The sequence below is a fragment of the Shigella sp. FJ200513 genome (assembly GCF_040495915.1).
Lineage (GTDB): Bacteria > Pseudomonadota > Gammaproteobacteria > Enterobacterales > Enterobacteriaceae > ECMA0423.
The window spans coordinates 1-57326 of the sequence record NZ_JBDYCV010000009.1 but is presented as its reverse complement, the minus strand read 5'-3'; the positions used below and the strand labels follow the sequence as shown (position 1 = coordinate 57326).

Genomic DNA, 57326 nt, shown 5'->3' with positions numbered 1-57326 from the left:
GACATGCTTGTCTTCCTGTTTTATTGTGTCACCCCATCCAATTGGATTTTTGACTTCTGGTTGTGACATTTTTTTGACCTGAACGGCGCAGCACTCTGTGCATCCTCTCTGCGTCGTCCTCACTTCAGGTAAGGCTGTGAATACTCATGTATTCAGCCACCCTTAAAGAATAGCCAATGCTCTATTTAACTCCCGGTAAATCATGAAACATCTGCGCTTACTCCTGTATTACGCACTAACAGGGGCGGCATCGCGCCCCAGATTTAATGAATAAAGATTACGCCAGTTGACGAAGCATCCGACGCAGCGGCTCCGCGGCCCCCCACAGCAGCTGGTCGCCCACGGTAAAGGCTGACAGGAACTCTGGTCCCATATTCAGCTTACGCAGGCGGCCTACCGGCGTGGTCAGCGTGCCGGTAACGGCAGCTGGGGTTAGCTCACGCATAGTGATTTCCCGATCGTTCGGAACGACTTTCGCCCACGGATTGTGCGCAGCCAGCAGTTCTTCGACGGTCGGAATAGACACATCTTTTTTCAATTTAATAGTGAATGCCTGGCTGTGGCAGCGCAATGCCCCGACACGCACACATAAACCATCTACCGGAATTACGGAAGATGTGTTGAGGATCTTGTTGGTTTCCGCCTGCCCTTTCCACTCTTCGCGGCTCTGACCGTTATCGAGCTGTTTGTCGATCCACGGAATCAGGCTACCCGCCAGCGGCACGCCAAAGTTATCCACCGGCAGCTCACCGCTACGGGTTAAGGTTGTGACTTTGCGTTCGATATCGAGAATAGCAGAGGACGGGGTCGCGAGTTCATCTGCCACATGGCCATACAGATGGCCCATCTGGGTTAATAACTCACGCATATGTCGCGCACCACCGCCGGAAGCGGCCTGGTAGGTTGCAACGGACACCCAATCAACAAGATCATTGGCGAATAAACCACCCAACGACATCAACATCAGGCTTACGGTACAGTTACCGCCAACAAAAGTCCTGATGCCATTATTTAATCCGTCGGTAATGACGTCCTGATTGACGGGGTCAAGAATGATGATGGCGTCATCTTTCATGCGCAGAGACGATGCTGCGTCAATCCAGTAACCTTGCCATCCGCTTTCACGAAGCTTTGGATAGATTTCGTTGGTATAATCGCCGCCCTGACAGGTCACAATGATATCGAGGGCCTTTAGCGCCTCTAGATCAAAGGCATCCTGAAGTGTGCCAGTGGTTCCGCCAAAAGACGGCGCAGCCTGGCCAAGCTGAGAAGTAGAAAAGAAGACAGGGCGAATGGCGTCGAAGTCGCGCTCTTCAACCATGCGTTGCATGAGAACGGAGCCGACCATACCGCGCCAGCCGATAAAACCAACATTTTTCATAAGCGTTTTTTCCTGCAAAGATGTGTGCTGTATAAATGTGCCGGTCTCCTCTTGGCACATCTTTCACCATACAAAAAGCTGCCAAAGTCGCAAGTGAAATTAATCAATGATAGCGAAGCCATCAGTAATGCGACTTATCCTGCTTTGTTAGCACGCAGAAAGTCCGCGGCAATTATCAGGGAATTTGAGTTATGAATGAAATCATTTCTGCAGCAGTTTTATTGATCCTGATTATGGATCCGCTCGGAAACCTGCCTATTTTCATGTCCGTACTGAAACATACTGAACCGAAAAGACGGCGGGCAATCATGGTGCGAGAGTTGCTTATTGCTCTCCTGGTGATGCTGGTGTTCCTGTTTGCGGGTGAGAAAATTCTGGCATTTCTCAGCCTGCGAGCAGAAACCGTCTCCATTTCTGGCGGCATCATTCTGTTTCTAATCGCCATTAAGATGATTTTCCCCAGCGCTTCAGGAAATAGCAGCGGGCTTCCGGCAGGTGAAGAGCCATTTATCGTGCCGTTGGCAATTCCGTTAGTCGCCGGGCCGACTATTCTCGCCACGCTGATGTTGTTGTCTCATCAGTACCCGAATCAGATGGGACATCTGGTGATTGCTCTGCTGCTGGCCTGGGGCGGCACCTTTGTCATCCTGCTACAGTCTTCGCTATTTTTACGTCTGCTGGGCGAGAAAGGGGTGAACGCACTTGAACGCCTGATGGGATTGATTCTGGTGATGATGGCAACTCAGATGTTCCTCGACGGCATTCGAATGTGGATGAAGGGGTAACGAGGAGAGTTTTTCGAAAAGAGCCCGGTAGCGTCACAACTACCGGGCGAACAAACTTAACTCAACAGCTGGAACGCAATCATCCCAACGATGGCACCAACAGTGCCGAGGATGGTTTCCATCATGGTCCAGGTTTTCAGCGTTTCGGCTTCGGTCGCGCCGGTAAATTTACCGAACAACCAGAAACCAGCGTCGTTAACGTGGCTGACAACAATCGAACCACCAGCGATACAAATCGACAGTGCCGCCATTTGCGCACCAGAGTAGTTCAGTTGTTCAATGACTGGCATCACCAGTCCCACCGCCGTTAAACAGGCTACGGTGGCAGCCCCCTGAATGATGCGCACTGCAGCAGCCAGCACGAAGCAGGTGATAGCAATCGGCAGGCCCATGCCGGTTAACGCTTCGCCCAGTGCCGGACCTACGCCAGAGTCAACCAGCACCTGTTTGAACACGCCGCCTGCACCAATCACCAGCAGAATGATCCCCGCCGGTTGCAGCGCGTGACCGCAAATCTCCATCACTTTGTCTTTTGGCATGCCCTGACGCATTGCCAGGCCATAAATCGCTACCAGACAAGCAACCAGAATCGCGGTAAACGGATGACCAATAAACTCGAACCATTCGTAAGCGGTAGAGCCTTCTGGCACAAAACGCGCGGCAATGGTTTTCAGCCCCACCAGCACCAGCGGCAACAGGATCAGCGACAGGCTGAATCCGAAAGATGGCATTTTACCTTCGCCGAGATGCGGTTCGCTGATGTCGTCAGGAATATGCAGCTCAACGTAACGGCTGATGAAGTTACCCCACAGCGGCCCGGCAATAATCATTCCCGGAATTGCCGCACACAGGCCAATCAGGATCATCCAGCCAAAGTCGGCATTCATCTGCGATGCCAGCAGCATTGGCGCTGGCCCAGGCACCAGGAACGCTGCCGCGGCCGCCACGCCTGCGAATAATGGGATTACCAGCTTCACCAGGTTCGTACCGGTGTGGCGCGCCATTGAGAAAGCAACGCTAATCAGCAGAACAATCGCCACTTCAAAGAACAGCGGTAGCGCACAGACCAGCCCCGCAAGGCCGATGGCATAATGCGCGCGGCTGTGACCGAAGGATTTGAGCATTTTGACGGCAATCTGATCGACTGCGCCGGTTTCATATAAGATCTTGCCAAACATAGCTCCCAGGGCGACAACCACCGCCAGGAAGCCGAGGGTGCCTCCCATCCCTTTTTCCATCGTCGCTGCGATTTTATCGAGCGGCATACCGGAAAAAAGGCCAGCCCCCATGGACACCACCATCAAAGCCAGGAAAGCGTGCATACGCGCCTTCATGACTAAAAACAGCAGCAGTAAAACAGACCCTACTGCTGTTAAAACAAGCGTTAATGTAGTCACTACTTATTTGCCTTTTTTAATAACCTCAATGGTGCTTGCCACAACACCTTCCAGCGGTTGATCGATATCCACCACCAGTACATCGGTTTCGTCCGCACCCGGCTCCTGCAGCGTTTCAAACTGCGTCACCAACATTTGGGTTTTAAAGAAATGGCCTTTGCGCGCTTTCAGGCGACTTTCAATCACATCAAAATCGCCTTTCAGGTAGATGAAAGAGAGATTCGGATTACCTTCACGCAGCAAGTCGCGATAGTGCTTTTTCAGTGCAGAACAGGCGATCAGCGACACTTTATTGGTGCGCTGCATAGCAAACGCGGAGTCGTTCAGCGCCTGCAACCAGGGTTTGCGATCGTCGTCATTCAGCGGTTCGCCAGACGCCATTTTTTCGATATTGCGCCGTGGATGGAGGAAATCGCCATCAAGAAACGCGGCATGAAGTTGATGCGCCACTTCACTGGCGACCGCAGATTTGCCGCTGCCCGATACGCCCATCAAGACGTAAATGTGGTGATCATGGTTAGTCGTGCTCAAAGTGGTGCCCCCACAATACAAGAATTAAAAATGTTACGGGTAACTGTTATCGGCAACATTGTCCAGCCGGACAATATCAGAAGCAATATCCATCCGTGCCTTAAGTGTATAAGTGTGAGCTACTTCAAATTTGTGGGCTTAAATAGATCCGCCCGGTGACAAGGTGAAACCTAAATCTAACATTTTCGGTGTCACAGATTCGCCACGAATACGCGCCAGCAGGCGTTCAGCGCCAATACTGCCCATCCGCTCACGCGGCGTCAGCACGCTCGCAAGTCGTGGCTCCATCACCTGACCAATGTCATGACCGTGGAAACCGGCAATCGCCATATCGTCAGGAACTTTTAACCCCAGACGCTGACATTCAAACGCCGCGCCGACCGCCAGATCATCATTAGTACAGAACACGCCATCCAGCTGCGGATATTCCCGCCGCGCCTGGCGAATCAGTTCAATACCGGAAGAGTAAGAAGAAGATTGCTCAACCATCACGCTATATGGCACCAGGCCTGCATCCAGCATCGCCTGTTCGTATCCCTTCTGTTTGATGATAGTACGTTCGTCGAGACGTGCGCCGAGATAGGCAATGTGGCGATGCCCACGAGCAATAATGGCGGTAGTCATCTGGCGTGCCGCTTCAAAGTTATCAAAACCGACGGCGATATCGAGGCACGGCGACTGGCTGTCCATCAACTCCACCACCGGGATCCCCGCCACTTCAATCATCTTTAAGGTGCGCGGCGTGTGGGTACGTTCGGTGAGGATCAGGCCGTCGATATTCCAGGAGAGCATGGATTCGAGACGTTCTTGCTCCATTTCCGGTTTATAACCGTAGTGCGCCAGCATGGTCTGATAACCGTGCGCGTCGGTGACGCTTTCGATTCCGCGTAATACTTCCGCGAAAACCTGGTTGGTGAGAGAAGGTAACAGGACGCCAATCGCCCGGCTGGTAGCGTTAGAGAGGATATCGGGCGCACGATTGGGAATATAGCCCAGTTCATCAAGAGCGGCGGCAATCTTGCCGCGTAGAGCGACGGAAACCTGCTCCGGGTTGCGTAAAAAACGGCTGACCGTCATTTTGGTCACGCCTACACGGTCAGCCACATCCTGAAGTACGGGTCTTTTCTTTTTCATCGTCCTGAAGGTACAAAAGAGATAGATTCTCTTAGTTTAACACGGACGCATCAGAACCTTCCCGGGGAAAACAGTGCTTGTTTACAATTATTAGATATACACTAAATCAATTGCATCGCATTGTGCTAACGACGCGGCAAAACCCCGGAAGCGTGCATCAGCACGCGACCGGAGCGAGCGAGGAAGCCTGCAAAAAGGCAGGCTTCAAAGATGCCGTTGAGTTTTAAACCGGCGGCAGATCGAACAGTAACACTTCGCTGTCGCTATCCGCATGGATGGAGATTGCCTGCTCATCCCAGATTGCCAGACCATCGCTGGTCGAGGCTTTCACGCCGTTAATGGTAACATTGCCTTTTACCACCTGAATCCAGACGCGGCGTTCAGCGGCAATCTGATGCACCGACTGCTCATCTTTCAGCAACGCCCAACGATACAGTTCCATATCCTGATGCACTTTCAGCGAACCATCTCGCGCATCCGGCGAGAGCACCAGCTGTTTGCCCTGCACGGCATCGAAGCGACGCTGTTCATAACGCGGCGTAATGCCATTTTCTTCAGGCATGATCCAGATCTGATACAGATGCAGACGCTCGGTGCTGCTTGGGTTGTACTCTGAGTGACGAATACCCGTACCCGCACTCATAATCTGGAACTCACCCGCCGGAACCTGCTCTTTATTGCCCATGCTGTCCTGATGCTCAACAGTACCTTCCAGCACGTAGGTCAAAATTTCCATATCTTTATGCGGGTGAGTGCCGAAGCCCTGCCCTACTTCAATCACGTCGTCGTTAATCACGCGCAGCGCGGAGAAGCCCATAAAGTTCGGATCGTAATAGTTGGCACAAGAGAAAGTATGCCAGGAGTCCAGCCAGCCATGATTTGCATGACCACGTTCATTTGCTTTGCGTAAGTAGATCATTTGTATTCGCCCCCTGAATGATTTCGATGGGCTTAGTGTGGACCCGATCTGCCTGGGATGATAGAGGGTGAAAATTGCCCCCTCTGTTCAAAAAAATTGAACTATTCGAGGGGCCATCAAACTTAATTCGCGAGAGTCACTGTGGAGGGAGAGGCTTGCTCAAATCCGCGTTCAAGGATTTCCAGATTGGTAAGAACTTCAGATTCCTTGACGTAATTTGGCGCACCGTGGGTGATGGTTTGATACAACGCATCATAAACACGCCCGTAATCGCCCATCTCCGGCTTCATCTCTTCTCTGACCGTCACACCCTCGTCATTGACATACTCCAGCACACCGACCGAATCATCCGCTGCGAATCCCGGTTCGCCCGGCATAATATTAGCCTTCAGGCTGGTTTCCTGCTGGTCGATACCGTATTTAATAAACGAACCTTTCTTACCGTGAACGATAAATTTCGGATAATCGATTTTCACCAGATGGCTGGTTTTGACGATGGCTTTCAGGTCGCCATAAAACAGTTGCGCTTCAAAGGTGTCGTCAGGATTGGCTTTATTACGCAGGCTGCGGATGTCATAAGCGACGTGATCCGGGCGACCGAACAGAGAAATAATCTGGTCCATCGTATGCACACCAAGGCCATAGAACGCGCCATCCTGCGGCAGTCCAGGTTTGGTTTCTGCCACCGGGCGGTAATAGTCAAAATGGCTTTCCACTTCGACAATCTCTCCCAGCTTGCCGCTTTCAATCGCTTTTTTCGCCGTCAGGAAGCAGGAATCAAAGCGACGATTCTGATATGGCGTGACGGTCAGCCCTTTGCTTTTCGCCAGTGCAAACAGCTCTTTCGCCTGCGCAAGTGTCGGAGTGAACGTTTTTTCGACCAGCACATTTTTCCCGGCTTCCAGCGCGCGCTTCGCGTACTCGAAGTGGCTGTCCGCATGGGTGCAGACAACAACCAACTTAACATCGGGATCGTTTAGCACTTCGTCGAGATCGCTGGTGAAATGGATATGAGAGTAAATGGGAGCCTGTTCTTCCGGCTTCGCATGGCGACGAAAAATATGCGCGACATGCCAGCTATCCTTGCGGTTAAGTACATACGGCAGATGGTAACGGGTGGTGCTTTTGCCGAAGCCAATAAAGGCGCAGTTGATGACCATGATTTCGTCCTTTTTAAGGTGGTTATTTACACCTTAGCGCAAAGCGGACGTGGTTCCTACTGGAGTGCGCATAACGAACACAAGCACTCCCGTGGATAAATTGAGAACGAAAGATCAAAAAAAAAGCCAGCACCCGGCTGGCTAAGTAATACTGGAAGCAATGTGAGCAATGTCGTGCTTTCAGGTTCTCCGCGAGGGTCTTCCTGATCGCGATACAATAATAATCATTCTCATTCGCACTTGTCCAACACTTTTTGCAAAAAAATGCATTTGACTCGCATTTGAAAGTCAATGATGTTGAAAGGGACATTTACCCCAAAGAGGACAAAGGAATGAGTGAGATAGTAATACGCCACGCAGAAACACGGGATTACGAGGCCATCAGGCAGATTCACGCCCAGCCGGAGGTGTATTGCAACACACTACAGGTGCCTCATCCTTCCGATCATATGTGGCAGGAGCGACTCGCCGATCGTCCCGGCATCAAGCAACTCGTCGCCTGTATTGATGGAGACGTCGTGGGCCATCTCACCATTGACGTGCAACAGCGCCCACGCCGCAGTCATGTTGCCGATTTTGGTATCTGTGTCGACTCTCGTTGGAAGAACCGCGGCGTCGCCAGCGCCCTGATGCGAGAGATGATTGAAATGTGCGACAACTGGTTACGGGTAGATCGCATTGAACTAACCGTGTTTGTCGATAACGCGCCAGCAATTAAGGTCTATAAAAAATTCGGCTTTGAGATTGAAGGGACCGGTAAGAAGTACGCATTGCGTAATGGTGAATATGTCGATGCGTATTATATGGCGCGGGTGAAATAGAGAATTTGCAATCTAAGTTTGTCATTTAAGCCCTCACCTACCGGGAGGGCTTAAGATATTAATACCCCGCCGTTAAATCATCCACCGAGCGCGGGTCGGATGCGCCGTACAACTCACCGTCCGGCCCAACCATAATGCTTTGTGTGCTGCCCATCGCCTCTTTCAGCGCCACTTTCTGACCTTTTGCTTCCAGCAGCTTGAGCGTATCCGGGCTAAACCCTTTTTCGACACGCAGCTCGTCCGGCAACCACTGATGGTGGAAACGCGGCGCATTGGTCGCTTCGGCGACGTTCATGCCATAATCGATGCTATTCACCACCATTTGCAGCACCGTGGTGATAATCCGGCTACCGCCTGGGCTACCGGTAACCAGCCAGGTTTTACCGTCTTTCACCACAATGGTCGGCGACATCGACGACAGCGGGCGTTTGTTCGGCCCGACGGCGTTGGCATCACCGCCCACCAGCCCGTAAACGTTCGGTACGCCCGGTTTGGCGGAGAAATCATCCATCTGGTTATTAAGCAGAATACCGCTCTCACCCGCGACAATACCCGTACCGAAGGTGGTGTTCAGCGTATAGGTCACCGCCACCGCGTTACCGTCTTTATCCACTACAGAGTAATGGGTAGTTTGATTACTCTCATAAGGCGCAAGCTTGCCAGGGCGAATCTCACTGGACGGCTTCGCTTTTTTGATATCAATTTGATCGGCAATGGATTTGGCATAGGCTTTATTGGTCAGTGCCTGCCACGGGACTTTGACAAAATCCGGGTCGCCAAGATATTCCGAGCGGTCGGCGTAGGCGTATTTCTCCGCTTCTGCCATGATTTGCATCGCATCGGCGCTGCCAAAGCCGTATTTCTTCATATCGAAGTTTTCCAGAATATTGAGGATTTGTACGATATGGATCCCGCCGGAGGATGGCGGTGGCATGGAGTAAACCTGATACCCGCGATAATCGCCGCTTATCGGAGTGCGTTCGACCGCTTTATAGGCCGCTAAATCTTCTTTAGTGATCAAGCCACCGTTTTTCTGCATCTCCTGGGCGATCTGTTCCGCAATCGTGCCTTTATAGAATTCGTCCGGGCCGTTTTCAGCAATCATCTCCAGGCTCTTTGCCAGGTTCGCCTGCACCAGCGTGTCGCCCTTTTTCAGCGGCTCGCCCTCTTTCCAGAAGATAGCTTTACTGTTTTCGTGATTCGGCAACACTTCGCTACCGTAGGTTTTGAGATCGTCAGCCAGCGCGTCGTTAACGATAAAACCATCGCGTGCCAGTTTAAACGCGGGCTGCACGACTTTGTTCAGCGGCATGGTGCCGTATTTATCCAGCGCCAGCGAGAAACCTGCTACCGTACCCGGTGTGCCGGAAGCCAGATGCGAAGTGAGTGATTTTTTGCTGTCCGGGTTGCCCTGATCATCGAGGAACATATCGCGGGTCGCTTTGGCGGGTGCCATTTCGCGGAAATCGATAGCCGTGGTATTGCCATTTTTCGAGCGGATTAACATAAAACCACCACCGCCCAGATTCCCTGCCTGCGGATGCGTTACCGCCAGCGCGTAGCCCACCGCCACGGCGGCATCAACGGCATTCCCGCCCTCCTTGAGGATATCCACCCCCACCTGAGTGGCAGTGGCGTCCACAGACGCTACCATTCCCTGTTTCGCGCGTACCGGATGGAAGACATCTTCCTCCACACCATACGAGACGGGCGGCGCAGGAGGCGCGGCGGCGGCGCTAAAACAACTTCCTGAGAGCAGAGCAGCAATGGCCACCCGGCGTAAAAACGTCGGTTTTATCATCGTTATTCTCCAGAGATTAAGGGGCAACCCCAGCTAAGCCTGGTATATAACTCTGAATTAATCATCGTTTTGTCGGGAAGCGAGTAAACTTAAAGGATATCTTCAGAGGAGGATACGCGATGAAACGACTTCTGATTCTTACGGCACTCCTGCCGTTTGTCGGCTTTGCACAGCCCATTAATACTCTGAACAACCCTAACCAGCCGGGGTATCAGATACCCAGCCAGCAGCGGATGCAAACCCAGATGCAGACTCAGCAAATCCAGCAAAAAGGGATGCTGAATCAGCAACTGAAAACGCAAACTCAGTTGCAACAGCAGCATTTAGAAAACCAGATAAACAATAATTCTCAGCGGGTGTTGCAGTCACAGCCGGGGGAGCGAAATCCCGCCCGGCAGCAAATGCTGCCCAACACCAACGGCGGGATGTTAAACAGCAACCGTAATCCGGATAGTTCGTTGAATCAGCAGCATATGCTGCCGGAGAGGAGAAACAGCGACATGCTGAATCAGCCCAGCACGCCGCAGCCTGACATTCCGTTGAAAACTATTGGGCCGTAAAGTTCGGACCAATCACGTCAATCGCATCGGTACAGATGCAATCCACGCCCCAGCGCAGCAACTCTGCCGCGTGCTGGGGTTTATTGACGGTATAAACCAGAATCCGTAATCCGGCGTCTTTCAACTGCATCACTCGCGCTTTATCGAGTAACTTATGATTGAGATGAATAGAGACGCAGCCCAGCCGCGCGGTCAGTTCGCGCCAGTCGTCGCGCCACTCATCAAGCAATAAACCACGCGGCAGTTCCGGTGCCGCCTGTTGTGCAGCTTCTAAAGCATCAATCTCAAACGATGACAGCAGCGGCGGCGTCATACCGGCCCACAGTTGGCGTGCCGCCAGCGCCACCATTTTGCCCGTTAATGGTCCAGTGCCAGTGGTGGGTTTGATTTCGATATTCGCCATCATCCCGTGTTCGCGACAGCGTTCCGCCACCTGCGAAAGCAACGGCAGCGGCTCACCTTTAAACGCTTTGCTGTACCAACTGCCCGCATCCACGCGCAGTAAATCCTGCCAGTTCAGTTCACCCGCGACGCCCCAGCCGTTGCTGGTGCGTTCGAGATTGTCGTCATGGAGCAGGAAGATCTCGCCATCTTTCGATAACTTCGCGTCAAATTCGATCATCTTATGACCGTATTTTGCCCCGACGTCGATTGCCGCCAGGGTGTTTTCCGGGGCCAGCTTACCGCCGCCACGATGAGCGACGATGCGGGGATAAGGCCAGTTACTCATACTCGTTGTCCTGTTTCACCATCAAAAAGATGCAGCTGATTTTCCGCCAGATGCAGCCACAGCGTGCTGCCTGCCGTCGGGCGCTCCTGATGCGCCAGTCGCACCACCAGCTTCTGCTTGCGAGCTTAGCGCAATATGTTCCGGGCGAATGCCGAGGGTCATTTTACGCCCGGCATACTGACGGTAGCCACCGTTTAGCGGTAGCACGATACCGCCGTCCAGTTCGAAATGCGTGCCTTCATTATTCATGCGGCCTGTCAGCAGGTTCATCGCCGGGCTGCCGATAAAACTCGCCACAAACAGGCTGGCGGGCTTTTCGTAGACTTCCACCGGCGTGCCAATCTGTTCGGCAACGCCGCCGTTCATCACCATTACTCGCTGGGCGAGCGTCATCGCCTCAACCTGATCGTGAGTAACGTAGAGTGAAGTCGTTTTCAGGCGACGGTGCAGCTGTTGCAGTTCAAGACGCATCTGTACGCGCAGCTTGGCATCGAGGTTAGAGAGTGGCTCATCAAACAAGAACACCGCCGGATCGCGCACAATCGCGCGTCCCATCGCCACACGCTGGCGCTGACCGCCGGAAAGCTCGCGCGGGCGACGTTTGAGCAGACCGTCCAGCTCCAGAATGCGCGCCGCTTCTTTAACGCGCTCGGCTATTTGCTGCTTGCCCATGCCGCGAATTTTCAGCCCCCACGCCATGTTTTCTTCGACGCTCATATGCGGATAAAGCGCGTAATTCTGGAACACCATCGCAATCCCGCGATCTTTCGGCTCCATTTCGGTCACGCGCTGGTCGTTGATCCAGATATCGCCTTCGGTCACCCTCTCCAGCCCGGCAACCATACGCAGCAGCGTCGATTTCCCGCAGCCAGACGGCCCGACCATCACGATAAATTCGCCATCCGCCACATCAAGGGTCAGCGGTTTAATGACCTAGGTTTTGCCATCCCAGCTTTTGGTTACTGCCTGTAATTTCAGTCCTGCCATCTTATTTCTCACTATCGACCAGGCCGCGCACGAAGGCACGCTGCATCACTAAAACAATCACTACTGGTGGGATCAGGGTTAACAACATCGCCGCCATCACTGAGTTCCATTCCGTGGTGCCTTCGCCAGTGGCGATCATCCCTTTGATCCCTGCCACGGTGGTGCCGAGATCCACGTCGGTAATAATCAACAACGGCCACAAATACTGGTTCCAGCCGTAAATAAAGGTGATCACAAACAGCGCCGCCAGATTAGTTTTGGAGAGCGGAAAAACGATGTCGCAAAAGAAGCGCATTGGTGACGCACCGTCGATCCGCGCCGCTTCCACCAGTTCATCCGGCAGCGTCATAAAGAACTGGCGAAACAGAAACGTGGCGGTCGCCGAGGCCATCAGCGGCAGCGTTAAACCGGCGTAGCTGTCGAGCATCTTCAGGTTGGCGATGACTTCCACCGTCGGGAAGATACGTACTTCAACCGGCAGCATCAGGGTGATAAAAATCATCCAGAAGAAGAGGTTACGTAGCGGAAAACGAAACCAGACAATGGCAAATGCCGAGAGCATCGAGACAGTAATTTTGCCGAGCGTAATGCTGAACGCCATCACAAAGCTGTTAAGCAACATCCGCCAGAACGGCGCGCTATTTGTGCCTACCCCGTTCACCCAGATGTTGTGGATGTTTTCCAGCAGATGCGTGCCGGGGATGAGCGTCATCGGCGCGGCGTAGACGGCCTGTTTATCCAGCGTCGCCGCGACAAACGCCACGTACAGCGGGAAGAGGATCACCGCGATCCCGAGGATCAGCATGGTATGGCTGAATATCGTCAGCCACGGACGGTTCTCAATCATTGGTAACGCACCTTGCTTTCAACATAGCGGAACTGCACCACCGTCAGCACGATGACGAGGAACATCAGCACCATCGACTGTGCGGCAGACGAAGCCAGATCCAGTCCGGTAAAACCTTCGCGGTAGATCTTATAAATCAGCGTCGTGGTGGCCTGAACCGGCCCGCCGGACGTGGCGGCGTCGATCACCGGGAAGGTGTCGAAGAAGGCATACACCAGGTTCACTACCAGCAGGAAGAAACTCACCGGGGCGATAAGCGGCAGCGCAATCTTAAAGAAGCGGCGAATCGGCCCTGCACCGTCGATGGCTGCGGCTTCGATCAACGAACGGGGAATGGATTGCAGCGCGGCATAGAAGAACAGAAAGTTGTAGCTGATTTGCTTCCACACCGAGGCAAACACCACCAGAAACATCGCCTGACCGCTATTTTGCGCGTGGTTCCAGTCGTAGCCGAACTCAGCGAGAAAATGGGTGATCAGCCCGCGACCGGGGTTAAACAGGAAGATCCACAATACGGCGGCAACGGCGGGAGCCACGGCATACGGCAGCAACATTAAGGTTTGGTAGAAACGACTGCCGCGCACGATGTACTCCACCAGCGCCGCAAAGAACAGCGATACCAGCAAACCGCTGACGGTGACAAAGGTGCTGAATTTTATCGTCGTCCAGAAGGAGTCGAGATAATAGCTGTCATGAAACAGCGTGACGAAGTTATCCAGACCGACAAACTGGCTGGAGAAACCAAACGGATCGACGCTTTGTAGCGAGTACCACAACGCTTCGCCCGCAGGCCAGATAAAAAAGATAACGGTGATGATGAGCTGCGGCGCGACCAGCAGATAAGGCAGCCAGCGCGAGCGGAACACCGGACGGGATGATGACATTACGGTTAATTCCTGAACTGTGCCGGATGCGCTTCGCTTATCCGGCCTACACGCGATGCCAGGTCAGATAAGCGAAACGCATCCGGCATTACACTGATTAAGACTTCGTCGATTTCTCAAAGCGGCGCAGTAACTGGTTCCCACGCTCAACTGCGGTATCCAGCGCCTGCTGTGGCGTCTTCTTACCGGTCCACACGCTCTCAAGCTCTTCATCCACAATCACGCGGATCTGCGGCATGTTGCCCAGACGAAGCCCTTTGGTGAACGGCAACGGCGGCTTGTTCAGCATCTGACGCGTCGCGGTATCCGCACCTGGGTTTTTCTCGTAAAAGCCCTGCTCACGGGTCAGGTCATACGCCGCTTTGGTAATTGGCAGATAACCGGTTTTCTGATGCCACTCAGCAGCGTTTTCTGGCTTCGCGAGGAAGTCGAGAAACTTCGCCACGCCGGTATACGTTTCTTTATCTTTGCCCTGCATCACCCACAGGCTGGCTCCGCCGATAATGGCGTTTTGTGGCGCATCTTTCGCATCGGCGTCGTAAGGCATCATACCTACGCCGTAGTTAAATTTGGCGTACTCGCGAATGTTGGCAAGAGAACCGGAAGAGGCGGTGGTCATCGCGCAATCACCGTTATAGAACTTCTCGGTGGATTCATCCTTACGACCGACGTAGCTGAAGTCGCCCTTCTTGTTCATCTCCTCGAGCATGGCGATGTGTTTCACCTGCTCCGGCTTGTTGAACTCCAGCACCGCGTCCGTGCCGTCAAAGCCGTTGTTTTTGCTGGCAAACGGCAGACCGTTCCAGGCGCTAAAGTTTTCCAGTTGGATCCAGCCCTGCCAGCCGCTGGCGTAGCCGCACTTAATACCGGAGGCTTTCAGTTTTGCGGAATAGTCCGCCAGATCCTGCCAGGTTTTCGGCGGCTGTTCCGGGTCTAACCCCGCTTTCTTGAAGGCGTCTTTGTTGTAATAGAGAACGGAAGTCGAGCTGTTGAACGGCTGGGAGAGTAAGTGGCCGGTTTTGCTGTCGGAGTAGTAACCGGAAACCGTCGGCACAAACTGCGACTCATCGAACTGAATCCCTGCCTCTTTAAACACGTCATACACCGGTTTAATGGCTTTCGACGCCATCATGGTGGCGGTGCCAACTTCATAAACCTGCAAAATAGCCGGAGCGTTGCCGGTACGAAATACGGCAATCCCCGCGCTTAAATTCTGTTCGTAGTTGCCTTTATAGGTCGGTACAATTTTGTAATCCGGATTTTCGGCGTTAAAACGTTGGGCCAGAGAATCCACCTCTTTACCCAGTTCCCCTTCCATAGAATGCCAGAACGGAATGGTCGTCACTGCCTGTGCATTCCCCATTAACGCCAGTCCGAGCGCCAGTGCTGAAGCTGTATAATGTAACGGTTTCATCGTTTATCTCTCTTGTTGTACCGAATGCGCGAATTCACGCGTTTTATGCTCGCGGGGTAACATGACATGCTCGAATTACAGAAAAATAACTTTTTTGTTACATTTGTAAGATAGTAAGGTGTCAGAAAGATGACAAGGCGGTGACGGCGTGGGTGAGGGAAAATGGGAGATGGGGCACGGATAAGCGGAAAAATAGAAGGTCTGAATCAAACTCTACAGATTACTCATCGTTTCATGCCGGATGCGGCGTAAACGCCTTATCCGGCCTACAAGATCGTGCAAATTCAATATATTGCAACTCACCCAGTAGGCCTGATAAGCGCAGCGCATCAGGCAATTTTGCATTTGTCACCTGTCTCAAAGGAGTCTTTTGACTCCTTATCAATCAACGTGTTATTACCCGCCTAAATACGCACTTCTCACTGCTTCGTTCGCCAGCAGCGCGTCGCCGGTATCGGAGAGCACCACATGGCCGTTTTCCAGCACGTAGCCGCGATCCGCCAGCTTTAGCGCCTGGTTGGCGTTCTGCTCGACGAGGAAGATAGTCATCCCCTGCTCGCGCAGCTGCTCGATGGTGTCGAAAATTTGCTGGATGATAATCGGCGCAAGACCGAGCGATGGCTCATCAAGTAACAACAAACGCGGATTGCTCATCAGCGCGCGACCAATCGCCAGCATCTGCTGTTCACCGCCGGACATGGTGCCCGCCCGCTGAACACGGCGCTCATGCAGACGTGGAAACAGTTCATACACCCACTTTATGCGCTCCTGAAACTGGTCACGTTCGGCAAAGAAGCCGCCCATCGCCAGGTTCTCTTCCACCGTCATCCGCGAGAAGACGCGACGCCCTTCCGGGACAATCGCTACCGCTTCGCGCATGATTTTCGCCGTCTGCCAGTCGGTAATGTCTTTATCATCAAACACAATTCGCCCGCTGGTGGCGCGCGGATCGCCGCATAACGTGCCGAGCAAGGTGGTTTTCCCCGCCCCGTTCGCGCCAATGAGAGTGACAATCTCGCCCTGATTGATATGCAGGCTCACCTCATGCAGCGCCTGGATTTTGCCGTAGTGGGCGCTGACTTTGTCAAAGGACAACATGACTTTTTCCATCTTATGCCTCACCTAAATAGGCACGGATCACGTCCGGGTTATTACGGATTTGCTCCGGCGTACCGTTTGCCAGTGGCGTCCCCTGATTGACCACATAAATTCGGTCTGAAATCCCCATCACCAGCTTCATATCGTGTTCAATCAACAAAATAGTGGTGTTGTGATGATTGCGCAGTTCGGCAATCAGCTCATCCAGCTCTTTGGTTTCTTTTGGGTTAAGACCTGCCGCCGGTTCGTCGAGCATTAAAATCTCCGGCTGCGTCACCATGCAGCGGGCAATCTCCAGACGGCGTTGGTCACCATAGGCCAGGTTACTCGCCTGACGGTTGGCGTGTTCCAGCAAACCAATGCGCTCAAGCCAGGTGGCGGCGCGGTCGAGCGCTTCGCTCTGGGCGCGACGGAAAGAAGGCGTTTTCAACAGGCCAGAGAACAGCCCGGTTTTCAGTTGCTGATGCTGCGCCACCAGCAGGTTTTCAATTACCGTCATTTCACGGAACAGACGCACATGCTGGAAGGTGCGCACCACGCCCATGCGAGCAATTTGCTGCCCCGGTAAACCTTCAAGATGCTGATCGCGCAGTAAAATGGTGCCGCCGGTGGGTTTGTAGAAACCGGTCAGGCAGTTAAAAACCGTGGTTTTTCCGGCACCGTTAGGGCCGATTAACGAGACGATTTCCTGCGGGTACAGTTCAAGATTGACGTTGTTCACCGCCAGCAGGCCGCCGAAGCGCATCATCAGACCGTTAACAGATAATAATGGCTGACTCATGCCTGCTCTCCTTTCGCTGCGCCGTTTTTCAGCTTCAGTTGCGGGCGCGTCATGGGCAGCAAACCCTGCGGACGCCAGATCATCATCAGCACCATCAAACCACCGAGCATTAACATGCTGTATTCGTTGAAATCACGCATCAATTCGCGCGACACCACCAGCAGAACAGCCGCCAGAATCACTGCAAATTGCGAGCCCATACCGCCGAGCACCACTATCGCCAGCACAAAGGCCGATTCAGCAAAGGTGAAGGATTCCGGGCTGACAAAGCCCTGACGCGCCGCAAACAGCGTTCCGGCAAAACCGGCAAATGCGGCGCTGATGGTAAAAGCAGTCAGCTTGATACGGCGCGGGCTTAAGCCCAGCGAACGACAGGCGATCTCGTCTTCACGCAACGCTTCCCACGCGCGGCCCAGCGGCATCCGCAGCAGGCGGTTAATGACAAACAGGCTTAACACCACCAGCAGCAACGCCACCAGGTAGAGGAAGATAACGCGATCGGACGGATCGTATTTCAGGCCAAAGAAATTACTGAACGTGTCCCAGCCGCCTTCACGAGCGGTACGGCTGAACTCGAGTCCGAAGAGTGTCGGTTTCGGGATCTGACTGATTCCGTTCGGGCCGCCGGTGATTTCAGTGTTATTGAGCAGCAATATGCGCACAATTTCGCCGAAACCAAGGGTAACGATCGCCAGATAGTCACCGCGCAGACGCAGCACCGGAAAACCGAGCAGGAAACCCGCCGCCGCTGCCATCAGTCCGGCAATCGGCAAACAGGTCCAGAACCCCAGACCGTAATAGTGATTGAGCAGCGCAAAAGTGTAAGCGCCGATGGCGTAAAAACCGCCGTACCCCAGCACCAGCAGACCAGAAAGACCAACAACCACATTCAGCCCGAGACCGAGGATAATGTAGATCATGGTCAGAGTGGCGATATCCACCGTCCCACGTGACACCATAAACGGCCACGCCACCACAAGCACCAGCAGCGCCACGAGGAACAGCTTTTGCTTCACCGTGGACCCATCAATCGCGGGCAGAATAAACTTCGGCCCGGAAACGCTTTTCAACCCTTTCTGGAAAGCCGGTCGCAAAAGCTGGAAGAAAAAGACCACCGCCGTGCCGATAAACATCCACTGCCAACGGATGTCTGAAGCCGTGTCGACCACCAGTTTGGTGCCATCCAGCTCCAGTTGTACGCCCATAAAGACGCCCGCCAGGACAAAGAACATCGCGGCAGAGAGCAGTGCCATTGCAATATGCATCGGTTTCATACTTTCTCTACCTCCGGGCGACCCAGAATACCGGTCGGCATCACCAGCAGCACCAGAATCAGCAGGGCGAATGAGACCACATCTTTATATTCCGTACTCAGATAGGCAGAAGAGAGCGCCTCCGCAATCCCCAGGATCAGCCCGCCAATCATCGCCCCTGGAATGCTGCCAATCCCACCGAGCACCGCAGCGGTAAAGGCTTTCATCCCGGCCATAAAGCCGATATAGGGGTTAATGACGCAGTAGAACTGACCGAGCAGTACGCCAGCCACTGCCGCCATCGCCGCGCCAATAACAAAGGTCAAAGCAATCACCCGGTCGGTGTTGATGCCAAGCAGGCTCGCCATTTTCAGATCTTCCGCGCAGGCACGACAGGCGCGCCCCATACGGGAATAGCGAATGAAAATCGTCAGCGCCAGCATGGCGAGGAAGGTGACAATCCAGATCACCGCCTGCATGGTGGTAATAGAGGCAGAGAAGTTTTCGCTATGGCCCACCACCCACTGACCGTTAAACAGGCTCGGCAGCGCCACGTCGCGCGAACCTTCGGTCAGGCTGACGTAGTTTTGCAGGAAGATGGACATACCGATTGCGGAAATAAGCGCAATCAGGCGCTTAGAGTTACGCACCGGGCGGTAAGCTACCCGTTCGATACTCCAGCCGTAGGCGCTGGCGATGACGATTGCGCCGACGAATCCCGCCGCCACCAGCAGCCAGCCGGTATCAATGCCCATCATCATCAGCGCGGCGATGATCATAAATGAGACGTAGCTGCCAATCATATAAACCTCGCCGTGGGCGAAGTTGATCATGCCGATAATGCCGTAAACCATGGTGTAGCCGATGGCTATCAGCGCGTAGGTACTGCCCAGCGTGACGCCGTTAAACATCTGCTGCAAGAAATACAAAAACTGCTCAGACATAAGGTAACCTTTCTAAACCCGCCCGCATTTTACGGGCGGTGGGATGATCACTTGGCTGCCGTGGATGAACCGTCGGCGTGCCACTGGAAGACACCAAAATCAAATCCCTTAAGATCGCCTTTTTCATCCCAGTTCAGCGGCCCAATCACGGTGTTTGCACCGTTAGCTTTTAAATCTTTCACCAGCGCCAGCGGCTCATCGCTGCCGGTACGCTCAAGGGCAGTTGCCAGAGATTGCACTGCCGCGTAAGTGATCCAGACATAAGGCCCGGACGGATCTTTCTTGTCTGCTTTCAGCGCATCAACGATGCCCTGGTTTGCCGGATCCTGGTCATAGCGTTTTGGCATAGTGACCAACATGCCTTCGGCGGCATCACCGGCAATGTTCGACAGCGATGCGTTACCGACACCTTCCGGCCCCATAAACTGGGTTTTCAGGCCAACGGAACGGGCTTGGCGCAGCATCTGCCCCATTTCCGGGTAGTAACCGCCGTAGTAAACGAAGTCGATATTTTCTTTTTTCAGGCGGGCGATCAGCGCGGAGAAATCTTTCTCCCCGGCGGTAATACCGTCGAAGAAGACGACGTTGGCGTTAGCCGCTTTCAGCCCGTCCTGCACCGAACGCGCCAGCCCTTCGCCATACTGTTGTTTGTCGTGAATGATGGCGATGCGCTGGGGCTTCACCGTCTCAAGAATGTATTTTGCCGCCGTAGGCCCCTGGGAAGAGTCCAGCCCGGCAGTACGCATAATGTGTTGATAACCGCGTTGGGTCAGCTCCGGGTTGGTCGCTCCCGGCGAGATCATCAGAATACCTTCGTCTTCGTAGATATCCGACGCTGGCTGGGTAGAGGAAGAACACAGATGACCAATAACGTATTTAATGCCGTCGTTAACGATTTTGTTGGCGACCGCAACGGCTTGTTTCGGGTCGCAGGCGTCGTCATATTCCACGCCAACCAGCTTGTCGCCCTTAATTCCCCCTTTGACATTAATGTCTTTAATCGCCTGACGCGCGCCGTTAAATTCCATATCGCCCCACTGGGCAATCGGGCCGGACATCGCGCCGACAACGGCGACTTTAATATCGTCAGCCATAGCGGTGTGTGAAATTGCCAGTGCAATCATCCCTGCGATGATAGTTTTCGCATTCCGTTTCATAGTCAAAAATCCCCATTCGTGATGTTGTGTTGCTTTGTTTTTATGTGTTAACAAATCAGACTGTTCTTTTTTTATACTGCACTGTTTTTGCCTGTCTGATTAAGGGGTTAGCGCAGTATTTTGTGATGATAGCGATTAAAATCCCTATTTTTCAGTCGATTAAGAACAGATAATATTCTGAATTTATTGATAGATAAACAGAAAAAAGTGCCTTTGTCAGCATAAAATAACGGCACAAAGGGCGGAATAATTCACTATCATTCAGGGGATTATGCTGGACATTTTTCATTCTCTAATGTTTTAACTTTGTAATTATTGCTGTTAAAAAATTAATCACCTGCCAAAAGAAATAAAAAAGAGAAAGCCTCCGATTAAATTATTTCGCTACACTGGTTCCACTTTTGTGATTTACACGGGTTACCCATGAAGCTGACCATCATTCGATTAGAAAACTTTAGCGACCAGGACCGGATTGACCTGCAAAAGATCTGGCCGGAGTATTCCCCTTCCTCTTTACAGGTTGACGATAACCACCGTATCTACGCCGCGCGTTTTAACGAGCGTCTGCTTGCGGCCGTGCGGGTAACCTTAAGCGGCACCGAGGGAGCACTGGATTCTCTACGCGTGCGGGAAGTCACCCGCCGTCGCGGTGTGGGGCAATATCTGCTGGAAGAGGTTTTGCGTAACAATCCTGGCGTTTCATGCTGGTGGATGGCGGATGCAGGCGTGGAAGATCGCGGTGTGATGACGGCGTTTATGCAGGCACTGGGATTTACGGCACAGCAGGGCGGCTGGGAGAAGCGTTAATCGTCAAGTTGATTTCAAAAGTGATGACCAACGAGAAATTGCCTGATGCGCTACGCTTATCAGGCCTATAATGTGTGCTGCAATTTACTGATTTCTTTGGTTCTTGTAGGCCGGATAAGGCGTTTACGCCGCATCCGGCATGAAGCAACGTATTCGATATTAGCAATTTGGCGGCAACCCAAAGTTGCCGATTAACAATTACTTCGCATCGGTCGCCGTGCCGTTGGCGTGCCAGTCAAATACGCCGAACTCAAAGCCCTTTAGATCGCCTTTCTCATCCCAGGTCAGTGGCCCCATCACGGTATCCACGGAGTTCGCTTTTAGGTATTTGGCGATTTCAGCCGGATCGTCAGACTGATTCAGGCCCGCCTGCAAAGATTGCAGCGCGGCGTAGGTGGTCCAGACGAATGCGCCGCTTGGGTCCTGTTTTTTCGCTTTGATCGCATCAACAATGGGTTTGTTCGCCGGAACCTGATCGTAGTTCTTCGGCTTGGTCACCAGCAGCCCTTCCGCTGATTCGCCCGCAATGTTAGACAGCGAAACGTTAGCCACACCTTCCGGCCCCATAAACTGAGTTTTCAGCCCTGCCGCGCGTGCCTGACGCAGGATTTGCCCCATTTCCGGGTGATAACCGCCGTAGTAAACGAAGTCGATATTCTCTTTTTTCAGACGCGCCACCAGCGTTGAGAAATCTTTTTCCCCGGCGGTGATACCATCAAAGAACACCACGTTAGCATTGCCTTTCTTCAGGCCGTCCTGCACCGCTCGTGCCAGACCTTCGCCGTATTGCTGTTTGTCGTGAACGATAGCAATACGCTGCGGTTTCACTTTCTCAAGAATATATTTCGCCGCCGTCGGCCCCTGGTCGGAGTCCAGGCCGGTGGTGCGCAGGATCAGCTGATAGCCACGGGCGGTCAGCTCCGGCGCGGTTGCCGCTGGGGTGATCATTAAAATGCCTTCGTCTTCGTAGATGTCAGACGCAGGCTGCGTTGATGAAGAACAGAGGTGACCAATCACATATTTAATGCCGTCGTTAACGACTTTGTTCGCCACCGCAACCGCCTGTTTCGGGTCACAGGCATCGTCATATTTTACGATTTGCAGTTTGTTGCCTTTAATGCCGCCTTTAGCGTTGATATCCGCAACCGCCTGCTCTGCGCCGGTAAACTCCTGGTCACCGTACTGCGCAACCGGACCGGACATTGCACCCACGACCGCGACTTTAATATCTTCTGCCAGAGCCATATTGCTGAATGCCAGCGCGATACATCCTGCCAGTAACGCTTTACCCTTTATGTTCATCCTGAGAATCCCCATTCTTCTGGTTATTACGTGTGTTGTGATGTTGTTGTTCAGCACTTTATTTCGTTTTATGCATGACTACCCGTGCTTTAGCAGCATACTCTGCTAAAACATACCCGATTTTTATGATATTGGAATAGCTATTTTGACAGTTTATTAACAATCTGCGTGGGGATTGGCGTTTTGCCGGAGGGGGAATTGATTATTGTAGAGGCCCAAAAAACAAAAACCCCGGACTCTCATCCAGGGTTCTCTGCTTAATAGCGGAAATTACGCTTCAATAGCGGCGCGAAGTTTTTTCATCGCGTTCTTTTCCAGTTGGCGCACACGTTCAGCGGAAACACCGTAACGGTCAGCCAGTTCCTGCAACGTGGACTTGTTGTCTTCGTCCAGCCAGCGCGCACGGATGATGTCCTGGCTGCGTTCGTCCAGACCATGCATCGCGTCGGTCAGACGGTTTGCCGCCTGCTCTTCCCAGTTATCATCTTCGATGCCGTCGGCAAAGTTAGATGATTTATCCTGCAGATAGAGCACCGGTGCCATCGGCTGGCTGTCGGAATCGTCGTCGGAAGACAGGTCAAAGGTCATGTCCTGTGCCGCCATACGTGATTCCATCTCACGTACGTCTTTGCTGGTTACGCCCAGTTCACGGGCCACCATTTCGACTTCATCCTGGTTAAACCAGCCCAGACGCTGCTTGGTTTTACGCAGGTTGAAGAACAGTTTGCGCTGCGCTTTGGTGGTCGCAACTTTGACGATACGCCAGTTACGCAGAACGTATTCGTGGATCTCTGCTTTGATCCAGTGGACGGCGAAGGAGACCAGGCGCACACCCACTTCCGGGTTAAAACGGCGCACTGCTTTCATCAGGCCGATGTTACCTTCCTGAATCAAATCCGCCTGTGGCAGGCCATAGCCCGCATAATTACGAGCAATATGAACAACAAACCGCAGGTGAGACAGGATCAGCGTTTTAGCTGCTTCCAGATCGCCATGGTAATGCAGCTTTTCAGCCAGCGCCCGCTCCTCGTCAGCCGACAACATCGGCCACGCGTTAGCTGCCCGGATGTAGGAATCCAGGTTGCCAACTGGGGCTAAAGCTAAACTTTGCATTTTGTCAGTCATTCAAATCCTCTCAATCGATATCTTCTGGCGCTTCAGTGGTAGCAACAACTGTGCCAAAGCTTAAGAGCAACGAGGTTATCATTCACTGTTTTATCAGACCGTGATTTTATCCACAAGTTCAATGCAAGCTTGTGAATAAATTACGCACAAAATGTGACATAGAGATGAAATACCGGGAAGAGACAACGGGGTCTCTTTCCCTGCTACGGAACCCATTGCAGGGAAAGAGTATAACACGCTTTTATTATTCAGGCGTAAAGTGGCGTAAATGTTGTACCGTGGCAAGCCACGCTGCCACCCAGCCAATCATCGAGCATACCAGCAGCAATAGCAGGCATTCATCGAACGATAAACCATTGATATCAAACTTCGTTCCGAAAACCTGTGCCACTTCCGCCACCGCTGACGACAAACGCAGTACCAGAATTTCTGACAAAATTAATGACAACAATGCGCCAGAAAATCCCAGCAGCGCACCGCCGTACAGGAACGGGCGAAGGATGAAACCATCCGTCGCACCAATCAGTTTCTGCACGTTGATGGAGTCACGGCGAGCAAAGATGCTCAGACGTACGCTGTTGCCGATGACGAGGAACACTGCCGCCACCATCAACACGCCGATCATCGCCGAAACGCGCCCAACCAGCCCGGTCAACGCCGCCAGACGGGCAAACCAGCTGTCATCCATCCGCACTTCGTCAATACCGTTAATCTGCGTGATACGATCACGCAGCGTATTGAGTGATTCCGTCCCCTGAAAATCGAGTTTCGGGATCACCACCGCCACTGCCGGAAGCGGGTTTTCTTCCAGCATATCCAGCGCACCACCAAAACCAGACCAGTTACGGAACTCGCCCAGTGCGTCTTCACGAGAAAGATAGTTCACTTTCTCCACGCCTTGCTCGGCCTGCAACTGTGCCACCACGCCCGCAGCGGCGTCATCGTCCAGCGTTTTTTGCAAGTAAACAGTGATTTGCGGTGACGGATAATACTGCGTCGCCGCCTGATTAACGTTTTTGTACACCATATAACAGACGCTGGGCAGCGTCAGGGAGATGGCGATAACCATCACCGTTAAAAACGTGGCGAACGGTTTGCTTTTCAGATCCTGCAATGCGCCGTGGAAGGCATAGCGCACCTGTTCGTTGAAAACGTTGGTTTTGCGATTTACCGGTTTTGGCGAGGATTTCGCGCGTTTCGGTGCGTTACGACCGCCGTCGCCTGAGCCGCCGACCGATTTACGGAAGCGATCCAGACGCCCACCAAACTGCCGAATATGATTGATTGCATCGCGCTTATTCATGGCCCACGCCTCCATGCAAGTGACCATCGCTCAGGGTGAGCATGCGATAGGAACGCCGTGAAATCAGATTAATGTCGTGCGTTGCCATCAATACGGTTACCCCAACGCGGTTAAACTCTTCAAACAGACGTAGAATCCCTTCCGACAACGCGTCGTCCAGGTTACCGGTCGGTTCGTCCGCCAGCAGTACCGCGGGCTTATTCACCACCGCGCGGGCAATGCCAACACGCTGTTGTTCACCGCCGGAAAGCTGAATAGGGAAGTTCTTCGCTTTGTCCAGTAGCCCGACTTTATCCAGTGCCGCCGACACCCGGCGACGAATATCGTCACCGCTGGCACCAGCGATAATCAGCGGGATCGCCACGTTATCGTAGACAGTACGGTCCATCAGTAGATGGTGATCCTGGAAAATCATGCCAATCTGGCGGCGCAGAAACGGAACTTCACGGTTTTTCAGACGCGTGATGTCATGGCCGCTAAACCAGATTTTCCCGGCGCTGGGCCGCTCAATCCCACAGATCAGCTTCAGGAGGGTACTTTTCCCTGCGCCGGAATGACCGGTCAGAAACGCCATCTCACCCGGCTGCATATGGAACGTAACGCCCTGCAGCGCCTGTCTCCCACCGAGATAAGCCTTGCTGACATGTTCAAAGCGAATCATTGTTAATCCTCTCGGGCAAAAAGTGCCTCTATAAAGTCGTCCGCCTTAAACGGACGCAAATCCTCAATACGTTCGCCGACACCAATGTAGCGGATAGGGATACCAAACTGGTCAGCCACCGAGAAAATTACCCCGCCTTTCGCCGTGCCGTCCAGTTTCGTTAGCGTGATGCCGGTTAAGCCAACAGCTTCGTGGAACAGTTTGGCCTGGCTTACCGCGTTCTGCCCGGTGCTGGCATCAATAGTCAGCATAACTTCATGCGGCGCTTCAACGTCGAGTTTCTTCATCACGCGGACGATTTTCTTCAACTCTTCCATCAGATGCGATTTGTTCTGCAGACGTCCGGCGGTATCGGCAATCAGGACGTCGATATTACGCGCTTTAGCTGCCTGAATGGCGTCGAAGATAACAGAGGCGGAATCCGCACCGGTATGCTGGGCAATCACCGGAATATTGTTGCGCTGACCCCAGACCTGAAGCTGTTCAACCGCAGCTGCACGGAAAGTATCGCCCGCCGCCAGCATCACCGATTTACCCTGCTGCTCAAACTGACGCGCCAGCTTACCAATCGTCGTGGTTTTACCCACACCGTTGACGCCCACCATCAGGATCACGAACGGCGTTTTATCTTCAACATTCAGCGGCTCATCGACTTTCGCCAGAATCTCGCCCATCTCTTCTTTCAGCAGGCCATAGAGCGCCTCGGCATCACGAAGCTGCTTGCGGGATGCGCCTTCCGTCAGATTGGTGATAATTTTACGTGTGGTTTCCACGCCCACATCGGCGATCAACAGCTGTTCTTCCAGCTCTTCAAACAGATCATCGTCGATTTTTTTACCGCGGAACAGGCTGATAAATCCGGAACCGAGATTTTCTTTGGTTTTTAACAGGCTGCGTTTCAGGCGCGCGAAGAAGCCTTCTTTGGTCGGTTTTTCTTGCTCCTGGGCAATTTCTGCAACCGGCTGCTCTTCTTCTGCCGGAGGAACTACCATCACCGCCTCTTCTGCCGCTTCGGCAGCCAGCGCCTGTGCTTCCAGCTCTTCGTCGGTGATTTCTTCTTTAGCCGCTTCTTCTTCTGCCGCTTCGACAATCTCTACGGTTTCCGCTTCAGCCTGCCACTCTTCTGACGAAACCTCTTCGGCGTTGACGTCTTCCGGCAACGGCAGCTCTTCACGTTCGATAGCCACTGGCTCCGGCGTTTCTTCTACGACCGGTTCCGGCTGTGCAACAACTTCCGCTTCAGGCTGCGCTTTTTCACTTTCAACAACCTGTTCAGTGACTTCCACAACGTCGGCAGCAAAAGTTTCCGCCTCGGCTTCAGTATGCGCCTGCGGCTGCTCTTCAACGGCTTGTTCAGAAGCCTTCGCAGGCTCTTGCGCCTGAACGATTTCTTCTACAACCGGTTGTTCATTCTGAACTTCTGTCTCTTTTTCCGGGGTCTGCTCTTTTTGACCAAAGCCCAGCCAGGAAAAAAAGCCACGTCTTTTTTCTTTCGCCATTTGCGACTACACTCCTCGCTGTTGCTTCATGGCACAGCGTTAACGCTATGTACATAGCAGCTAAAAAAATGATGAAATAGTCTATCACTTAACTTAATTCACATCACCGCCTGCAAGTATGTGTTATCTGGCGGATTGAGCAATTTATCATGAAAAAACCGAATCATTCCGGCAGCGGCCAAATCCGCATTATTGGCGGGCAGTGGCGAGGCCGTAAACTCCCGGTTCCTGATAGCCCAGGTCTGCGCCCCACCACCGACCGCGTACGCGAAACGTTGTTTAACTGGCTGGCTCCGGTCATTGTTGACGCCCAATGTCTGGATTGCTTCGCCGGGAGCGGCGCGCTGGGGCTGGAAGCGTTATCGCGCTACGCTGCGGGGGCAACGTTGATTGAGATGGATCGCGTGGTTTCTCAGCAGTTAATTAAGAATCTGGCGACACTAAAAGCAGGCAATGCACGCGTGGTGAACAGCAACGCAATGTCATTCCTGGCGCAAAAAGGCACACCGCATAATATCGTGTTTGTCGATCCACCGTTCCGCCGTGGCTTGTTAGAAGAGACGATAAATTTACTGGAAGATAACGGCTGGCTGGCTGACGAAGCCCTGATTTATGTCGAAAGCGAAGTCGAAAACGGTCTGCCCACTGTTCCGGCAAACTGGTCATTACATCGGGAAAAAGTGGCGGGTCAGGTGGCTTATCGGCTGTATCAACACGAAGCACAAGGAGAAAGTGATGCTGATTAATATTGGTCGTTTGTTAATGCTCTGCGTTTGGGGATTTTTAATCCTCAATCTGGTGCATCCCTTCCCGCGCCCGCTAAATATTTTCGTTAACGTGGCGCTGATTTTTACCGTGCTGATGCATGGTATGCAGCTGGCGCTATTGAAATCCACTTTACCGAAAGATGGCCCGCAGATGACCACCGCCGAAAAGGTGCGGATTTTCCTTTTCGGCGTGTTTGAACTGCTGGTCTGGCAGAAGAAATTTAAAGTTAAAAAATAACCTTATTGTTCGCCAACAAAGCTAACAAAGCGCGTTCCTTTATAGCTCAGCGTACCTTTATCGCCCACTGTCAGGGCGTGGTACTGCTGGGCGTCGAGGCGAAACGTCTGCTCCATTCCTCCGCTTTGCGGTTTGAAGCTTGCCTCATAGCGCATACTGGTGCCTGCCGGAGTCACTTCCTGCTGGCGCGAACGGCGATCGTTAATCGGTTTTTCCCGCTTGTTGCTCACCACCACCAGCTTTTGCTGGAGCGGAGCCATATCATTATCAGCTTTTTCCCGTCGCTGTTGCATAAAACGAAACGATGCGGCGACGACAATTAAGCCAATGATAACAATAAAGAAAAGAGGTGGTTTACTCATCTTTATCCCTCATCGGAAAATGCGGAATTAAGCATACCCTGCCAGTTATGGTGTTGTCATCCGTCCACCCTCGCCACTAAACTGGAAGCAAGACCGTAGGCATTCTGCTTACGAAAAAATAACGAATTCAAGGAACTAAGATGCTTTGGTCGTTTATCGCTGTCTGTCTTTCCGCATGGCTATCTGTGGATGCATCGTATCGTGGGCCAACCTGGCAACGCTGGGTGTTTAAACCGTTAACCCTTCTTCTCCTGCTGTTACTGGCCTGGCAAGCACCGATGTTCGACGCCATTAGCTATCTGGTGCTGGCGGGACTGTGCGCCTCACTGCTGGGCGATGCGCTAACCCTGTTGCCACGTCAACGTCTGATGTACGCCATCGGCGCGTTTTTCCTCTCGCACCTGCTGTACACCATCTATTTCGCCAGTCAGATGACGCTCTCTTTCTTCTGGCCTCTGCCACTGGTGTTGCTGGTTCTGGGTGCGCTGCTACTGGCGATTATCTGGACGCGGCTGGAAGAGTACCGTTGGCCTATCTGCACGTTTATCGGCATGACGCTGGTGATGGTGTGGCTGGCAGGTGAACTGTGGTTCTTCCGTCCGACCGCTCCGGCGCTCTCTGCGTTTGTTGGCGCTTCGTTGCTGTTTATCAGTAACTTTGTCTGGCTGGGGAGCCACTATCGCCGACGCTTCCGTGCGGATAACGCGATTGCTGCGGCCTGCTACTTTGCCGGTCACTTCCTCATCGTCCGCTCACTGTATCTCTGATAAAACTTGACTCTGGAGTCGACTCCAGAGTGTATCCTTCGGTTAATGAGAAAAAACTTAACCGGAGGATGCCATGTCGACACCTGACAATCACGGCAAGAAAGCCCCTCAATTTGCTGCGTTCAAACCGCTAACCACGGTACAGAACGCCAACGACTGTTGCTGCGACGGCGCATGCTCCAGCTCGCCAACGCTCTCTGAAAACGTCTCCGGCACCCGCTATAGCTGGAAAGTCAGCGGCATGGACTGCGCCGCCTGTGCGCGCAAGGTAGAAAATGCCGTGCGCCAGCTTGCAGGCGTGAATCAGGTGCAGGTGTTGTTCGCCACCGAAAAACTGGTGGTTGATGCCGACAATGACATCCGTGCCCAGGTTGAATCTGCGGTGCAAAAAGCGGGCTATTCCCTGCGCGATGAGCAGGCCGCCGACGAGCCACAAGCATCGCGCCTGAAAGAGAATCTGCCGCTGATTACGCTTATCGTGATGATGGCAATCAGCTGGGGTCTGGAGCAGTTCAATCATCCGTTCGGGCAACTGGCGTTTATCGCGACCACGCTAGTTGGGCTGTACCCGATTGCTCGTCAGGCATTACGGCTGATCAAATCCGGCAGCTACTTCGCCATTGAAACCTTAATGAGCGTAGCCGCTATTGGTGCACTGTTTATTGGCGCAACGGCTGAAGCTGCGATGGTGTTGCTGCTGTTTTTGATTGGTGAACGACTGGAAGGCTGGGCCGCCAGCCGCGCGCGTCAGGGCGTTAGCGCGTTAATGGCGCTGAAACCAGAAACCGCCACGCGCCTGCGTAACGGTGAGCGGGAAGAGGTGGCGATTAACAGCCTGCGGCCTGGCGATGTGATTGAAGTCGCCGCAGGTGGGCGTTTGCCTGCCGACGGTAAACTGCTCTCACCGTTTGCCAGTTTTGATGAAAGCGCCCTAACCGGAGAATCCATTCCGGTGGAGCGCGCGACGGGCGATAAAGTTCCTGCAGGAGCCACCAGCGTAGACCGTCTGGTAACGCTGGAAGTGCTGTCAGAACCGGGTGCCAGCGCCATTGACCGGATTCTGAAACTGATCGAAGAAGCCGAAGAGCGCCGCGCCCCCATTGAGCGGTTTATCGACCGTTTCAGCCGTATTTATACGCCAGCGATTATGGCCGTCGCCCTGCTGGTAACGCTAGTGCCGCCGCTGCTGTTTGCCGCCAGCTGGCAGGAGTGGATTTATAAAGGTCTGACGCTGCTGCTGATTGGTTGCCCGTGTGCGTTAGTTATCTCAACGCCTGCGGCGATAACCTCCGGGCTGGCAGCAGCAGCGCGTCGTGGGGCGTTAATTAAAGGCGGTGCGGCGCTGGAACAACTAGGTCGTGTTACCCAAGTGGCGTTTGATAAAACCGGTACGCTGACCGTCGGTAAACCGCGCGTTACCGCGATTCATCCGGCAACGGGTATTAGTGAATCTGAACTGCTGACACTGGCGGCGGCGGTCGAGCAAGGCGCGACGCATCCACTGGCGCAAGCCATCGTACGCGAAGCACAGGTTGCTGAACTCGCCATTCCCACCGCCGAATCACAGCGGGCACTGGTCGGGTCTGGCATTGAAGCGCAGGTTAATGGTGAGCGCGTGTTGATATGCGCTGCCGGGAAACATCCCGCTGATGCATTTGCTGGTTTGATTAATGAACTGGAAAGCGCCGGGCAAACGGTTGTGCTGGTAGTACGTAATGATGACGTGCTGGGTATCATTGCATTGCAGGATACCCTGCGCGCCGACGCTACAACTGCCATCAGTGAACTGAACGCGCTGGGGGTTAAAGGAGTGATCCTCACCGGCGATAATCCACGCGCAGCGGCGGCAATTGCCGGGGAGCTGGGGCTGGAGTTTAAAGCGGGCCTATTGCCGGAAGATAAAGTCAAAGCGGTGACCAAGCTGAATCAACATGCGCCCCTGGCGATGGTCGGTGATGGTATTAACGACGCGCCAGCGATGAAAGCTGCCGCCATCGGGATTGCTATGGGTAGCGGCACAGACGTGGCGCTGGAAACCGCCGACGCAGCATTAACCCATAACCACCTGCGCGGCCTGGTGCAAATGATTGAACTGGCACGCGCCACTCACGCCAATATCCGCCAGAACATCACCATTGCGCTGGGACTGAAAGGGATCTTCCTCGTCACCACGCTTTTAGGGATGACCGGGTTGTGGCTGGCAGTGCTGGCAGATACGGGTGCGACGGTGCTGGTGACGGCGAATGCGTTAAGGTTGTTGCGCAGGAGATAAGGCAAACCGATCGCAACATTGAGCGCGATCGGTCCCCTCGCCCCTCTGGGGAGAGGGTTAGGGGGTGAGGAAAAGGCGGCATCGAAGCCAATCAGCCCCTATCAACCGCCTTTACGAATCAAATAACGATAAGGCAGTCCATCCGTCTCTTTCGCAACCAGTTCGTGTTCCATAAAGGTACAAAACCCAGGAATATCGCGGGTAGTGGCCGGATCGTCGGCGATAATCAGCAACGTTTCGCCAGGCTGCATATTGCGCACGGTTTTGCGCACCATCATCACCGGTTCCGGGCAGCGCAGGCCAAGCGCGTCGAGTGTGTGGTCAGGGCTGGAAAAGAGATCGGTCATTTTCTTCTCATCACTTAAAAAAACGGCGCTAGTTTACGCCCTGTGAGTCCGTAAGCAAACCAGGTTAACGATTGCGTGAAAATTAACCATTGCATTGTCAACGTAAAGCAGTATCATGCGGCGGCTCGAAAAAAGGGTAAGCACGTTATTATGTTAAGGTAACAGACGTGTCGTACGTATTGGGTTCCCTCACCCCAATGGTTAATCAAAAAGGTACAATATGAACGTTTTCTCGCAAACTCAACGCTATAAGGCGTTGTTCTGGTTATCGTTATTTCATCTTCTGGTGATCACCTCCAGTAACTATCTGGTTCAGCTTCCCGTCTCCATTTTTGGTTTCCATACCACCTGGGGCGCGTTTAGCTTTCCGTTTATTTTTCTTGCTACCGACCTGACCGTGCGTATTTTTGGCGCACCGCTGGCCCGACGCATTATCTTCGCGGTAATGATCCCTGCGTTATTAATCTCCTACGTCATCTCGTCGCTATTCTATATGGGTTCCTGGCAGGGATTCGGCGCACTCGCCCACTTCAACCTGTTTGTCGCCCGTATCGCCACCGCCAGTTTCATGGCCTACGCGCTGGGGCAAATCCTCGACGTGCACGTTTTTAACCGCCTGCGTCAGAGTCGCCGCTGGTGGCTGGCACCGACAGCGTCCACACTGTTCGGTAACGTCAGCGACACGCTGGCCTTTTTCTTCATTGCCTTCTGGCGTAGCCCGGATGCCTTTATGGCTGAACACTGGATGGAAATCGCGCTGGTCGATTACTGTTTCAAAGTGTTAATCAGTATCGTTTTCTTCCTGCCAATGTATGGCGTATTACTCAATATGCTGTTGAAAAGACTGGCAGATAAATCCGAAATCAACGCTTTGCAGGCGAGTTAAAGGTTCGTTATCAGAGTTGTGATAAGATGGATGAATGAGCCGTTATGGCCGTTTATCGAAAGGAAGAAGTCAATGCGCAATCTGGTTAAATATGTCGGAATTGGCCTGCTGGTTATGGGGCTTGCGGCCTGTGATGATAAAGACACTAACGCTACGGCGCAGGGTTCGGTTGCGGAAAGTAACGCTACCGGGAATCCCGTCAACCTGCTTGATGGCAAGTTAAGTTTCTCGCTGCCAGCGGATATGACCGACCAGAGCGGTAAGCTGGGAACGCAGGCCAATAACATGCATGTCTGGTCCGACGCCACCGGGCAGAAAGCAGTCATCGTCATCATGGGCGATGATCCGAAAGAAGATCTGGCGGTGTTGGCGAAGCGTCTGGAAGATCAGCAACGTAGCCGCGATCCGCAGCTGCAAGTGGTAACCAATAAAGCCATTGAGCTGAAAGGTCACAAAATGCAGCAGTTAGACAGTATTATCTCCGCGAAAGGCCAGACGGCGTACTCTTCCGTTATTCTGGGTAACGTGGGTAATCAACTGCTGACCATGCAAATTACGCTGCCAGCTGACGATCAGCAAAAAGCGCAAACCACCGCAGAAAACATCATTAATACGCTGGTTATTCAGTAAGTTTTAAGATGATGAGGCGGCCTCAGGGACGTGTTCCGGAGGCCGTTTTTTTAATCGCCACGTCAGTAATAACGCGATTGCGACCAGTCCCGCCGCCGCCAGATAAATCACCGGTACGCCCGCCCAGCTCATCACCAGCCCAGCCAGTGGTCCAGTCACGCCAAGCGATAAATCCATAAATACGGTGTAAGTTGCCAGCGCCGCCCCCTGATTTTGCTGCGGAACCGCTTTTACCGCCACTACACCCAATGCCGGGAACACCAGCGAAAACCCGGCCCCCGCCAGTAAGACGCCGATTTTCGCCATCCACGGCATAGTCGCCACGCCAACCAGTAGCAGGCCGATTATCTCAACGCTAAAGCAAATCATCGCTACGTTTAAGCCACCGATACGGTTAATGCCGTTAGGGAATAACAAACGCGTACCGACAAACGCACAGCTAAACAGCGTCAGCGCGAAAGCCGCACCGTCCCAACCTTTAGCGTCATAAAACAGCGTGATAAAGGTGGCGATGACGCCAAATCCGGCGGAAGCCAGTGCCAGCGCCATACCGTACAGCCAGACGCGCCCAAGCACCGCGCGAAACGGCAGCGGTTTGCCTTTACTGGCTTTTACCGTCGGACGCGGGATCGCCAACAAAATGGCCACCAGCGCCACGCCCATAATGATTAACGCTAACGCCTGCAAGCCGCCCCAGTGATAAAACACGACGCCTAACGGCGCACCCATCGCCATCGCCCCGTAAGTGACAATGCCGTTCCACGAAATCACCCGCCCGATATGCAGCGAGCCAACCACTCCAACGCCCCATAGGGTCGATCCCGTTCCGGCAAAACTTTGCCCAATCCCAAGGATGACGCGCCCCAGGCAAAGTAATAACAGGCTGATGACAGGCAGACTGGCGGTTAATCCTGCCGTCAGATACCCCAGACCGCTCAAAAAGCAGCCGCATAAACCGAAGACGACAATCTTTTTGGGTCCCAGCAAATCGGCGTAACGTCCGGCATGAGGGCGGCTCAGCAAGGTGGCGAAATATTGCAGGCTGATAACCAATCCTGCCCAGAAGGCGCTAAAGCCCATCACATCATGGACATAGCCCGGTAATACAGCGAGCGGCAACCCGATGGTGAGGTAGCTGGCGAAGTTAAACATGACAATGGAGACAATGCGCAAATTCAGGCGCAATCCGTTTAGCGCGGGTTCGGCTACGGGTTCGGGCATGAGGATCACCACATTTTTACAACAGTGTTTCATTTTTACCATGTGCTGACGTGAAAATCAGCAGTAAGAATCAGAATATTGCTGGCGTGACTCCCGCGCTACACTTAACACAAAAAGTCACAAGGAAGCCCCAATGGAAACCCCTCAACCCGATAAAACGGGCATGCACATTCTGCTCAAGTTGGCCTCGCTGGTAGTGATCCTCGCGGGCATTCACGCAGCGGCAGATATCATTGTGCAGCTGTTACTGGCGCTGTTTTTTGCCATCGTCCTCAACCCGCTCGTTACCTGGTTTATTCGTCGGGGAGTACAACGCCCCGTTGCCATTACGATTGTAGTGGTGGTGATGCTGATCGCACTAACCGCGCTGGTCGGCGTACTGGCGGCATCGTTTAACGAATTTATCTCTATGCTGCCGAAGTTTAATAAGGAGCTGACGCGCAAACTTTTTAAATTGCAGGAGATGTTGCCTTTTCTTAATTTGCATATGTCGCCGGAGCGAATGCTGCAGCGGATGGACTCGGAAAAAGTGGTTACCTTCACCACAGCGCTAATGACCGGGCTTTCCGGGGCAATGGCGAGCGTGCTTTTGCTGGTGATGACCGTAGTTTTTATGCTGTTTGAAGTGCGCCACGTCCCTTACAAAATGCGTTTTGCGCTGAATAACCCACAGATTCACATCGCAGGATTACACCGCGCACTTAAAGGCGTTTCGCATTATCTGGCGTTAAAGACGCTACTCAGTTTATGGACAGGTGTCATCGTCTGGCTGGGGCTGGCGCTAATGGGCGTACAGTTTGCGCTGATGTGGGCAGTACTGGCGTTTTTGCTCAACTACGTGCCCAATATCGGCGCGGTAATTTCCGCCGTACCGCCAATGATTCAGGTGCTGCTGTTTAATGGTGTTTACGAATGTATTCTGGTCGGCGCATTGTTTTTAGTGGTCCATATGGTCATCGGCAATATTTTAGAACCACGGATGATGGGCCATCGCCTGGGGATGTCCACCATGGTGGTATTTCTTTCATTGTTAATCTGGGGATGGCTGCTCGGCCCGGTAGGGATGCTACTTTCGGTGCCATTAACCAGCGTGTGTAAAATCTGGATGGAAACGACGAAAGGTGGCAGCAAACTGGCGATTTTACTGGGGCCGGGCAGACCGAAAAGTCGGTTACCGGGATGAGGCGACAAGTGATACGATACGCACTTTCATTTTCCATTAAACGTTGGCCCTGATATGTATCGGATAGTTCTGGGGAAAGTTTCGACCTTAAGCGCAGCTCCACTGCCACCGGGTTTACGCGAGCAAGCACCGCAAGGTCCACGACGCGAACGCTGGCTGGCGGGGCGTACATTGCTTTCGCACACGCTTTCCCCGCTACCGGAGATCATCTATGGCGAACAAGGCAAACCTGCATTCGCGCCGGAAACGCCGCTATGGTTCAACTTAAGCCATAGCGGTGACGATATCGCTCTGCTGTTGAGCGATGAAGGCGAAGTCGGCTGCGATATCGAAGTGATTCGCCCGCGCGTCAACTGGCGCTGGCTGGCGAACGCCGTGTTCAGCCTCGGGGAACACGCTGAAATGGACGCCGTGCATCCTGATCAGCAACTGGAAATGTTCTGGCGCATCTGGACGCGCAAAGAAGCCATCGTTAAACAGCGTGGCGGCAGCGCCTGGCAAATCGTCAGCGTAGATAGCACCTATCACTCCTCGCTGTCAGTCAGCCATTGTCAGCTAGAAAATTTAAGCCTTGCGATCTGCACCCCCACCCCCTTTACGCTCACCGCCGACAGTGTGCAATGGATCGATTCAGTTAACTGATCCGCCCACCCGACTGCCCATCTATTGATCCAGAACAGGTAATCAGTATGACGAATACTTAAAATCGTCATACTTATTTCCGCCATCTATTTTAATCCATTGGGGTTACCATGCTCTCCACACTCCGCCGCACTCTATTTGCGCTGCTGGCTTGTGCGTCTTTTATCGTCCATGCCGCTGCACCAGATGAAATCACCACCGCCTGGCCGGTGAATGTCGGGCCACTAAACCCGCACCTTTACACGCCTAACCAGATGTTCGCCCAGAGCATGGTTTATGAACCATTGGTGAAATATCAGGCAGACGGTTCGGTGATCCCGTGGCTGGCAAAAAGCTGGACTCATTCAGAAGATGGTAAAACCTGGACCTTCACCCTGCGTGATGACGTGAAATTCTCCAACGGTGAACCGTTCGATGCCGAGGCGGCGGCAGAAAACTTCCGCGCAGTGCTCGATAACCGTCAACGTCACGCCTGGCTGGAGCTGGCAAACCAGATTGTTGATGTTAAAGCACTCAATAAAACAGAGCTGCAAATTACCCTGAAAAGCGCCTACTATCCTTTCCTGCAAGAACTGGCCCTGCCCCGTCCTTTCCGTTTTATCGCTCCCTCGCAGTTTAAAAACCATGAAACCATGAACGGAATTAAAGCGCCGATTGGCACCGGACCGTGGATTTTGCAGGAATCGAAACTAAATCAGTACGATGTCTTCGTCCGTAACGAAAACTACTGGGGCGAAAAGCCAGCGATTAAAAAGATCACCTTTAACGTCATCCCGGACCCGACTACCCGCGCGGTGGCGTTTGAAACTGGCGATATCGACCTGCTGTACGGAAACGAAGGGTTATTACCGCTCGATACCTTCGCCCGCTTTAGCCAGAATCCGGCTTACCACACCCAACTGTCACAGCCGATCGAAACCGTGATGCTGGCGCTCAATACCGCCAAAGCCCCCACCAACGAGCTGGCAGTACGTGAAGCTCTTAATTACGCGGTAAACAAAAAATCGCTGATTGATAACGCGTTATATGGCACCCAGCAGGTCGCCGACACCCTGTTTGCCCCTTCTGTGCCTTACGCTAATCTCGGCCTGAAACCGCGCCAGTACGATCCGCAGAAAGCGAAAGAGTTGCTGGAAAAAGCCGGTTGGACGCTGCCTGCGGGCAAAGACATCCGCGAGAAAAATGGTCAGCCGCTGCGCATTGAACTGTCGTTCATCGGCACCGATGCGTTAAGCAAATCGATGGCGGAAATCATTCAGGCTGATATGCGCCAGATTGGCGCAGATGTCTCGCTGATTGGCGAAGAAGAGAGCAGTATCTATGCTCGTCAGCGCGACGGTCGTTTTGGCATGATTTTCCACCGCACCTGGGGCGCGCCATACGATCCACACGCCTTCCTGAGTTCAATGCGCGTACCGTCGCACGCTGACTTCCAGGCACAGCAAGGATTAGCCGACAAGCCGCTGATTGATAAAGAGATCGGCGAAGTGCTGGCGACCCATGACGAAACGCAACGTCAGGCGCTGTATCGCGACATTCTGACCCGTCTGCATGACGAGGCGGTTTATCTGCCTATCAGCTACATCTCGATGATGGTGGTATCAAAACCGGAGCTGGGTAATATCCCCTACGCGCCGATCGCCACCGAAATTCCGTTCGAACAGATTAAACCGGTGAAACCTTAATGTTGCGTTACGTATTACGCCGCTTTCTGCTGCTGATCCCGATGGTGCTCGCCGCCTCGGTGATCATTTTTCTGATGCTGCGCCTCGGTACCGGCGACCCGGCGCTCGATTATCTGCGTTTATCTAACCTGCCGCCGACGCCGGAGATGCTGGCCTCTACCCGCACCATGCTCGGGCTGGATCAGCCGCTGTACGTCCAGTACGGTACCTGGTTGTGGAAGGCGCTGCATCTTGACTTTGGTATCTCATTCGCCAGCCAACGCCCGGTACTGGACGATATGCTGAACTTCCTGCCCGCCACGCTGGAACTTGCAGGTGCGGCGCTGGTATTAATTCTGCTCACTTCCGTACCGCTCGGTATCTGGGCGGCGCGCCACCGCGATCGTTTGCCGGATTTCGCCGTGCGCTTTATCGCGTTTCTTGGCGTGTCGATGCCCAACTTCTGGCTGGCATTTTTGCTAGTGATGGCGTTTTCGGTGTATCTGCAATGGCTACCCGCGATGGGCTACGGCAGCTGGCAGCACATCATTTTACCTGCGGTTTCCATCGCCTTTATGTCGCTGGCGATTAACGCGCGACTGCTGCGCGCCAGTATGCTGGACGTCGCCGGTCAGCGTCACGTCACCTGGGCGCGGCTACGCGGCCTGAATGACAAACAGACCGAACGCCGCCATATTCTGCGCAATGCCTCGCTGCCGATGATCACCGCCGTGGGGATGCACATTGGCGAATTGATTGGCGGGACGATGATTATCGAAAACATCTTTGCCTGGCCTGGCGTCGGGCGCTATGCGGTGTCGGCGATTTTTAACCGTGACTATCCGGTGATTCAGTGCTTTACGCTGATGATGGTGGTGGTTTTTGTGGTCTGTAATTTGATTGTCGATTTGCTCAACGCCGCGCTGGACCCGCGCATTCGTCGTCATGAAGGAGCGCACGCGTGAACTTTTTCCTCTCTTCCCGCTGGTCGGTACGCCTGGCGCTGATCATTATCGCCCTGCTGGCGCTGATTGCGCTCACCAGCCAGTGGTGGCAGCCGTACGATCCACAGGCAATTGATTTGCCGTCGTGCCTGCTTTCGCCGGATGCGCAGCACTGGCTGGGCACCGATCACTTAGGTCGCGATATTTTCTCGCGGCTGATGGCAGCGACCCGCGTGTCGCTCGGTTCGGTAATGGCCTGCCTGCTGCTGGTGCTGACATTAGGGCTGGTTATTGGCGGCAGCGCCGGGTTGATTGGCGGGCACGTTGATCAGGCCACCATGCGCGTCGCCGATATGTTTATGACCTTCCCGACCTCGATTCTGTCGTTCTTTATGGTTGGCGTGCTCGGCACCGGGCTGACCAACGTAATTATCGCCATCGCCCTGTCGCACTGGGCGTGGTATGCACGCATGGTGCGCAGCTTGGTGATTTCACTACGCCAACGCGAGTTTGTGCTGGCGTCACGGCTTTCCGGTGCGGGCCATGTGCGGGTGTTTGTCGATCATCTGGCAGGCGCGGTGATCCCTTCGCTGCTGGTGCTGGCAACGCTGGATATCGGCCATATGATGCTGCACGTCGCGGGGATGTCTTTCCTTGGCCTCGGTGTGACCGCGCCGACCGCCGAATGGGGCGTGATGATTAACGACGCGCGCCAGTATATCTGGACCCAGCCGCTGCAAATGTTCTGGCCGGGGCTGGCGCTGTTTATCAGCGTGATGGCCTTTAACCTGGTGGGTGACGCACTGCGCGATCATCTGGATCCTCATCTGGTGACGGAGCACGCACACTAATGCCGCAACAGATTGAACTACGTAATATCACGCTACAGGCCGCGCAGCCGCTGGTACACGGTGTATCGTTAACCCTGCAACGCGGGCGCGTGCTGGCGTTAGTCGGCGGTAGCGGCAGCGGGAAATCATTAACCTGCGCCGCGACGCTGGGCATTTTGCCCGCTGGCGTTCGCCAGACGGCGGGGGAAATTTTAGCCGATGGCAAACCGGTTTCGCCTTACGCCCTGCGCGGCATCAAAATTGCCACCATCATGCAGAACCCGCGCAGCGCCTTTAATCCACTGCACACCATGCACACCCACGCGCGGGAAACCTGCCTGGCGTTAGGGAAACCCGCCGATGACGCTACGCTTACCGCTGCCATAGAAGCGGTGGGGCTGGAAAACGCCGCGCGCGTGCTGAAGCTGTACCCGTTCGAGATGAGCGGCGGCATGTTGCAGCGCATGATGATTGCGATGGCGGTGCTGTGTGAATCACCGTTTATCATCGCCGATGAACCGACCACCGACCTCGACGTGGTAGCACAGGCGCGCATCCTCGATCTGCTGGAAAGCATTATGCAAAAACAAGCGCCGGGAATGCTGCTGGTCACCCATGATATGGGCGTTGTGGCGCGTCTGGCGGATGACGTGGCGGTGATGTCACAAGGTAAAATTGTCGAACAGGGCGATGTAGAAACGCTGTTTAACGCCCCCAAACATACGGTGACGCGCAGCCTGGTTTCCGCTCATCTCGCCCTCTACGGTATGGAGCTGGCATCATGACCTTACTTAACGTCTGCGGCCTTTCCCATCACTATGCCCACGGTGGATTTAGCGGAAAACATCAACATCAGGCGGTGCTGAATAACGTTTCCCTGACCCTGAAAAGCGGCGAAACCGTCGCCCTGCTGGGACGCAGCGGCTGCGGAAAAAGCACCCTCGCGCGGCTGCTGGTAGGCTTAGAGTCTCCCTCACAAGGGAATATTAGCTGGCACGGCGAATCGCTGGCGAAACTTAATCGCGCCCAACGTAAAGCCTTCCGCCGTGATATTCAGATGGTGTTTCAGGACTCCATCAGTGCCGTGAATCCGCGCAAAACCGTGCGCGAGATCCTGCGTGAACCGATGCGCCACCTGCTATCACTGAAAAAATCCGAACAACTGGCGCGCGCCAGCGAAATGCTGAAGGCGGTCGATCTCGATGACAGCGTTCTCGACAAACGCCCACCGCAGTTAAGCGGCGGCCAGCTCCAGCTCGTCTGCCTGGCACGCGCGCTGGCGGTCGAACCGAAATTGCTGATTCTGGATGAAGCCGTTTCTAACCTTGATCTCGTGTTACAGGCGGGCGTCATTCGCCTGCTGAAAAAGCTACAACAACAGTTTGGCACTGCCTGCCTGTTCATCACTCATGACTTACGCCTGGTGGAACGCTTTTGCCAGCGAGTGATGGTGATGGACAACGGACAAATCGCCGAAACCCAGGCGGTGGGAGATAAATTAACCTTTTCCTCTGACGCCGGACGTGTGCTACAAAACGCGGTATTACCCGCATTCCCCGTGCGCCGTCGCACCTCAGAAAAGGTTTAACGCCAATGCAACGAGTCACCATCACGCTTGATGACGATTTACTGGAGACGCTGGACAGCCTGAGCCAGCGTCGTGGTTATAACAACCGTTCCGAAGCTATCCGCGATATTCTGCGTAGTGCCCTGGCGCAGGAAGCTACCCAGCAGCACGGCACACAAGGTTTCGCGGTGCTGTCGTATGTGTATGAACACGAAAAACGCGACTTAGCCAGCCGTATTGTTTCCACCCAGCATCATCACCACGACCTCTCCGTCGCCACGCTACATGTGCACATCAACCACGACGACTGTCTGGAAATCGCCGTGTTGAAAGGTGACATGGGTGACGTGCAGCATTTTGCCGATGACGTTATCGCCCAGCGCGGCGTGCGGCACGGGCATTTGCAGTGCCTGCCGAAGGAAGATTGAGTTATTTCTAAAACAAGGAAAGAAAAGATATTAACTGAACTTAATTTATAAAATTAAGTTCAGTTGCATAGATAGATCCTGTAAAGGCAGATATTCTGCGTAATGTACGTCGCTAAAATTTATAAATGATTCAAACGCTCATTCAGTGTTTCAATAATATAGGTATTAACAGAGACTTGTTGCTGCGCAGCCGCATTATTAAGGCGTTCACTCAGCGATTCTGGATAGCGTAACGTAAAGGTCTTAATCTTTTCTGTACGCGCATACGGCTCAATACCCGCAGCTTTACAATCCTCAAGATACTCTCGCAGGGAAAGCTCTCCTTCTTTTTGCAGCCCCTGAATACTGTCAGAGACAAAATCACAATAACCTGACAAGCCCAGGAATTTGCCACGAAATGCATTCAGTTCTGGCACGTAGGTAATAACAGCTGGTTGCCCGGCAATCTCCATAGAGTTTGGCGTCTTCAGTTTGATCATGGTTTTACCCCTATACTTAGTAACCAGTCACACACGCTTTCTACAGCGCCTTTATCGGTATCTGGCGACGGATGAGGCCGATGGAAACACGCAACGCTCATATTTAGTATGAACTTGCAACGCGAACCTCTTCCTTCCTTAATTTCTCCGCCTAATGCTTTAACCAGTGACTCTATATCAGACCACTTGATCCCTTGAGGAACAGGAGTTTTAAATATTTGATCCAATGTATTTTTTTGTTTCTTCCGTAAAGCCTGTACCTTGGTTCTCATGGCATGTCCTTATGACTTCACTTTATGACATCACAGTATGAAGTCAAGTTTCCCTTCCTTACGCCATTGTCCCAATCGTCTTCCTGAATCGCAGCAGTGCGATGGTGAAAAACGCGCCGCCAATTGCCATCAGCGTCAGGAACTGCGGCCAGACGATTTCGAATCCGGCACCCCGGTAGAGGATGGCCTGCGCGAGGCTAACAAAGTGTGTCGTCGGCATGGTCAGCATAATGTCCTGCACCATCTGCGGCATACTTTCGCGCGGCGTGGATCCACCGGAAAGCATTTGCAGCGGCAGCAGCACCAGAATCACCAGCAGCCCCAGTTGCGGCATTGAACGCGCTATCGTCCCCATAAAAATGCCGATTGACGTGGTGGCAAACAGACTGAGCGCCACGCCCAGCATAAACAGCGGGATCGAGCCTTCAATCGGTACGCCCAGTACACCTTTCACCATCAGCACCAGCGATAATCCCGATACCACCAGCACCACCAGCCCCATCGACCAGATCTTCGCCATCATGATCTCAAACGGCGTTATCGGCATCACCAGTAAATGTTCCACCGTGCCGTGTTCACGCTCGCGGATCAGCGCCGATCCGGTCAATACAATCGCCAGCATGGTAATGTTGTTGATGATCGCCATCACCCCGCCAAACCACGCGGGATCAAGGTTCGGGTTAAAGCGCATCCGGGTTTCCAGCGATACCAACGGTTCGCTGTTATCACGGTAGCGCGCGACAAAGCTGTTCACTTCACCGTTGATAATATTCTGGATATACCCATTGCCGGTAAATGCCTGGCTCATGCGCGTGGCATCGACGTTCACCTGAATATCCGGCTGGCGTCCGGCGAGGACATCACGCTGAAAATTAGGCGGAATATTTATCGCGAAGGTATAGCGTCCGGCGTCCAGTCCGGCATCCATCTCATCGGCGGTGATCATCTCCGGTGGCAAAAACCACGGACGATAGAAGCTGTTAACGATCCGGTTCGATAACTGCGATTGATCCATATCGGCAATGGCGATCGGCGCGAGGTTCAACGATCCTGGCGTAACGGTCGCTGACGAATACACCGACACCGTAAACGAGAAGACAATCAGCGTCAGCATCGCTTTATCACCGAGCAGACTGCGCAACTCTTTGATACCCAGATTAAAAATATTGCGTAAATGGCGCATCATCCCTCCTGTTTTTTCAGCAGCAGGATGCTTAAGCCCATCACCAGCGGGATGGCTATCAGCAACGGGATAAAAAGTTGCCACAAATCAGTCAGATCCAGCGCTTTCGAGAACGTTCCGCGGGCGATAGTCAGAAAATGACTGGTCGGGTAAACCTCGCCGATCCAACGTCCAGGCCCTTCCAGCGAAGCTACCGGATCGATCATCCCGGAAAACTGTGTCGCCGGGATCAATGTGATAATCGCCGTTCCGAAAATGGCGGCAATCTGGCTTTTCATAAAGGTGGAGATCAGCAGCCCCATTCCAGTGGCAATGATGATATACAGCAGCGCCGCCAAGGTGAGCGTCAGGAAACTGCCTTTATGCGGTACGCCAAACACAAACACCGACAGGCCGCAGAGCAGGAAAAAGTTCAGCATCCCCAGCGCGATGTACGGCAGCTGTTTGCCAAGCAAAAATTCGCTACGGGTGGTGGGGGTCACGTAAAGGTTGATAATCGACCCTAGCTCTTTTTCCCGCACCACGCTAAGGGCGCTTAGCATTGACGGGATCATCATCAGCAGAAGCGGGATCACCGCCGGAACAATCGCTGGCAGGCTTTTTACGTCCGGGTTATAGCGATAACGCGTCTCAATGTTCATCAGCCCGCTTTGGCTGGCGGGTGTCGATTGTCGGCTCGCCACATCCTGAAGCCAACTCTGGTGCATTGCCTGCACGTAACCTTTTACCGTTTCGGCACGACTGGGCATCGCTCCGTCGATCCAGACGCCGAGTTCCACAGGCGTACCACGCGCGATATCGCGCCCGAAATTGGGCGGGATCTCAATGGCCACCGTGATATCGCCCGCACGCATCCGACGATCAAGCTCGTCATAACTGGTGAGCGGCGGCTGTTCGATAAAGTAACGGGAACCGGAGAGGTTGAGTGTCCACGCCTGGCTACTGACGGTCTGGTCGCGGTCGAGCACCGCAAAGCGCAGGTTTTCCACATCCATACTGATGCCGTAACCCATTATCAGCATCAGGATCACCGTTCCCATCAGCGCCAGCGTCGAACGTACTGGATCGCGTCGCAGTTCCAGCGCTTCGCGGCGGCTGTAGCTAAACAGACGGCGCAGGCTAAATCCCTGACGCGGCGCGTGGGTGGTGTCGTGTACCACGGGCGGCGCTTCGGCTTCGTTGCTCTGCCCTGCCGCTTCCTGCAAATAGGCGATAAATGCCTCTTCCAGACTGGCGGCTCCGCGTTTCTCAACCAGTTCCTGCGGTGTACCGCTGGCAAGCACTTTTCCGGCGTGCATCAGTGAGATGCGGTCGCAACGTTCCGCTTCGTTCATAAAGTGGGTGGAGATGAAGATAGTCACTTTGTCCTGGCGCGAGAGATCGACCATCAACTGCCAGAACATATCCCTCGCCACCGGATCGACACCAGAAGTAGGCTCATCGAGGATTAACATCTCCGGGCGATGAATCACCGCCACCGCCAGCGAAAGCCGCTGGCGAATGCCGAGCGGCAATGACTCCGGCAGAACATCTTCAACGTCGTTGAGCTTAAAACGCTCGCTCATTTCAGCCACTCGCGCGGGAATTTCCGCTTCCGGGATGTGAAACAAACGGGCATGTAACTCCAGGTTTTGCCGCACGGTGAGTTCGTTATAGAGCGAAAACGCCTGCGACATATAGCCCACACGACGGCGGGTATCGATATCTTTTGGATCAACCGGTTGCCCAAATAGCCACGCCTCACCTTCGCTGGCGGGCAGCAGTCCGGTAAGCATTTTCATGGTGGTGGATTTACCGCAGCCGTTCGAACCAAGGAATCCAAAAATCTCCCCGCGTGGAATGCGGAAATTGACGTGATCAACGGCAACGAAGGAACCAAAACGCATGGTCAGATCGCGCGCTTCGATGGCAATCTCTGCGTTTTCAGGTTGATACGGTGGGATCACTACCGCCTGATGCGCCTGGCGTTGCGCTTGCGGTAACAGATTAATAAATGCTTCTTCCAGCGTGGCGCTTTGCGTTTGCTGCCGCAGCTCTTCGGCGCTGCCGGTTGCCAGCACTTCTCCGGCATTCATCGCTACCAGCCAGTCGAAGCGTTCGGCCTCTTCCATATAGGCGGTGGCGACCAGCACGCTCATATTGCTCTGCCGCTGGCGAATACTGTCGATCAGATCCCAGAACTGGGCGCGGGAGAGCGGGTCAACCCCCGTTGTTGGCTCATCAAGGATCAACAGTTCCGGGTCGTGGATTAACGCGCAGCACAGCCCAAGTTTTTGCTTCATCCCGCCGGAGAGTTTACCTGCCGGACGATCGCGAAACGGTGCTAACCCGGTGCTGGTCAGCAGCTCATTAATTCGCGCTTCCCGCTCCGCTTTATCGTGACCGAACAGGCGAGCGAAAAAATCGACATTTTCATACACCGACAAGGTGTGGTAGAGGTTTTTGCCCAGCCCCTGCGGCATCCAGGCGATGCGCGGGCAGACGTCTCGGCGATGCTTCGGGTCGTGCATATCGCCACCCAGCACCACCACATTGCCCTGCTCAATGACGCGGGCACCGGAAATCAGTGACAATAAACTCGACTTCCCGACGCCATCCGGACCAATCAGCCCGACCATGCAACGGGCCGGAATATCGAGAGTGATATTGTTCAGCGCAACGGTTTTTCCATAATGCTGGCTCACGCCCGCCAGTTGCGCGACAGGCGGGACGGGAACCAGTTCCAGATGCGTCATTGCGGCAACCTCACCACGAGGTCGTCAGGCCACGGAAGTTCTTCATTCACCCGCACCCACGCTACGCCCGGTAAACCGGTTTTGACATATTCCAGATGCTGCTGGAGTAATTCCGGTGGGATACGCGCTTTGACGCGGAACATCAGTTTCAGCCGTTCATCGCTGGTTTCGACGGTTTTTGGCGTGAACTGGGCGACACTGGCGACAAAACTGATGGTTGCAGGAATACGCAGATCTGGCGCGGCATCGAGGATCAGCCGGGCTTCACCGCCCAGTTTCAGCGTGCCCGCCTGTTCGGTTGGCAGGAAGAAGGTCATATAGACGTCGCTGAGATCGACCATATTCAGCACCCGACCGCCTGCCGCCAGCACTTCCCCTGGCTCGGCAACCCGATACTGCACGCGTCCGTCACGCGGGGCTTTCAGTTCACTGTCATCGATATCTGCGGCAATGCGCCGTTCAGTGGCTTGCGCTGCTTCGACCCGAGTTTGCGCCTGAATGATATTGGTGCGTGCTGCTTCTATAGCCGCTTTAGAAGCCGAAACCTGGGCTTTCGCTGATTCCAGCGCAGCTCGGGCGCTCTCAGCGGCGGCGCGGTCGTCATCCAGCTGTTGCGCAGAAATAGCCCCTCGTTGGGCGAGCGAGCGGGAACGCGTATGACGTTTGGCAACAGAGTCCAGTTCGGCCTGGCGTTGATTGACCAGCGACTGTGCGGCACGAGTTTCACTTTGTCGTTGCTCCAGCAAAGCCTGCGCGGCGGCAACGGCGCTTTGTGCCTCTTTGATTTGCGCGATGGCTTCCAGTCGCTGTTCCTGCAACACGCGAGTATCCATCTTCGCCAGCACTTCGCCTTCGCGAACAAACTGGCCTTCTTTCACCAGAATGGTGTCGATACGCCCGGCAATTTTGCTGGCGATATCCACTTCCGTCGCTTCAATGCGCCCATTGCTGACAGCAAAGCCTTCCGGCACACCCGCCGGGCGCAACAGCCACCACGCCACGACGGCAGCCACCGCCAGTGCCCCGACAACCCACCACGCCAGATGGCGCTTACTCTTATCCATAATCGACCCGCCATAATCCCTGTAAGCAAACGACGCGTGTTACAACTGCCGCCGAACGACGTTCAGCGGATTCTTCCATCCGGGATAAGAAGGAAACGACAAATACGACCAGCGCGCAGAGCATTGAGCGCCAACGGGGAAGGCTTAGTGAAAACGGGTAGTAATGTTGTCATCATCAGCATTCCTGGCCGTAAATGAAACACGCATACTCATAAGTGTGATCTATAAAACTGGCTGACAAAACGGTATCCATCCTGTTGGATCGCATTTCACGCCTGTTCAGTTGCAGGAACAGAGCATTCCTTTTTACGTTTTATCAACAGTCTCAACCAGATAGTAACATTAATATTCATGTTGTCTATGGTTCAGAGCTGTAACATTGTGCGCCTTCTAATCAAAGGCATAAGTCCATTTCTGTTTTTTTCATGCTGGTAAGACTTCCAGGGAGTGGTTATCTCTGGCCCTGCACCAGGGTTAATTTGGCAATTATGCATGCTGAACATTCTTCCAGCATGTTTACTGTCACGGGCGTTAAGACCTAAAACTGTCCCCGTTTCACCTATGCGTTCTCTCCCACCATTTCCGTTATGTGCAACAACTTGATTTATACCTAACATTTGTGAACATGCTAATAGTGCTTCAAGTTTAGGTCTGTAATCTGTCGAAACAGAAAAATAACGATTAAAGGATCGACAAGAGATAGCCCGGCTAGTTTTAAACTTTTTGCCATTAATTATAGCATGATGCTTTTTATTAATAATTTCCGCTAATTCGACCGGATCGAGAGCATTGGTCATTTCATCAATAGAGACAGTTATCGGTCCTATAATGTAACGTTTTCGCTGATCATCAAAAGTTATCCCATGATGATTTGCCATTATTTTGTATTTGGGGTCATAGAAACATACAGGATAATCTTTTATCCCGTCGTAGGTATCCTCATCAAGTGGTTTCATGCGCGTGAAGTTTTGCATATAGTTACCATTGCAATTCGTTTCATGATTTCCAGCTAATACATGAACATTTTCATTGATACTCATTATGCGTTTTAACAAATCGATGATAAATTGATCGCCACAGATATTACTAAATCGATCGCCGGTTTGGTCGCCAAGAAACGTACATGGCGTGACTGCGTCTTTATTAATAACCAAATAAGGCTGAAGACTTTCTAAAACATTATCTCTTCTGTTCAGTATACTGATTATTGTATTAACATTAGTGTCAAGTTGCTCATTAAAGTTCTCCCTTAGCAATACGTTGAGAACTTCATCTTCTATATTAAGCAACTGGCTAAGGAAATTTTCTCCTTCAGCCATGATTCCCAAATGTCCTGTTGCAAAAAGCGCGTACAAAACTGCACCGACTGAGCCATCGGTATCGCCAAAATAGGTCGGCCTGGTACTTGTGGGATCAACAGGTGAACAATTGGAGAAATAGGTTCTGTCAGCGAACTGGGGTTTTATAATTGTTTCGAATTTAATATCAAATACATTGTATTGCGATATTTCCCAGTTCCAGATGGGTTTGTACGACTCAGTAACTGCAACATCATTAGCATTATCATTTACTGTCATATTATTAAGTAAATAAACAATGCTGCACCAATTAATATCGGTATTATCAAGAGGGCAACCGTAATTTTTACTATTAATTGTCACAATAAACTGATAACAGTTATTCCTACGTAGAATATGAGCGCGCATGCCCGATAGCATACTATATTTTTCTGAATGATTCGTTTGTATGGTAAATGAAATTTTGTCATCTTGAATAGATTGTTGGAAACGTTCTATTTGCCAATCATCAATTTTTTCCACAACTTCACCGAGCATTGTCCTGGCAATACTTGATATATCATCACCTATACCATTTGCAATATACCCAAACAGTTCTTTAGTGAAGTTGGTAACATGCTCTTGCACCATATCATTTGTTGCGATTGTCGTTGTACTGCCATTAGTGCCTGCCACAGTTCCAATTTTCATCTTTTACCTCATATTATTCACCGCGAGGAATACATAGTTAACATTTTATCTTATGACATACACCTCATATTCGATGGGGAAATAATTATATTTTGCACAAATCATTCAGCCTTAAAGCATAATATGAAATTTCTTATCTCATAGCAGAGAAAGTCCCTAAATATTGTAGAGGCGTCATCAGTACATACCTCTACAATCGATTAAGAAAACCTATGAAATACTGGCAAAATTAAAAAGAGATACCACAGCACTCATGAAGTTTTATTGAGGTTGAAAACAACTAAGCCCTGGGACACCTTTTTTATCACCACGTTCGTTAGGTGCTATCTTCCAAGAATTTAGCCCCATGGTATAATTATCAATTTTTTGATGCTGGTCTACCCCTAATCCATAATGGCCAAATTTCTGTTTAGTTTTTTTGAGCGTCTGTCCACATTTGAAGATATCTTCAGGTTTTGGTCTGAAAGCAGTAGTGTTATTAAAATAATTTTCATATACAGGTGTGGGTGCTATAGCATTGCTTCTAATTAGATGGAGAAGATGATCATCCATGTGTTGTTTATGTTTTTTATTACATATATTTGCTAATTCCTCAGGATCAATTGGGTCTTTCATCTGATTAAATGGAACCTGCAAAGCACCGAGACAATAACATTGATTTTCTTCATTTCTTATTATTCCGTGATGACTGGTTAAAACTTTAGTTTCTGAGTTATAATTACAAACATCGAGCGTTTTAATTAAGTTATACGTATCACCGGCAGAGAGTTTATAATTTTCTAGTCGTGCAGTATAGTTACCATTAAAATTGATTTCATGATTTCCAGCCAGAACGATGACATTTTTATTAATACGGCTATCTTTATTACCCTCCATATTTCGCATAGAATTTAGCAAAGTAAGGATATATTTATCACCAAAAATAGTACTAAATCTATCGCCTGTATGATCCCCAAGGAAGATACAAGGGGTTATCGCATCGTCCTTTAAAAAAACATGTTGATGCAACTCATTCAATATCATGTCTCTCGTATTTAATAAATTGTAGAGCAATTTATTATTTTTATGTATGTATGCAGATGAAGCCATGTCTTCGTGTTTTAATAATTCACATAATAAACTCCAACCCTTTTCCCTGATGCCTATATGCCCTGAAACGAGCAATGAATAAAGTACAGCGCCTACTCTTCCATCTGTATCGCCAAAATAAGCCGTGTTGGCATTTTGTGGGTTAATCACACCACATTGTTTATAAAAGTCTATTTTAGAAAACACAGATTTAACATAGCTATCAAACTTATCCTTAGGAAACGTCTCTTTAGAGACATCCCAACGCCAGTCAGCTTTAAAATTACCGCTAAGAAGAGTAAAGAAATTTTCAGGTATGATAGAAAGCCCATTAACTTTATAAATTATGTCTGATTTATCTCCGGAGAAATTAATAAAATAATAACCATCCTTACACTCAATCTTAACTGTAATGGGAGACGATAATTTTATCACATGGTTATTGTCTGGTATAATTGTAAAGATAAACGTGTTAGTAGTATTATCGGCAAAACTATTATATTCTTGAATATCTATAGATGGCTCACTATTGTAAAACCATATTTTCTCCATCTGAAGACTATGTTCATTTACCCTCCAGTGACCATGTTGCAGGAAATAGATGATATGCATGCCAAAATCGTTATCTATTTGCGAATCATTATCCAGCTTATCAATTTCAACTATCTTTGAACGATGTGTTTTATCAACCTTGCTATGGTGTTGATGATTATTAACTTTATCTGAATGCTTATCTTTATGGTTTGAAGGGATGTACTTAAATATATTGTCAATTGCTTTCATAAATAACCCGCGATATTTTTGACCTGTTAGTAAAAAATAAATGATACATGTCTGAAAGACATATTTACGACGATATAAAACAATAATACTTATATGTTCGCTGATTTTAAGCACCGAGACTATCCGGTCTTTTACTAAATAATGGAAAACAATCCATCCCTGGAAGACAATTGTAAAAAAAACAACAGAATAAGAATTAATCTTAGGATAAATATTTATTTATCATGGCCTTTTGACCGCTAAAAAATGGCACTCGGCACAGTAAACCCCGCTATAGTTATGCTATGCATTTGTCTTTAATGATATCTCGTCGTTATATTAACAGGCTGAAATTATCATTAATGCACATTTCAATATTAGCAGGGATACCTGAGGAGTTTAAAGTGAACATATATATCGGGTAGCTTTTCAAATTAATCCCTTTGATTATAGGCTTAATTTGCATCGCGTTAGGTGGCTTTGTGCTGGAAAGTTCAGGGCAACGTCACGGGTCATGTGCTGATTTCTCTGGCGGCCATATGCCTGGCATTATTCACTACCGCATTTATTATCATTTCGCAACTCACGCGCGGCGTTAATACGTTTTACAATACATTGTTCCCCATTATTGGCTATGCGGGGTCAATTATCACCATGATATGGGGTTGGGCACTGTTAGCAGGTAATGATGTGATGGCAGACGAGTTTGTTGCCGGCCATGTTATTTTTGGCGTTGGTATGATTGCCGCATGTGTATCGACGGTGGCAGCGTCGTCCGGTCACTTTCTGCTCATTCCCAAAAATGCAGCGGGGAGCAAGAGCGACGGAACACCGGTACAGGCTTATTCTTCATTAATCGGTAATTGCCTCATTGCCGTTCCCGTTTTACTCACCCTGCTCGGTTTCATTTGGTCTATTACGCTGTTACATAGTGCCGACATAACTCCGCATTATGTCGCCTTGGGTTAACCGCAATCTGTGCCTGTCTAATTGGCCTAGTGGCCACAATCGTCCATCAAACACGTAATACGTTCTCATCCAAAGAGCACTGGCTGTGGTGTTATTGGGTTATTTTTCTCGGCTCAGTCACGGTGCTGCAGGGGATATACGTCTTAGTCAGTTCCGATGCAAGCGCCCGACTGGCTCCCGGCATTATTCTCATTTGCCTCGGAATGATCTGTTACAGCATATTCTCAAAAGTCTGGCTACTGGCACTGGTCTGGAGACGTACCTGTTCGTTAGCCAACAGAATACCGATGATACCGGTATTTACCTGTCTGTTTTGCTTGTTTTTGTCATCATTCCTCGCGGAAATCGCACAAACTGAGCTGGACTACTTTATTCCATCTCGGGTTCTGGTTGGATTAGGCGCAGTATGTTTTACATTGTTCTCTATTGTTTCAATATTAGAGGCCGGTTCTGCGAAAAAAAATTAAAATTTACATAATCCCAGCGTTATTCATATCTTAACGCTGGTTTTTTACGAACTTAGTGAAATAATGTAGAATATAAAATTATAATTTTATATTGGAGCACATGTGTTAATGATCAACCCCGGGATACTAAAAATATAGACATTATTAAACTTGCTTAGCCTCGCATTGCCTTTACCTGTTAAAGATGCATCGAGAAAATTGAGTCTGAAGTTCTCATCCTTTATCTGATTTTCCAGTCCCGAAACTTTGGCCTTAGCATTACCTGAGATCCGTCCGTTACTATCTATTTTGTAGGTAAAAAAATACGAATGGGAAAATTTCCTCGGTGTATCTTCATCAGTTAAGCCAACAATCGTAAAACTACCGCTACCATCTTTTTTTAAAATGACTGAAAGGTTAGCAGAGTAGTATAAAGAATGATCTGTTTTAGCATTTCTTGTTAACGTCGACGTACATTCAAGAGACGTTGTGCTACCATCACGAGCCTTCCAGAGAGCAAAAAAACACACCTGTAGCAATGTGAAAACAAGTATTAATATAAAATACATTTTCTTATTAGTCATATAATAGCACCTCTGAACAAATTGCATAAGTTTCGTCATTAGAGGATTTTATACATCTTGATAAATACCGCTGCCCTTCCCCAAGCAAATAATGCATACTATTTACATCATATATAAAATTTGCACCTGGCACACAGGGTAAATGCTTTTTCGAAATTTCAGCGGCCTCTATTTGAGATTTAGCGATGCCAATCTCGTTAAGATTCTCTGAAAGATATAAATCACAGGTGTCAATCTTACCTGATTTAACCAATGGATAATCCGTTATACTGTAGGTATCTTTAAAAGCCACGGCAAACATTTCAATAATAACAATTACTACCACAAGCGAAATCAAAATGCGAAAAAGAGGAATACTCCTTTTGCGCTCTACTTTTTCAACAACATCTTCTTGTAAATGAGAATCATCATAAGATTGTTTACTTATTGTTATGTTTTCACTGATGTAAAAGCCTACTTTGGGTATCGTAAGAATCACATTTTCTTCAACACCAATATTTTTAAAACTTTTGCGTAACAGGGATATATATTGGTTCAATGTGTTGTTTGACAGATCAAATGAAAATCTCTCCAAAACGCTATCAATGATTGAGTTCCTGTCAACCGCTCCACCATTACTTTCCAGTAACACTGCCAAAATACACCCCGCCGTAGCTGGAAAATTTATCTCATCCTGGGTATTTACATTCGAGAGCGAGCATTTGTTCGGATCAAAAATAATCGCGTCATTGATAATGAAAAAACATCTCCGCTCCATGCAGGCAACAACACAAAATAAGATTTTGTCATTTTAGCCTATTCCTGGTGGAACTGACACAAGAAACTAAAATACAAATATAACCCTGAAAAAGTCATATAAAACTTATATCCACAGAATAAAAAATCAAACATGTCAGTTTTATCAATATAAAGTATCGCAAGGCGAAAAGTGATGCAAGAATACTCCTAAGTAAATGAAAGCGCACCACATGAAATTATCAACACATGTAATTTCATCATTAGGTGCTATCGAAAATAACTCAGGAGCTACTTAAGATGAATAATGTCTTACTCATGAGACCCGATGACTCAGAATTTATGATACCTGATGACTGGTCAGGGCTAAACGCAAAAGGCATTACATACGAACAAGATAATAGAGTGACAGAGTCTTTTCTGCCTTTTAAATCTTTTTATTGTTCACCGGTGTGCACGACAGTTGAACTCATCTCATAAAATAATTGTTTTGCTATGGGTATCCGCTACCTTCTGGAAAAGAAAAGAGACTTAAGGCTAAATCACTTTAAAGCCTTCTCTCATAAATGCGAGACAAAACCTGACGTGTTAATTATGACCGGGTGCACCGTCGCTGATACTTATAGTATATTCTCACGCATTGTTGAAGAAAATATAATGAAAACGATGACACCTATCGTCATCATTACTGGGCATCACTCAGAAGATCTTTGTTCTCTGGCATCGAAACTGGGAGGAGTTAAAATAATATCACCGACAGAAAAGATTGCAAAAATAGAAAACGCTATCAATGATGCTTTTAACAGCAAGCCTAAAAAAATAAGATTTTTAACAGATATACTCTCTCCTCAACAAATTGAGACCATGAAAATGGTTGCGCAGGGTAGATCCGTTAATGAGATTTCAGCCGCAATGAATATTAGCATCAAGACCGTGTATGCACATAAAGTTCGTGCTATCAATAAGCTGGGAATTAAGAAAAAAGTTTATGAAGCGCTTTTTTATAAAGCGCTAATTCAGTTCAACTGATGTAAAAATCACCCTCGCTTAATAAATAATATATTCTATGTCTTTTTTTATAAGTTAAAAAAGGCGGGATATCAAATCCCGCCATGAAATTAACTAATCATCTGCATTATTCTGCGTAGATATAAGCCTGGGTACGGATGGTGTAAGAGTCTGGCTCAACAACCTGTTCTTTCATATGGGAAACGACGCGATAGGCACCACCTGTTCCAGTATTTTTCAGCATCATATAACGCTTACCGCCAATCTCTTCGGAGGCAGCTGAAGGAGGATCCTGCTCAAGCGTTGTCAGGGAAACTTTCAGTTTATGGTCCGGGTTATTGTCACCAGAAATTACTGCATCCGCTGAAGTACTGCTCTCCGCATAAATATCATCCGGGAAAGTTACAGCATAGTCGTGGCTCTGCCCATCAGATGCGCCAACAATACCTGTTGCCAAAGGCGTCCATGCAGTTAACGTACCGCTATATACCCCTTTCACTGGTTGAATGGTATTATTAACAACGATAGGCTTGGTCAAAGTAAGATTAGCTGACGCTTCAGTACCCTGGCTTACTAAAGTTCCCGCCTGAGAAGCAAAAGCTGTCCCCGCCAGCATGATTGCTAACAATGTTTTCTTCATTATATTTTCTCCATGATTTTCATTTACACTGCAAAATGCAGTTTCTTTCTTTGCATTTACGTGCTATCGCGAAAATGCTTCCACCAAATAATGGAAACATCTTCACAAAAATAAATTATGAGTTTCTTAATTTAGAAACTATAAACATGTCGCCGCTATCTGGTATAACCCTGATGCACTTTTCTTCGCAGGAAGTTGGTATTTTGCGATACAGGATTGATCTTTAGAATAACCCCATTTCACATTAAACTCGCCTTCCGCACTCAAGCCAGAAACATAAGCAATACCATCTTCACCTACAATGCCGGCCATATTTTCAGTGTCTTTGCTATAACTAATCACAGCGCCGAAGGGGATGGGTTTACCCTCTTTCTGTTTTAAGGTTACTAATCCTTTATCCCCGCTCTTCACTGCCAATGTCGCAGGCACAACGGCTCCAGCTGTCGGTACAACCAATTGACTAGTTTGTGGTAAGTCGTAATTCTTACCTATCGTTTTTTCATCCAGAATAACATCGTCTCTTCGGTATGGCTGCACTGGCAGTATTGCATACCCACGAAAATCAGTACTCAGTCCCGGCCAGCCATTAACGTTAACCCCCGTTGCTCCGGGTGCCTCTATAAGGGCTAATGTCCCATCCACATTTTGACCAAATGTAAGTCCATCCCTTGTAATAAGTATCCCACCGCTTAAATTTGCACCTAGCTGTTTCATGTTTTCGCTGGAGCTGTAATGGCTACTAAACTGACCATATGATCCATTTTTGCCAACTTGCACAATGTTCATCGTGCTCTTCGGTTGTGACTGATGAGCGTTAGTTATATTTGTCGCTACATCCCACCATACACCACCACTATTCTGACCTGATAATGAAACCTGATAGTTATTACCCTGCTCTCCCGAACGACTCATCTGTGAAGACGCATAAATTTGATTTTCGTCACCCAGCGATAATGGCACTGAAATACCCACGCTTAATTTCCGATCTACTTTCCATTTATGCGATGTCAGCAAGTCGTTTTTTGCCCAGTTAATGGAGAATGTTATGCCTCTCCATACCGTACTATAACTCAGGCTGGTAGACCGCGTGTTTCCTGTGCCCCGGGAAGAATTATACCTCGTGGTATTGAAGTTCAAATTCCCGATATTACCAAGGGGCTGGGATAAGGATATCGTAGAGCCATCGTGACTATTCTTATCTCTTTTTCTGTTCCGTTCATCCTGTGCACTTACTGCTTCAGTCAGTGTGGCATAACCTGATGCATAACGGTTCGTGGTTATAGACAATAGACTGGCCCCCTGAATCTCCAGACAACCAGTATCACTTATTTAAGTGATAGTCTTAATACTAGTTTTTAGACTAG

At 51.1% G+C, this 57326-nt stretch carries 55 protein-coding genes and 3 pseudogenes (1 of these 58 running past the window's edge); 20 read left to right on the top strand and 38 right to left on the bottom strand.

The window, feature by feature from the left end:
• Positions 1-5: the start of a 1,4-alpha-glucan branching enzyme gene (gene glgB, locus ABZJ92_RS03735; RefSeq protein WP_001283716.1), read on the bottom strand. It extends 2182 nt beyond the left edge of the window; only the first 5 of its 2187 coding nucleotides appear in the window; it begins with the start codon at positions 3-5; its stop codon lies beyond the left edge, outside the window.
• A 272-nt stretch (positions 6-277) separates the two neighbouring features.
• The gene (gene asd / locus ABZJ92_RS03730) at positions 278-1381 is read right to left on the bottom strand and encodes an aspartate-semialdehyde dehydrogenase (protein WP_000799956.1); all 1104 of its coding nucleotides are present in this window, start codon (positions 1379-1381) and stop codon (positions 278-280) included.
• Between the two features lie 191 nt (positions 1382-1572).
• On the opposite strand from asd, the gene yhgN reads away from it, so the two are divergent.
• Positions 1573-2166 (top strand): NAAT family transporter YhgN, encoded by a 594-nt coding sequence (gene yhgN / locus ABZJ92_RS03725; protein WP_001002544.1) that lies wholly within the window; start codon positions 1573-1575, stop codon positions 2164-2166.
• Between the two features lie 56 nt (positions 2167-2222).
• On the opposite strand, the gene gntU is transcribed toward yhgN, so the two are convergent.
• From gntU to ABZJ92_RS03700, 5 genes are all read right to left on the bottom strand, one after another.
• A complete protein-coding gene (gene gntU / locus ABZJ92_RS03720) occupies positions 2223-3563 on the bottom strand; it encodes a gluconate transporter (protein WP_000210126.1) in 1341 nt (446 codons plus the stop codon).
• Positions 3564-3566: 3 nt separating this feature from the next.
• Entirely contained in the window at positions 3567-4094 is a 528-nt protein-coding gene (gene gntK, locus ABZJ92_RS03715; protein WP_000108334.1) for a gluconokinase, read from the bottom strand.
• 138 nt (positions 4095-4232) lie between these two features.
• Positions 4233-5228 (bottom strand): gluconate operon transcriptional repressor GntR, encoded by a 996-nt coding sequence (gene gntR, locus ABZJ92_RS03710; RefSeq protein ID WP_000730263.1) that lies wholly within the window; start codon positions 5226-5228, stop codon positions 4233-4235.
• Between the two features lie 223 nt (positions 5229-5451).
• Positions 5452-6147 (bottom strand): quercetin 2,3-dioxygenase, encoded by a 696-nt coding sequence (gene yhhW / locus ABZJ92_RS03705; protein WP_000639798.1) that lies wholly within the window; start codon positions 6145-6147, stop codon positions 5452-5454.
• A 122-nt stretch (positions 6148-6269) separates the two neighbouring features.
• The gene (locus tag ABZJ92_RS03700) at positions 6270-7307 is read right to left on the bottom strand and encodes an oxidoreductase (protein WP_000236312.1); all 1038 of its coding nucleotides are present in this window, start codon (positions 7305-7307) and stop codon (positions 6270-6272) included.
• Positions 7308-7639: 332 nt separating this feature from the next.
• Between ABZJ92_RS03700 and yhhY the strand changes: the two genes are divergently transcribed.
• A complete protein-coding gene (yhhY, locus tag ABZJ92_RS03695; protein ID WP_001315054.1) occupies positions 7640-8128 on the top strand; it encodes an N-acetyltransferase in 489 nt (162 codons plus the stop codon).
• 58 nt (positions 8129-8186) lie between these two features.
• Here yhhY and ggt read toward each other — a convergent pair whose 3' ends face one another.
• Positions 8187-9929: a gamma-glutamyltransferase gene (gene ggt, locus ABZJ92_RS03690; RefSeq protein ID WP_000595080.1), complete on the bottom strand. Its 1743-nt coding sequence runs from the start codon at positions 9927-9929 to the stop codon at positions 8187-8189.
• A gap of 119 nt (positions 9930-10048) precedes the next feature.
• Between ggt and ABZJ92_RS03685 the strand changes: the two genes are divergently transcribed.
• The gene (locus ABZJ92_RS03685) at positions 10049-10489 is read left to right on the top strand and encodes a DUF2756 family protein (RefSeq protein ID WP_000825997.1); all 441 of its coding nucleotides are present in this window, start codon (positions 10049-10051) and stop codon (positions 10487-10489) included.
• Here ABZJ92_RS03685 and ugpQ read toward each other — a convergent pair.
• The 10 genes and pseudogenes from ugpQ to livK form a co-directional block, all read right to left on the bottom strand.
• Entirely contained in the window at positions 10476-11219 is a 744-nt protein-coding gene (gene ugpQ / locus ABZJ92_RS03680; protein ID WP_000073595.1) for a glycerophosphodiester phosphodiesterase, read from the bottom strand. The two genes, ABZJ92_RS03685 and ugpQ, sit on opposite strands and share 14 nt — an antisense overlap.
• Positions 11216-12149, bottom strand: a pseudogene (locus ABZJ92_RS03675) (sn-glycerol-3-phosphate import ATP-binding protein UgpC). Before ABZJ92_RS03675 ends, ugpQ begins: the two are co-directional and overlap by 4 nt.
• A gap of 58 nt (positions 12150-12207) precedes the next feature.
• Positions 12208-13053, bottom strand: coding sequence for a sn-glycerol-3-phosphate ABC transporter permease UgpE (gene ugpE, locus ABZJ92_RS03670; protein WP_000572164.1), 846 nt, complete (start codon positions 13051-13053; stop codon positions 12208-12210).
• Positions 13050-13937, bottom strand: coding sequence for a sn-glycerol-3-phosphate ABC transporter permease UgpA (ugpA, locus tag ABZJ92_RS03665; RefSeq protein ID WP_000099287.1), 888 nt, complete (start codon positions 13935-13937; stop codon positions 13050-13052). The genes ugpE and ugpA overlap by 4 nt, the downstream gene beginning before the upstream one ends.
• A 97-nt stretch (positions 13938-14034) precedes the next feature.
• Positions 14035-15351 (bottom strand): sn-glycerol-3-phosphate ABC transporter substrate-binding protein UgpB, encoded by a 1317-nt coding sequence (gene ugpB, locus ABZJ92_RS03660; protein ID WP_000803215.1) that lies wholly within the window; start codon positions 15349-15351, stop codon positions 14035-14037.
• 396 nt (positions 15352-15747) lie between these two features.
• A complete protein-coding gene (livF, locus tag ABZJ92_RS03655) occupies positions 15748-16461 on the bottom strand; it encodes a high-affinity branched-chain amino acid ABC transporter ATP-binding protein LivF (RefSeq protein WP_000416895.1) in 714 nt (237 codons plus the stop codon).
• A gap of 1 nt (position 16462) precedes the next feature.
• Positions 16463-17230 carry a high-affinity branched-chain amino acid ABC transporter ATP-binding protein LivG gene (gene livG / locus ABZJ92_RS03650; RefSeq protein ID WP_000082101.1) on the bottom strand — a complete coding sequence of 256 codons (768 nt, stop codon included), beginning with the start codon at positions 17228-17230 and terminating at the stop codon, positions 16463-16465.
• Entirely contained in the window at positions 17227-18504 is a 1278-nt protein-coding gene (gene livM, locus ABZJ92_RS03645) for a branched chain amino acid ABC transporter permease LivM (protein ID WP_000803792.1), read from the bottom strand. The genes livG and livM overlap by 4 nt, the downstream gene beginning before the upstream one ends.
• A complete protein-coding gene (gene livH, locus ABZJ92_RS03640) occupies positions 18501-19427 on the bottom strand; it encodes a high-affinity branched-chain amino acid ABC transporter permease LivH (protein WP_001295108.1) in 927 nt (308 codons plus the stop codon). The genes livM and livH overlap by 4 nt, the downstream gene beginning before the upstream one ends.
• 47 nt (positions 19428-19474) lie before the next feature.
• Positions 19475-20584 (bottom strand): high-affinity branched-chain amino acid ABC transporter substrate-binding protein LivK, encoded by a 1110-nt coding sequence (gene livK / locus ABZJ92_RS03635; protein WP_000827697.1) that lies wholly within the window; start codon positions 20582-20584, stop codon positions 19475-19477.
• Positions 20585-21007: 423 nt separating this feature from the next.
• Between livK and panM the strand changes: the two genes are divergently transcribed.
• Positions 21008-21391 (top strand): aspartate 1-decarboxylase autocleavage activator PanM, encoded by a 384-nt coding sequence (gene panM, locus ABZJ92_RS03630; protein ID WP_000778795.1) that lies wholly within the window; start codon positions 21008-21010, stop codon positions 21389-21391.
• Positions 21392-21589: 198 nt separating this feature from the next.
• Here the strand turns inward: panM and livJ are convergent, their stop codons facing one another.
• The 5 genes from livJ to ftsY form a co-directional block, all read right to left on the bottom strand.
• Positions 21590-22693, bottom strand: a complete 1104-nt coding sequence (livJ, locus tag ABZJ92_RS03625; RefSeq protein ID WP_001021996.1) for a branched chain amino acid ABC transporter substrate-binding protein LivJ — start codon at positions 22691-22693, stop codon at positions 21590-21592.
• A 270-nt stretch (positions 22694-22963) separates the two neighbouring features.
• The gene (rpoH, locus tag ABZJ92_RS03620) at positions 22964-23818 is read right to left on the bottom strand and encodes an RNA polymerase sigma factor RpoH (RefSeq protein ID WP_000130216.1); all 855 of its coding nucleotides are present in this window, start codon (positions 23816-23818) and stop codon (positions 22964-22966) included.
• Between the two features lie 244 nt (positions 23819-24062).
• Positions 24063-25121, bottom strand: coding sequence for a permease-like cell division protein FtsX (gene ftsX / locus ABZJ92_RS03615; protein ID WP_001042003.1), 1059 nt, complete (start codon positions 25119-25121; stop codon positions 24063-24065).
• Positions 25114-25782, bottom strand: coding sequence for a cell division ATP-binding protein FtsE (ftsE, locus tag ABZJ92_RS03610; protein WP_000617723.1), 669 nt, complete (start codon positions 25780-25782; stop codon positions 25114-25116). The genes ftsX and ftsE overlap by 8 nt, the downstream gene beginning before the upstream one ends.
• A gap of 2 nt (positions 25783-25784) precedes the next feature.
• Positions 25785-27281 carry a signal recognition particle-docking protein FtsY gene (ftsY, locus tag ABZJ92_RS03605; RefSeq protein ID WP_001040711.1) on the bottom strand — a complete coding sequence of 499 codons (1497 nt, stop codon included), beginning with the start codon at positions 27279-27281 and terminating at the stop codon, positions 25785-25787.
• A gap of 149 nt (positions 27282-27430) precedes the next feature.
• Here ftsY and rsmD point away from each other — a divergent pair, with 149 nt between their 5' ends.
• Both rsmD and ABZJ92_RS03595 read left to right on the top strand, forming a co-directional pair.
• Positions 27431-28027 (top strand): 16S rRNA (guanine(966)-N(2))-methyltransferase, encoded by a 597-nt coding sequence (rsmD, locus tag ABZJ92_RS03600; RefSeq protein ID WP_000743201.1) that lies wholly within the window; start codon positions 27431-27433, stop codon positions 28025-28027.
• On the top strand, positions 28017-28286 hold the full coding sequence (locus ABZJ92_RS03595) for a DUF1145 family protein (protein ID WP_001295207.1): 270 nt from the start codon (positions 28017-28019) through the stop codon (positions 28284-28286). Before rsmD ends, ABZJ92_RS03595 begins: the two co-directional genes overlap by 11 nt.
• A gap of 2 nt (positions 28287-28288) precedes the next feature.
• On the opposite strand, the gene ABZJ92_RS03590 is transcribed toward ABZJ92_RS03595, so the two are convergent.
• Positions 28289-28648 (bottom strand): DUF2500 domain-containing protein, encoded by a 360-nt coding sequence (locus ABZJ92_RS03590; RefSeq protein ID WP_000042900.1) that lies wholly within the window; start codon positions 28646-28648, stop codon positions 28289-28291.
• Positions 28649-28788: 140 nt separating this feature from the next.
• Between ABZJ92_RS03590 and ABZJ92_RS03585 the strand changes: the two genes are divergently transcribed.
• Complete coding sequence (locus ABZJ92_RS03585) at positions 28789-29415, top strand: lysoplasmalogenase (protein WP_000964718.1); 627 nt, start codon at positions 28789-28791, stop codon at positions 29413-29415.
• A gap of 73 nt (positions 29416-29488) precedes the next feature.
• Positions 29489-31687, top strand: coding sequence for a Zn(II)/Cd(II)/Pb(II) translocating P-type ATPase ZntA (gene zntA, locus ABZJ92_RS03580; protein ID WP_000106529.1), 2199 nt, complete (start codon positions 29489-29491; stop codon positions 31685-31687).
• Positions 31688-31788: 101 nt separating this feature from the next.
• Here zntA and tusA read toward each other — a convergent pair whose 3' ends face one another.
• A complete protein-coding gene (gene tusA / locus ABZJ92_RS03575; protein WP_000130621.1) occupies positions 31789-32034 on the bottom strand; it encodes a sulfurtransferase TusA in 246 nt (81 codons plus the stop codon).
• 220 nt (positions 32035-32254) lie between these two features.
• Between tusA and ABZJ92_RS03570 the strand changes: the two genes are divergently transcribed.
• Both ABZJ92_RS03570 and dcrB read left to right on the top strand, forming a co-directional pair.
• Positions 32255-32920, top strand: coding sequence for a 7-cyano-7-deazaguanine/7-aminomethyl-7-deazaguanine transporter (locus ABZJ92_RS03570; protein ID WP_001100467.1), 666 nt, complete (start codon positions 32255-32257; stop codon positions 32918-32920).
• 72 nt (positions 32921-32992) lie between these two features.
• On the top strand, positions 32993-33550 hold the full coding sequence (gene dcrB / locus ABZJ92_RS03565) for a phage sensitivity protein DcrB (RefSeq protein WP_001245295.1): 558 nt from the start codon (positions 32993-32995) through the stop codon (positions 33548-33550).
• 3 nt (positions 33551-33553) lie between these two features.
• Here the strand turns inward: dcrB and ABZJ92_RS03560 are convergent, their stop codons facing one another.
• Complete coding sequence (locus ABZJ92_RS03560) at positions 33554-34771, bottom strand: MFS transporter (RefSeq protein ID WP_001309018.1); 1218 nt, start codon at positions 34769-34771, stop codon at positions 33554-33556.
• A gap of 133 nt (positions 34772-34904) precedes the next feature.
• Between ABZJ92_RS03560 and ABZJ92_RS03555 the strand changes: the two genes are divergently transcribed.
• The 8 genes from ABZJ92_RS03555 (at position 34905) to nikR (ending at position 42029) form a co-directional block, all read left to right on the top strand.
• Complete coding sequence (locus ABZJ92_RS03555) at positions 34905-35954, top strand: AI-2E family transporter (protein ID WP_000449758.1); 1050 nt, start codon at positions 34905-34907, stop codon at positions 35952-35954.
• A 54-nt stretch (positions 35955-36008) separates the two neighbouring features.
• Positions 36009-36596 carry a 4'-phosphopantetheinyl transferase AcpT gene (gene acpT, locus ABZJ92_RS03550; RefSeq protein WP_000285793.1) on the top strand — a complete coding sequence of 196 codons (588 nt, stop codon included), beginning with the start codon at positions 36009-36011 and terminating at the stop codon, positions 36594-36596.
• Positions 36597-36706: 110 nt separating this feature from the next.
• Positions 36707-38281, top strand: coding sequence for a nickel ABC transporter substrate-binding protein (nikA, locus tag ABZJ92_RS03545; protein ID WP_000953344.1), 1575 nt, complete (start codon positions 36707-36709; stop codon positions 38279-38281).
• Entirely contained in the window at positions 38281-39225 is a 945-nt protein-coding gene (nikB, locus tag ABZJ92_RS03540; RefSeq protein WP_000947076.1) for a nickel ABC transporter permease subunit NikB, read from the top strand. Before nikA ends, nikB begins: the two co-directional genes overlap by 1 nt.
• Positions 39222-40055 (top strand): nickel ABC transporter permease subunit NikC, encoded by an 834-nt coding sequence (gene nikC, locus ABZJ92_RS03535; protein WP_001008973.1) that lies wholly within the window; start codon positions 39222-39224, stop codon positions 40053-40055. The genes nikB and nikC overlap by 4 nt, the downstream gene beginning before the upstream one ends.
• Entirely contained in the window at positions 40055-40819 is a 765-nt protein-coding gene (nikD, locus tag ABZJ92_RS03530; RefSeq protein ID WP_001136253.1) for a nickel import ATP-binding protein NikD, read from the top strand. The genes nikC and nikD overlap by 1 nt, the downstream gene beginning before the upstream one ends.
• Positions 40816-41622, top strand: coding sequence for a nickel import ATP-binding protein NikE (gene nikE, locus ABZJ92_RS03525; protein WP_000173660.1), 807 nt, complete (start codon positions 40816-40818; stop codon positions 41620-41622). Before nikD ends, nikE begins: the two co-directional genes overlap by 4 nt.
• A 5-nt stretch (positions 41623-41627) precedes the next feature.
• On the top strand, positions 41628-42029 hold the full coding sequence (gene nikR, locus ABZJ92_RS03520; RefSeq protein ID WP_001190062.1) for a nickel-responsive transcriptional regulator NikR: 402 nt from the start codon (positions 41628-41630) through the stop codon (positions 42027-42029).
• Between the two features lie 119 nt (positions 42030-42148).
• Here nikR and ABZJ92_RS03515 read toward each other — a convergent pair whose 3' ends face one another.
• From ABZJ92_RS03515 to ABZJ92_RS03480, 8 genes are all read right to left on the bottom strand, one after another.
• Positions 42149-42508 carry a type II toxin-antitoxin system HicB family antitoxin gene (locus ABZJ92_RS03515; RefSeq protein ID WP_000593555.1) on the bottom strand — a complete coding sequence of 120 codons (360 nt, stop codon included), beginning with the start codon at positions 42506-42508 and terminating at the stop codon, positions 42149-42151.
• A complete protein-coding gene (locus tag ABZJ92_RS03510) occupies positions 42505-42780 on the bottom strand; it encodes a type II toxin-antitoxin system HicA family toxin (RefSeq protein WP_001259384.1) in 276 nt (91 codons plus the stop codon). The genes ABZJ92_RS03515 and ABZJ92_RS03510 overlap by 4 nt, the downstream gene beginning before the upstream one ends.
• Positions 42781-42838: 58 nt before the next feature.
• The gene (locus tag ABZJ92_RS03505; RefSeq protein ID WP_001216257.1) at positions 42839-43963 is read right to left on the bottom strand and encodes an ABC transporter permease; all 1125 of its coding nucleotides are present in this window, start codon (positions 43961-43963) and stop codon (positions 42839-42841) included.
• Positions 43963-46698 (bottom strand): ribosome-associated ATPase/putative transporter RbbA, encoded by a 2736-nt coding sequence (rbbA, locus tag ABZJ92_RS03500; RefSeq protein WP_000149170.1) that lies wholly within the window; start codon positions 46696-46698, stop codon positions 43963-43965. Before rbbA ends, ABZJ92_RS03505 begins: the two co-directional genes overlap by 1 nt.
• Positions 46695-47762, bottom strand: a complete 1068-nt coding sequence (locus ABZJ92_RS03495) for an HlyD family secretion protein (RefSeq protein WP_000361470.1) — start codon at positions 47760-47762, stop codon at positions 46695-46697. The genes rbbA and ABZJ92_RS03495 overlap by 4 nt, the downstream gene beginning before the upstream one ends.
• 62 nt (positions 47763-47824) lie before the next feature.
• Positions 47825-47938: a protein YhiY gene (yhiY, locus tag ABZJ92_RS03490; RefSeq protein ID WP_001296785.1), complete on the bottom strand. Its 114-nt coding sequence runs from the start codon at positions 47936-47938 to the stop codon at positions 47825-47827.
• Positions 47939-48127: 189 nt separating this feature from the next.
• The gene (locus ABZJ92_RS03485) at positions 48128-49750 is read right to left on the bottom strand and encodes a DUF4049 domain-containing protein (protein WP_005052620.1); all 1623 of its coding nucleotides are present in this window, start codon (positions 49748-49750) and stop codon (positions 48128-48130) included.
• Between the two features lie 261 nt (positions 49751-50011).
• Positions 50012-51601: a DUF4049 domain-containing protein gene (locus tag ABZJ92_RS03480; RefSeq protein ID WP_000643692.1), complete on the bottom strand. Its 1590-nt coding sequence runs from the start codon at positions 51599-51601 to the stop codon at positions 50012-50014.
• Between the two features lie 416 nt (positions 51602-52017).
• Between ABZJ92_RS03480 and ABZJ92_RS03475 the strand changes: the two are divergent.
• A pseudogene (locus ABZJ92_RS03475) lies at positions 52018-53016 on the top strand (DUF2776 family protein).
• Between the two features lie 86 nt (positions 53017-53102).
• Here the strand turns inward: ABZJ92_RS03475 and ABZJ92_RS03470 are convergent.
• Together ABZJ92_RS03470 and ABZJ92_RS03465 are read right to left on the bottom strand one after the other, a co-directional pair.
• Positions 53103-53579 (bottom strand): hypothetical protein, encoded by a 477-nt coding sequence (locus ABZJ92_RS03470; protein ID WP_000182502.1) that lies wholly within the window; start codon positions 53577-53579, stop codon positions 53103-53105.
• Complete coding sequence (locus ABZJ92_RS03465) at positions 53572-54336, bottom strand: winged helix-turn-helix domain-containing protein (protein WP_000442140.1); 765 nt, start codon at positions 54334-54336, stop codon at positions 53572-53574. Before ABZJ92_RS03465 ends, ABZJ92_RS03470 begins: the two co-directional genes overlap by 8 nt.
• 245 nt (positions 54337-54581) lie before the next feature.
• Here ABZJ92_RS03465 and ABZJ92_RS03460 point away from each other — a divergent pair.
• Positions 54582-55343: pseudogene (locus ABZJ92_RS03460) on the top strand (response regulator transcription factor).
• A 106-nt stretch (positions 55344-55449) separates the two neighbouring features.
• On the opposite strand, the gene ABZJ92_RS03455 reads toward ABZJ92_RS03460, so the two are convergent.
• Entirely contained in the window at positions 55450-55962 is a 513-nt protein-coding gene (locus ABZJ92_RS03455; RefSeq protein WP_000751953.1) for a hypothetical protein, read from the bottom strand.
• A gap of 138 nt (positions 55963-56100) precedes the next feature.
• On the bottom strand, positions 56101-57249 hold the full coding sequence (locus tag ABZJ92_RS03450; protein ID WP_005052604.1) for a fimbria/pilus outer membrane usher protein: 1149 nt from the start codon (positions 57247-57249) through the stop codon (positions 56101-56103).
• Positions 57250-57326 lie beyond the last annotated feature (77 nt).

Bases quoted from the DNA above. Each gene is read 5' to 3' on its own strand.
- asd (WP_000799956.1), bottom strand. From the start codon at position 1,381: ATGAAAAATGTTGGTTTTATCGGCTGGCGCGGTATGGTCGGCTCCGTT.
- yhgN (WP_001002544.1), top strand. From the start codon at position 1,573: ATGAATGAAATCATTTCTGCAGCAGTTTTATTGATCCTGATTATGGAT.
- gntR (WP_000730263.1), bottom strand. From the start codon at position 5,228: ATGAAAAAGAAAAGACCCGTACTTCAGGATGTGGCTGACCGTGTAGGC.
- yhhW (WP_000639798.1), bottom strand. From the start codon at position 6,147: ATGATCTACTTACGCAAAGCAAATGAACGTGGTCATGCAAATCATGGC.
- ABZJ92_RS03700 (WP_000236312.1), bottom strand. From the start codon at position 7,307: ATGGTCATCAACTGCGCCTTTATTGGCTTCGGCAAAAGCACCACCCGT.
- yhhY (WP_001315054.1), top strand. From the start codon at position 7,640: ATGAGTGAGATAGTAATACGCCACGCAGAAACACGGGATTACGAGGCC.
- ggt (WP_000595080.1), bottom strand. From the start codon at position 9,929: ATGATAAAACCGACGTTTTTACGCCGGGTGGCCATTGCTGCTCTGCTC.
- ABZJ92_RS03685 (WP_000825997.1), top strand. From the start codon at position 10,049: ATGAAACGACTTCTGATTCTTACGGCACTCCTGCCGTTTGTCGGCTTT.
- ugpQ (WP_000073595.1), bottom strand. From the start codon at position 11,219: ATGAGTAACTGGCCTTATCCCCGCATCGTCGCTCATCGTGGCGGCGGT.
- ugpE (WP_000572164.1), bottom strand. From the start codon at position 13,053: ATGATTGAGAACCGTCCGTGGCTGACGATATTCAGCCATACCATGCTG.
- ugpA (WP_000099287.1), bottom strand. From the start codon at position 13,937: ATGTCATCATCCCGTCCGGTGTTCCGCTCGCGCTGGCTGCCTTATCTG.
- ugpB (WP_000803215.1), bottom strand. From the start codon at position 15,351: ATGAAACCGTTACATTATACAGCTTCAGCACTGGCGCTCGGACTGGCG.
- livF (WP_000416895.1), bottom strand. From the start codon at position 16,461: ATGGAAAAAGTCATGTTGTCCTTTGACAAAGTCAGCGCCCACTACGGC.
- livG (WP_000082101.1), bottom strand. From the start codon at position 17,230: ATGAGTCAGCCATTATTATCTGTTAACGGTCTGATGATGCGCTTCGGC.
- livM (WP_000803792.1), bottom strand. From the start codon at position 18,504: ATGAAACCGATGCATATTGCAATGGCACTGCTCTCTGCCGCGATGTTC.
- livH (WP_001295108.1), bottom strand. From the start codon at position 19,427: ATGTCTGAGCAGTTTTTGTATTTCTTGCAGCAGATGTTTAACGGCGTC.
- livK (WP_000827697.1), bottom strand. From the start codon at position 20,584: ATGAAACGGAATGCGAAAACTATCATCGCAGGGATGATTGCACTGGCA.
- panM (WP_000778795.1), top strand. From the start codon at position 21,008: ATGAAGCTGACCATCATTCGATTAGAAAACTTTAGCGACCAGGACCGG.
- livJ (WP_001021996.1), bottom strand. From the start codon at position 22,693: ATGAACATAAAGGGTAAAGCGTTACTGGCAGGATGTATCGCGCTGGCA.
- rpoH (WP_000130216.1), bottom strand. From the start codon at position 23,818: ATGACTGACAAAATGCAAAGTTTAGCTTTAGCCCCAGTTGGCAACCTG.
- ftsX (WP_001042003.1), bottom strand. From the start codon at position 25,121: ATGAATAAGCGCGATGCAATCAATCATATTCGGCAGTTTGGTGGGCGT.
- ftsE (WP_000617723.1), bottom strand. From the start codon at position 25,782: ATGATTCGCTTTGAACATGTCAGCAAGGCTTATCTCGGTGGGAGACAG.
- ftsY (WP_001040711.1), bottom strand. From the start codon at position 27,281: ATGGCGAAAGAAAAAAGACGTGGCTTTTTTTCCTGGCTGGGCTTTGGT.
- rsmD (WP_000743201.1), top strand. From the start codon at position 27,431: ATGAAAAAACCGAATCATTCCGGCAGCGGCCAAATCCGCATTATTGGC.
- ABZJ92_RS03595 (WP_001295207.1), top strand. From the start codon at position 28,017: ATGCTGATTAATATTGGTCGTTTGTTAATGCTCTGCGTTTGGGGATTT.
- ABZJ92_RS03590 (WP_000042900.1), bottom strand. From the start codon at position 28,648: ATGAGTAAACCACCTCTTTTCTTTATTGTTATCATTGGCTTAATTGTC.
- ABZJ92_RS03585 (WP_000964718.1), top strand. From the start codon at position 28,789: ATGCTTTGGTCGTTTATCGCTGTCTGTCTTTCCGCATGGCTATCTGTG.
- zntA (WP_000106529.1), top strand. From the start codon at position 29,489: ATGTCGACACCTGACAATCACGGCAAGAAAGCCCCTCAATTTGCTGCG.
- tusA (WP_000130621.1), bottom strand. From the start codon at position 32,034: ATGACCGATCTCTTTTCCAGCCCTGACCACACACTCGACGCGCTTGGC.
- ABZJ92_RS03570 (WP_001100467.1), top strand. From the start codon at position 32,255: ATGAACGTTTTCTCGCAAACTCAACGCTATAAGGCGTTGTTCTGGTTA.
- dcrB (WP_001245295.1), top strand. From the start codon at position 32,993: ATGCGCAATCTGGTTAAATATGTCGGAATTGGCCTGCTGGTTATGGGG.
- ABZJ92_RS03560 (WP_001309018.1), bottom strand. From the start codon at position 34,771: ATGCCCGAACCCGTAGCCGAACCCGCGCTAAACGGATTGCGCCTGAAT.
- ABZJ92_RS03555 (WP_000449758.1), top strand. From the start codon at position 34,905: ATGGAAACCCCTCAACCCGATAAAACGGGCATGCACATTCTGCTCAAG.
- acpT (WP_000285793.1), top strand. From the start codon at position 36,009: ATGTATCGGATAGTTCTGGGGAAAGTTTCGACCTTAAGCGCAGCTCCA.
- nikA (WP_000953344.1), top strand. From the start codon at position 36,707: ATGCTCTCCACACTCCGCCGCACTCTATTTGCGCTGCTGGCTTGTGCG.
- nikB (WP_000947076.1), top strand. From the start codon at position 38,281: ATGTTGCGTTACGTATTACGCCGCTTTCTGCTGCTGATCCCGATGGTG.
- nikD (WP_001136253.1), top strand. From the start codon at position 40,055: ATGCCGCAACAGATTGAACTACGTAATATCACGCTACAGGCCGCGCAG.
- nikE (WP_000173660.1), top strand. From the start codon at position 40,816: ATGACCTTACTTAACGTCTGCGGCCTTTCCCATCACTATGCCCACGGT.
- nikR (WP_001190062.1), top strand. From the start codon at position 41,628: ATGCAACGAGTCACCATCACGCTTGATGACGATTTACTGGAGACGCTG.
- ABZJ92_RS03515 (WP_000593555.1), bottom strand. From the start codon at position 42,508: ATGATCAAACTGAAGACGCCAAACTCTATGGAGATTGCCGGGCAACCA.
- ABZJ92_RS03510 (WP_001259384.1), bottom strand. From the start codon at position 42,780: ATGAGAACCAAGGTACAGGCTTTACGGAAGAAACAAAAAAATACATTG.
- ABZJ92_RS03505 (WP_001216257.1), bottom strand. From the start codon at position 43,963: ATGCGCCATTTACGCAATATTTTTAATCTGGGTATCAAAGAGTTGCGC.
- rbbA (WP_000149170.1), bottom strand. From the start codon at position 46,698: ATGACGCATCTGGAACTGGTTCCCGTCCCGCCTGTCGCGCAACTGGCG.
- ABZJ92_RS03495 (WP_000361470.1), bottom strand. From the start codon at position 47,762: ATGGATAAGAGTAAGCGCCATCTGGCGTGGTGGGTTGTCGGGGCACTG.
- yhiY (WP_001296785.1), bottom strand. From the start codon at position 47,938: ATGATGACAACATTACTACCCGTTTTCACTAAGCCTTCCCCGTTGGCG.
- ABZJ92_RS03485 (WP_005052620.1), bottom strand. From the start codon at position 49,750: ATGAAAATTGGAACTGTGGCAGGCACTAATGGCAGTACAACGACAATC.
- ABZJ92_RS03480 (WP_000643692.1), bottom strand. From the start codon at position 51,601: ATGAAAGCAATTGACAATATATTTAAGTACATCCCTTCAAACCATAAA.
- ABZJ92_RS03470 (WP_000182502.1), bottom strand. From the start codon at position 53,579: ATGACTAATAAGAAAATGTATTTTATATTAATACTTGTTTTCACATTG.
- ABZJ92_RS03465 (WP_000442140.1), bottom strand. From the start codon at position 54,336: ATGGAGCGGAGATGTTTTTTCATTATCAATGACGCGATTATTTTTGAT.
- ABZJ92_RS03455 (WP_000751953.1), bottom strand. From the start codon at position 55,962: ATGAAGAAAACATTGTTAGCAATCATGCTGGCGGGGACAGCTTTTGCT.